Origin of the sequence: Rossellomorea marisflavi (genome assembly GCF_022170785.1) — a bacterium.
Taxonomy (GTDB): Bacteria; Bacillota; Bacilli; order Bacillales; family Bacillaceae_B; genus Rossellomorea; species Rossellomorea marisflavi_B.
Genome location: NZ_CP081870.1, coordinates 2,427,516 through 2,483,518, shown reverse-complemented (window position 1 = coordinate 2,483,518; position 56,003 = coordinate 2,427,516). Strand labels below are relative to the sequence as shown.

At 47.8% G+C, this 56,003-nt stretch carries 64 protein-coding genes and 1 pseudogene (2 of these 65 cut by a window edge); 51 read left to right on the top strand and 14 right to left on the bottom strand.

Going from position 1 to position 56,003, the window contains the following annotated elements:
- From K6T23_RS12995 to K6T23_RS12960, 8 genes are all read left to right on the top strand, one after another.
- Window positions 1-1,536, top strand: partial view of an ABC-F family ATP-binding cassette domain-containing protein gene (locus K6T23_RS12995; RefSeq protein WP_238284432.1) — the 3' portion only. It extends 342 nt beyond the left edge of the window; only the last 1,536 of its 1,878 coding nucleotides appear in the window; its start codon lies off the left edge, out of view; the stop codon is at window positions 1,534-1,536.
- 71 nt (window positions 1,537-1,607) lie between these two features.
- Complete coding sequence (locus tag K6T23_RS12990) at window positions 1,608-2,726, top strand: conserved virulence factor C family protein (RefSeq protein ID WP_238281306.1); 1,119 nt, start codon at window positions 1,608-1,610, stop codon at window positions 2,724-2,726.
- Window positions 2,727-2,742: 16 nt separating this feature from the next.
- Window positions 2,743-3,174: a BrxA/BrxB family bacilliredoxin gene (locus K6T23_RS12985; protein WP_056535903.1), complete on the top strand. Its 432-nt coding sequence runs from the start codon at window positions 2,743-2,745 to the stop codon at window positions 3,172-3,174.
- An 82-nt stretch (window positions 3,175-3,256) separates the two neighbouring features.
- Window positions 3,257-4,027, top strand: coding sequence for a class I SAM-dependent methyltransferase (locus K6T23_RS12980; protein WP_238284431.1), 771 nt, complete (start codon window positions 3,257-3,259; stop codon window positions 4,025-4,027).
- Window positions 4,028-4,382: 355 nt separating this feature from the next.
- The gene (locus K6T23_RS12975; RefSeq protein ID WP_056535908.1) at window positions 4,383-4,973 is read left to right on the top strand and encodes a YpjP family protein; all 591 of its coding nucleotides are present in this window, start codon (window positions 4,383-4,385) and stop codon (window positions 4,971-4,973) included.
- A 270-nt stretch (window positions 4,974-5,243) separates the two neighbouring features.
- Entirely contained in the window at window positions 5,244-5,729 is a 486-nt protein-coding gene (locus K6T23_RS12970) for an NUDIX hydrolase (RefSeq protein WP_238281304.1), read from the top strand.
- A gap of 334 nt (window positions 5,730-6,063) precedes the next feature.
- Entirely contained in the window at window positions 6,064-6,858 is a 795-nt protein-coding gene (locus tag K6T23_RS12965; protein WP_238281302.1) for a thymidylate synthase, read from the top strand.
- A complete protein-coding gene (locus K6T23_RS12960) occupies window positions 6,855-7,340 on the top strand; it encodes a dihydrofolate reductase (protein ID WP_238281300.1) in 486 nt (161 codons plus the stop codon). The genes K6T23_RS12965 and K6T23_RS12960 overlap by 4 nt, the downstream gene beginning before the upstream one ends.
- A 49-nt stretch (window positions 7,341-7,389) precedes the next feature.
- Here the strand turns inward: K6T23_RS12960 and trhA are convergent, their stop codons facing one another.
- A complete protein-coding gene (gene trhA / locus K6T23_RS12955) occupies window positions 7,390-8,037 on the bottom strand; it encodes a PAQR family membrane homeostasis protein TrhA (RefSeq protein ID WP_056538453.1) in 648 nt (215 codons plus the stop codon).
- Window positions 8,038-8,210: 173 nt separating this feature from the next.
- Between trhA and K6T23_RS12950 the strand changes: the two genes are divergently transcribed.
- Together K6T23_RS12950 and K6T23_RS12945 are read left to right on the top strand one after the other, a co-directional pair.
- Window positions 8,211-8,456: a DUF2535 family protein gene (locus K6T23_RS12950; RefSeq protein ID WP_056535920.1), complete on the top strand. Its 246-nt coding sequence runs from the start codon at window positions 8,211-8,213 to the stop codon at window positions 8,454-8,456.
- 189 nt (window positions 8,457-8,645) lie between these two features.
- Complete coding sequence (locus K6T23_RS12945; RefSeq protein ID WP_056535923.1) at window positions 8,646-9,488, top strand: DegV family protein; 843 nt, start codon at window positions 8,646-8,648, stop codon at window positions 9,486-9,488.
- 43 nt (window positions 9,489-9,531) lie between these two features.
- Here K6T23_RS12945 and K6T23_RS12940 read toward each other — a convergent pair whose 3' ends face one another.
- Window positions 9,532-9,990 carry a PCYCGC motif-containing (lipo)protein gene (locus tag K6T23_RS12940; protein WP_056538456.1) on the bottom strand — a complete coding sequence of 153 codons (459 nt, stop codon included), beginning with the start codon at window positions 9,988-9,990 and terminating at the stop codon, window positions 9,532-9,534.
- A 296-nt stretch (window positions 9,991-10,286) separates the two neighbouring features.
- On the opposite strand from K6T23_RS12940, the gene K6T23_RS12935 reads away from it, so the two are divergent.
- The 4 genes from K6T23_RS12935 to ltrA all read left to right on the top strand — a co-directional run bounded on the left by K6T23_RS12935 (window position 10,287) and on the right by ltrA (window position 13,555).
- On the top strand, window positions 10,287-11,099 hold the full coding sequence (locus K6T23_RS12935) for an SGNH/GDSL hydrolase family protein (RefSeq protein WP_235563522.1): 813 nt from the start codon (window positions 10,287-10,289) through the stop codon (window positions 11,097-11,099).
- A gap of 14 nt (window positions 11,100-11,113) precedes the next feature.
- Window positions 11,114-11,707 carry a YpmS family protein gene (locus tag K6T23_RS12930; protein WP_056535929.1) on the top strand — a complete coding sequence of 198 codons (594 nt, stop codon included), beginning with the start codon at window positions 11,114-11,116 and terminating at the stop codon, window positions 11,705-11,707.
- Between the two features lie 446 nt (window positions 11,708-12,153).
- Window positions 12,154-12,333, top strand: a complete 180-nt coding sequence (locus K6T23_RS12925) for a hypothetical protein (RefSeq protein ID WP_187443174.1) — start codon at window positions 12,154-12,156, stop codon at window positions 12,331-12,333.
- Window positions 12,293-13,555: a group II intron reverse transcriptase/maturase gene (gene ltrA, locus K6T23_RS12920; RefSeq protein ID WP_238281298.1), complete on the top strand. Its 1,263-nt coding sequence runs from the start codon at window positions 12,293-12,295 to the stop codon at window positions 13,553-13,555. Before K6T23_RS12925 ends, ltrA begins: the two co-directional genes overlap by 41 nt.
- A gap of 74 nt (window positions 13,556-13,629) precedes the next feature.
- Here ltrA and K6T23_RS12915 read toward each other — a convergent pair whose 3' ends face one another.
- The gene (locus K6T23_RS12915; protein ID WP_238281296.1) at window positions 13,630-14,370 is read right to left on the bottom strand and encodes a DUF4397 domain-containing protein; all 741 of its coding nucleotides are present in this window, start codon (window positions 14,368-14,370) and stop codon (window positions 13,630-13,632) included.
- Between the two features lie 294 nt (window positions 14,371-14,664).
- Here K6T23_RS12915 and rsgA point away from each other — a divergent pair, with 294 nt between their 5' ends.
- The 5 genes and pseudogenes from rsgA to K6T23_RS12890 form a co-directional block, all read left to right on the top strand.
- Window positions 14,665-15,705: a ribosome small subunit-dependent GTPase A gene (rsgA, locus tag K6T23_RS12910; RefSeq protein WP_056535935.1), complete on the top strand. Its 1,041-nt coding sequence runs from the start codon at window positions 14,665-14,667 to the stop codon at window positions 15,703-15,705.
- A gap of 268 nt (window positions 15,706-15,973) precedes the next feature.
- Window positions 15,974-16,516, top strand: coding sequence for a peptide-methionine (S)-S-oxide reductase MsrA (gene msrA, locus K6T23_RS12905; RefSeq protein ID WP_056535938.1), 543 nt, complete (start codon window positions 15,974-15,976; stop codon window positions 16,514-16,516).
- Window positions 16,513-16,938 carry a peptide-methionine (R)-S-oxide reductase MsrB gene (msrB, locus tag K6T23_RS12900; RefSeq protein WP_079516248.1) on the top strand — a complete coding sequence of 142 codons (426 nt, stop codon included), beginning with the start codon at window positions 16,513-16,515 and terminating at the stop codon, window positions 16,936-16,938. Before msrA ends, msrB begins: the two co-directional genes overlap by 4 nt.
- 70 nt (window positions 16,939-17,008) lie before the next feature.
- Window positions 17,009-17,509, top strand: coding sequence for a PTS sugar transporter subunit IIA (locus tag K6T23_RS12895; protein ID WP_056535945.1), 501 nt, complete (start codon window positions 17,009-17,011; stop codon window positions 17,507-17,509).
- Between the two features lie 189 nt (window positions 17,510-17,698).
- Window positions 17,699-17,788: pseudogene (locus K6T23_RS12890) on the top strand (YjcZ family sporulation protein); the annotation flags it as partial.
- 172 nt (window positions 17,789-17,960) lie between these two features.
- Here K6T23_RS12890 and K6T23_RS12885 read toward each other — a convergent pair.
- Window positions 17,961-19,727 (bottom strand): methyl-accepting chemotaxis protein, encoded by a 1,767-nt coding sequence (locus K6T23_RS12885; protein WP_179125828.1) that lies wholly within the window; start codon window positions 19,725-19,727, stop codon window positions 17,961-17,963.
- A 354-nt stretch (window positions 19,728-20,081) separates the two neighbouring features.
- On the opposite strand from K6T23_RS12885, the gene K6T23_RS12880 reads away from it, so the two are divergent.
- The 9 genes from K6T23_RS12880 (at window position 20,082) to K6T23_RS12840 (ending at window position 27,886) form a co-directional block, all read left to right on the top strand.
- Complete coding sequence (locus tag K6T23_RS12880; RefSeq protein ID WP_238281294.1) at window positions 20,082-21,389, top strand: aspartate aminotransferase family protein; 1,308 nt, start codon at window positions 20,082-20,084, stop codon at window positions 21,387-21,389.
- Between the two features lie 5 nt (window positions 21,390-21,394).
- Window positions 21,395-22,093: a 3-oxoacid CoA-transferase subunit A gene (locus K6T23_RS12875; protein WP_056535953.1), complete on the top strand. Its 699-nt coding sequence runs from the start codon at window positions 21,395-21,397 to the stop codon at window positions 22,091-22,093.
- Window positions 22,072-22,737 (top strand): 3-oxoacid CoA-transferase subunit B, encoded by a 666-nt coding sequence (locus K6T23_RS12870; protein ID WP_056535956.1) that lies wholly within the window; start codon window positions 22,072-22,074, stop codon window positions 22,735-22,737. Before K6T23_RS12875 ends, K6T23_RS12870 begins: the two co-directional genes overlap by 22 nt.
- Window positions 22,738-22,749: 12 nt before the next feature.
- Complete coding sequence (locus K6T23_RS12865) at window positions 22,750-24,012, top strand: peptidase (RefSeq protein WP_238281292.1); 1,263 nt, start codon at window positions 22,750-22,752, stop codon at window positions 24,010-24,012.
- Window positions 24,013-24,180: 168 nt separating this feature from the next.
- Window positions 24,181-25,026 (top strand): putative beta-lysine N-acetyltransferase, encoded by an 846-nt coding sequence (gene ablB, locus K6T23_RS12860; RefSeq protein ID WP_056535962.1) that lies wholly within the window; start codon window positions 24,181-24,183, stop codon window positions 25,024-25,026.
- Window positions 25,027-25,056: 30 nt separating this feature from the next.
- On the top strand, window positions 25,057-26,472 hold the full coding sequence (gene kamA / locus K6T23_RS12855; protein ID WP_056535965.1) for a lysine 2,3-aminomutase: 1,416 nt from the start codon (window positions 25,057-25,059) through the stop codon (window positions 26,470-26,472).
- Complete coding sequence (locus K6T23_RS12850) at window positions 26,469-26,753, top strand: YokU family protein (protein ID WP_148984502.1); 285 nt, start codon at window positions 26,469-26,471, stop codon at window positions 26,751-26,753. Before kamA ends, K6T23_RS12850 begins: the two co-directional genes overlap by 4 nt.
- Window positions 26,754-26,838: 85 nt before the next feature.
- Window positions 26,839-27,063, top strand: a complete 225-nt coding sequence (locus tag K6T23_RS12845) for a YozE family protein (protein ID WP_056535970.1) — start codon at window positions 26,839-26,841, stop codon at window positions 27,061-27,063.
- A 181-nt stretch (window positions 27,064-27,244) separates the two neighbouring features.
- The gene (locus tag K6T23_RS12840; protein ID WP_238281290.1) at window positions 27,245-27,886 is read left to right on the top strand and encodes a hypothetical protein; all 642 of its coding nucleotides are present in this window, start codon (window positions 27,245-27,247) and stop codon (window positions 27,884-27,886) included.
- On the opposite strand, the gene K6T23_RS12835 is transcribed toward K6T23_RS12840, so the two are convergent.
- A complete protein-coding gene (locus tag K6T23_RS12835) occupies window positions 27,881-28,042 on the bottom strand; it encodes a hypothetical protein (protein WP_156450634.1) in 162 nt (53 codons plus the stop codon). The genes K6T23_RS12840 and K6T23_RS12835 overlap by 6 nt on opposite strands.
- Before the next feature lie 142 nt (window positions 28,043-28,184).
- On the opposite strand from K6T23_RS12835, the gene K6T23_RS12830 reads away from it, so the two are divergent.
- On the top strand, window positions 28,185-28,364 hold the full coding sequence (locus K6T23_RS12830; protein WP_053426821.1) for a YozD family protein: 180 nt from the start codon (window positions 28,185-28,187) through the stop codon (window positions 28,362-28,364).
- A 68-nt stretch (window positions 28,365-28,432) separates the two neighbouring features.
- Here K6T23_RS12830 and K6T23_RS12825 read toward each other — a convergent pair whose 3' ends face one another.
- Entirely contained in the window at window positions 28,433-29,509 is a 1,077-nt protein-coding gene (locus tag K6T23_RS12825; RefSeq protein ID WP_238281288.1) for a DUF2515 family protein, read from the bottom strand.
- A 172-nt stretch (window positions 29,510-29,681) separates the two neighbouring features.
- On the opposite strand from K6T23_RS12825, the gene K6T23_RS12820 reads away from it, so the two are divergent.
- From K6T23_RS12820 to K6T23_RS12795, 6 genes are all read left to right on the top strand, one after another.
- Entirely contained in the window at window positions 29,682-30,455 is a 774-nt protein-coding gene (locus tag K6T23_RS12820) for a sporulation protein (RefSeq protein WP_238281286.1), read from the top strand.
- Between the two features lie 88 nt (window positions 30,456-30,543).
- Window positions 30,544-30,864, top strand: a complete 321-nt coding sequence (locus tag K6T23_RS12815) for a YodL domain-containing protein (RefSeq protein WP_148984499.1) — start codon at window positions 30,544-30,546, stop codon at window positions 30,862-30,864.
- 94 nt (window positions 30,865-30,958) lie between these two features.
- Window positions 30,959-31,663, top strand: a complete 705-nt coding sequence (gene deoD / locus K6T23_RS12810; RefSeq protein ID WP_053427772.1) for a purine-nucleoside phosphorylase — start codon at window positions 30,959-30,961, stop codon at window positions 31,661-31,663.
- Window positions 31,664-31,799: 136 nt separating this feature from the next.
- On the top strand, window positions 31,800-32,639 hold the full coding sequence (locus K6T23_RS12805; protein WP_273546579.1) for a M15 family metallopeptidase: 840 nt from the start codon (window positions 31,800-31,802) through the stop codon (window positions 32,637-32,639).
- 586 nt (window positions 32,640-33,225) lie between these two features.
- Window positions 33,226-33,810, top strand: a complete 585-nt coding sequence (locus K6T23_RS12800) for a YitT family protein (protein ID WP_056535984.1) — start codon at window positions 33,226-33,228, stop codon at window positions 33,808-33,810.
- A 160-nt stretch (window positions 33,811-33,970) separates the two neighbouring features.
- Window positions 33,971-35,374 carry a lmo1851 family serine protease gene (locus K6T23_RS12795; RefSeq protein WP_337946911.1) on the top strand — a complete coding sequence of 468 codons (1,404 nt, stop codon included), beginning with the start codon at window positions 33,971-33,973 and terminating at the stop codon, window positions 35,372-35,374.
- A gap of 41 nt (window positions 35,375-35,415) precedes the next feature.
- Here the strand turns inward: K6T23_RS12795 and K6T23_RS12790 are convergent, their stop codons facing one another.
- Window positions 35,416-36,129, bottom strand: a complete 714-nt coding sequence (locus tag K6T23_RS12790; RefSeq protein WP_056535990.1) for an AlbA family DNA-binding domain-containing protein — start codon at window positions 36,127-36,129, stop codon at window positions 35,416-35,418.
- 210 nt (window positions 36,130-36,339) lie between these two features.
- On the opposite strand from K6T23_RS12790, the gene K6T23_RS12785 reads away from it, so the two are divergent.
- From K6T23_RS12785 to K6T23_RS12775, 3 genes are all read left to right on the top strand, one after another.
- Window positions 36,340-37,242: a CobW family GTP-binding protein gene (locus tag K6T23_RS12785; RefSeq protein WP_238281283.1), complete on the top strand. Its 903-nt coding sequence runs from the start codon at window positions 36,340-36,342 to the stop codon at window positions 37,240-37,242.
- Between the two features lie 82 nt (window positions 37,243-37,324).
- Window positions 37,325-37,753, top strand: coding sequence for a MarR family winged helix-turn-helix transcriptional regulator (locus K6T23_RS12780; RefSeq protein WP_238281281.1), 429 nt, complete (start codon window positions 37,325-37,327; stop codon window positions 37,751-37,753).
- A gap of 99 nt (window positions 37,754-37,852) precedes the next feature.
- Entirely contained in the window at window positions 37,853-39,454 is a 1,602-nt protein-coding gene (locus K6T23_RS12775; RefSeq protein ID WP_238281279.1) for an MDR family MFS transporter, read from the top strand.
- A gap of 50 nt (window positions 39,455-39,504) precedes the next feature.
- On the opposite strand, the gene K6T23_RS12770 is transcribed toward K6T23_RS12775, so the two are convergent.
- Entirely contained in the window at window positions 39,505-39,747 is a 243-nt protein-coding gene (locus K6T23_RS12770) for a hypothetical protein (protein ID WP_048005792.1), read from the bottom strand.
- 72 nt (window positions 39,748-39,819) lie between these two features.
- Here K6T23_RS12770 and K6T23_RS12765 point away from each other — a divergent pair, with 72 nt between their 5' ends.
- The 3 genes from K6T23_RS12765 to K6T23_RS12755 all read left to right on the top strand — a co-directional run bounded on the left by K6T23_RS12765 (window position 39,820) and on the right by K6T23_RS12755 (window position 42,127).
- On the top strand, window positions 39,820-40,086 hold the full coding sequence (locus K6T23_RS12765) for a hypothetical protein (protein WP_056535999.1): 267 nt from the start codon (window positions 39,820-39,822) through the stop codon (window positions 40,084-40,086).
- A gap of 323 nt (window positions 40,087-40,409) precedes the next feature.
- Entirely contained in the window at window positions 40,410-41,207 is a 798-nt protein-coding gene (locus tag K6T23_RS12760) for a CAP domain-containing protein (RefSeq protein ID WP_238281278.1), read from the top strand.
- Window positions 41,208-41,341: 134 nt separating this feature from the next.
- Window positions 41,342-42,127, top strand: coding sequence for an SDR family oxidoreductase (locus tag K6T23_RS12755; protein WP_238281276.1), 786 nt, complete (start codon window positions 41,342-41,344; stop codon window positions 42,125-42,127).
- Window positions 42,128-42,181: 54 nt separating this feature from the next.
- Here the strand turns inward: K6T23_RS12755 and K6T23_RS12750 are convergent, their stop codons facing one another.
- Window positions 42,182-43,546, bottom strand: a complete 1,365-nt coding sequence (locus K6T23_RS12750) for an MATE family efflux transporter (protein ID WP_079516231.1) — start codon at window positions 43,544-43,546, stop codon at window positions 42,182-42,184.
- Between the two features lie 99 nt (window positions 43,547-43,645).
- On the opposite strand from K6T23_RS12750, the gene K6T23_RS12745 reads away from it, so the two are divergent.
- The 6 genes from K6T23_RS12745 (at window position 43,646) to K6T23_RS12720 (ending at window position 49,077) form a co-directional block, all read left to right on the top strand.
- The gene (locus K6T23_RS12745) at window positions 43,646-44,422 is read left to right on the top strand and encodes a carotenoid biosynthesis protein (RefSeq protein ID WP_079516230.1); all 777 of its coding nucleotides are present in this window, start codon (window positions 43,646-43,648) and stop codon (window positions 44,420-44,422) included.
- Window positions 44,409-45,107, top strand: a complete 699-nt coding sequence (locus K6T23_RS12740) for a lysophospholipid acyltransferase family protein (protein ID WP_079516229.1) — start codon at window positions 44,409-44,411, stop codon at window positions 45,105-45,107. The genes K6T23_RS12745 and K6T23_RS12740 overlap by 14 nt, the downstream gene beginning before the upstream one ends.
- 6 nt (window positions 45,108-45,113) lie before the next feature.
- Complete coding sequence (locus K6T23_RS12735) at window positions 45,114-46,208, top strand: glycosyltransferase family 2 protein (protein WP_238281274.1); 1,095 nt, start codon at window positions 45,114-45,116, stop codon at window positions 46,206-46,208.
- Window positions 46,205-47,671: a phytoene desaturase family protein gene (locus K6T23_RS12730; protein WP_337946910.1), complete on the top strand. Its 1,467-nt coding sequence runs from the start codon at window positions 46,205-46,207 to the stop codon at window positions 47,669-47,671. Before K6T23_RS12735 ends, K6T23_RS12730 begins: the two co-directional genes overlap by 4 nt.
- A 117-nt stretch (window positions 47,672-47,788) precedes the next feature.
- Window positions 47,789-48,859, top strand: coding sequence for an undecaprenyldiphospho-muramoylpentapeptide beta-N-acetylglucosaminyltransferase (locus K6T23_RS12725; protein ID WP_053426837.1), 1,071 nt, complete (start codon window positions 47,789-47,791; stop codon window positions 48,857-48,859).
- Window positions 48,860-48,918: 59 nt separating this feature from the next.
- A complete protein-coding gene (locus K6T23_RS12720) occupies window positions 48,919-49,077 on the top strand; it encodes a YflJ family protein (protein WP_079516227.1) in 159 nt (52 codons plus the stop codon).
- Between the two features lie 291 nt (window positions 49,078-49,368).
- Here K6T23_RS12720 and K6T23_RS12715 read toward each other — a convergent pair whose 3' ends face one another.
- The 5 genes from K6T23_RS12715 to K6T23_RS12695 all read right to left on the bottom strand — a co-directional run bounded on the left by K6T23_RS12715 (window position 49,369) and on the right by K6T23_RS12695 (window position 53,506).
- Window positions 49,369-49,887 (bottom strand): hypothetical protein, encoded by a 519-nt coding sequence (locus K6T23_RS12715; protein WP_238281272.1) that lies wholly within the window; start codon window positions 49,885-49,887, stop codon window positions 49,369-49,371.
- Window positions 49,888-49,992: 105 nt separating this feature from the next.
- Entirely contained in the window at window positions 49,993-50,544 is a 552-nt protein-coding gene (locus K6T23_RS12710) for a GNAT family N-acetyltransferase (RefSeq protein WP_056536020.1), read from the bottom strand.
- 378 nt (window positions 50,545-50,922) lie between these two features.
- On the bottom strand, window positions 50,923-52,050 hold the full coding sequence (locus K6T23_RS12705) for an amidohydrolase (RefSeq protein WP_053426840.1): 1,128 nt from the start codon (window positions 52,048-52,050) through the stop codon (window positions 50,923-50,925).
- Window positions 52,051-52,113: 63 nt separating this feature from the next.
- The gene (gene uptA / locus K6T23_RS12700; protein WP_056536023.1) at window positions 52,114-52,713 is read right to left on the bottom strand and encodes an undecaprenyl phosphate transporter UptA; all 600 of its coding nucleotides are present in this window, start codon (window positions 52,711-52,713) and stop codon (window positions 52,114-52,116) included.
- 13 nt (window positions 52,714-52,726) lie between these two features.
- Window positions 52,727-53,506 (bottom strand): undecaprenyl-diphosphate phosphatase, encoded by a 780-nt coding sequence (locus K6T23_RS12695; protein ID WP_079516749.1) that lies wholly within the window; start codon window positions 53,504-53,506, stop codon window positions 52,727-52,729.
- Between the two features lie 165 nt (window positions 53,507-53,671).
- Here K6T23_RS12695 and K6T23_RS12690 point away from each other — a divergent pair, with 165 nt between their 5' ends.
- From K6T23_RS12690 to K6T23_RS12675, 4 genes are all read left to right on the top strand, one after another.
- Window positions 53,672-54,007, top strand: coding sequence for a DUF4870 domain-containing protein (locus K6T23_RS12690; RefSeq protein ID WP_056536027.1), 336 nt, complete (start codon window positions 53,672-53,674; stop codon window positions 54,005-54,007).
- Between the two features lie 95 nt (window positions 54,008-54,102).
- Window positions 54,103-55,140 (top strand): helix-turn-helix transcriptional regulator, encoded by a 1,038-nt coding sequence (locus K6T23_RS12685; RefSeq protein WP_238281271.1) that lies wholly within the window; start codon window positions 54,103-54,105, stop codon window positions 55,138-55,140.
- Window positions 55,124-55,525, top strand: a complete 402-nt coding sequence (locus tag K6T23_RS12680) for an NUDIX hydrolase (protein ID WP_238281269.1) — start codon at window positions 55,124-55,126, stop codon at window positions 55,523-55,525. Before K6T23_RS12685 ends, K6T23_RS12680 begins: the two co-directional genes overlap by 17 nt.
- Before the next feature lie 12 nt (window positions 55,526-55,537).
- Window positions 55,538-56,003: the 5' portion of a patatin-like phospholipase family protein gene (locus tag K6T23_RS12675; RefSeq protein WP_238281267.1), read on the top strand. Its footprint extends 383 nt past the window's final position; 466 of the gene's 849 nt are visible here — the first part of the coding sequence; the start codon lies at window positions 55,538-55,540; the stop codon falls past the right edge of the window.

Here is a 56,003-nt window from a genome sequence, read left to right as displayed (position 1 = left end):
GAAGGGGTTCAATCTGAATTCATGAACGCGCAGAAAGAGATGGACACACTGAATGCGTGGGAAGCGAGTGCAGAGGCGAAAGCGATCCTGACCAAGCTTGGCATCACCGAATTCTCAAAGCATATGGGTGAATTATCGGGAGGACAGAAGAAGCGTGTCGCACTTGCCGGTGTACTTATCGAGACACCGGATCTTCTCATTTTGGACGAGCCGACGAACCATCTCGATTATCAGTCCATCAAATGGCTGGAAGATTATCTGGGCAAATACAATGGATCGGTCCTATTGGTCACCCATGACCGCTACTTCCTTGATGCGGTCACAAATCGCATCTTTGAACTGGATGGGGGGAAGCTGTTCCATTATAAGGGGAACTATGCAGACTTCATCGAAGCGAAGGCCGTCCGTGAAGAAAATGAACGTCAACAGTCGATCAAGCAGAACAACCTCTATCGCCGTGAACTTGCCTGGATGAGGAGGGGGGCGAAGGCCCGTTCCACCAAGCAAAAAGCACGCATCCAGCGCTTTGATGAGCTGGAGGATGCGAAAGGATCAGGTGGGAGAAGTTCGGAGATGGAGGTTTCCATCGGAGGTGATCGACTCGGGAAGCAGGTATTCGAGTTGAAGGATGCCGTGAAGACTTTCCAAGGGAATGTCATCCTAAATGGATACAATCGGCTCATCAAACCGAAGGACCGGATCGGGATTGTCGGGAAGAACGGCAGTGGCAAGTCCACGCTCTTGAATATCCTTGCCGGACGCGAGGAACTGACCTCCGGCGAACTCATTACGGGTCAGACCGTAAAGGTTGCTTATTATACCCAAGAGCATGAAGAACTTGATGAAAACATGAGGATGATCGAATATCTAAGGGAAGCTGGGGAGTACGTGACCACCGATAAGGGTGAACAGATTTCTGTCACATCCATGCTCGAGCGGTTCCTGTTCCCGATGAGCACCCATGGGACCCTGATACGGAAGCTTTCCGGTGGAGAGAAGAGGAGATTGTTCCTTTTGAGACTCCTCATGGGGAAACCCAATGTCCTGCTTCTGGATGAGCCTACGAATGACCTTGATACGGAAACATTGACGGTCTTAGAAGATTATATCCATGAATTTACCGGAGTGGTCATCACCGTATCACATGATCGTTATTTCCTTGACAAGACGGCAAGAGAGCTCCTGATCTTCAACGGACAGGGCAGCATCGATTCCTATTTAGGGGAATATACCGAGTACCTGGAACGATCTCAGCAGGCAGCCGTCAAACCCCAGACCATCAAGAAGGAAGCAGCTCCCCAGGCAGTCCAGAAAGAAAAAAAACGCCTGTCCTATATGGAGAAGAGGGAATGGGATGAGCTGGAAGACAAGATGGCGGACATCGAATCAAGAATCGAACAGGTCAATGTGGAACTGCAGGGGATCGGCAGTGATTTCACGAAAGCCCAGCAGCTTATGGACGAGAGTGCCAAGCTCAACGAACAGTTGGAACACCTGATTGAACGGTGGAGCTATCTGTCCGAATTCGCCGAGTAGGGCCGATCATTTAGACGAAAGCACACGTTATGATAAAATGAGTAAAAGATCTTGAGAAAGGGGAGCGTGCAATGAGGATACTCTCGATCGAACCGACTCCGAGTCCGAATACAATGAAGGTTATTCTCGACGAAGAATTGAAGGCCGGCCGGAGTAATAATTATAAAAAAGATCAAGCAGACGGGGCACCTGCCATCATTAAAAGCATCCTTTCAATAGAAGGGATCAAAGGGGTCTATCATGTCGCGGATTTTCTTGCAGTCGAGCGTAATGCCAAGTTCGACTGGCAGGCCCTTCTGTCAGAAGTAAGACAGGCTTTTGGTGAAGAGGGATCCCAATCGGAAATAGGACAGATGGAAGAACATTTCGGAGAGGTAAATGTGTCCGTACAGATGTTCAAAGGAATCCCGATGCAGGTCAAACTGACCGACGGGGAAGTTGAAAAACGATTCTCTCTTCCTGCAGCTTATATCGAGGCCATCGGTGAGGCTCAAAAAGAAGGGGACAACGTCGTCTTGCTCCGGAAATGGAAAGACTACGGTGTCCGGTACGGAGACTTGGAGGAAATTGGTGCCCAGGTTGTGGATGAACTTCAGGCAGCCTTCCCTCAAAGACGTTTGAAGGACTTGGTTGAGCAGGCTGATCGGACCACGATTCCTGAGCCGAGGAAGAAGCTTAAACTTTCTCTTTCAGATTTGGAAGAAGACGATTGGCAAATCCGCTATCAACGGCTCGATGCCATGGAAGATCCTACACTTGACGACCTTCCCCTTCTGGAGAAGGCACTGGACGATGAAAAAGTGTCTATCCGGAGGCTGGCGGTCGTCTATGCAGGGATGATCGAGGATGAAAAAGTCCTTCCCCTCTTATATAAAGGGTTGGAGGACTCCTCTGTGTCCGTCAGGCGTACAGCAGGTGACTGTCTTTCGGATCTTGGATTCACACAGGCGATACCGGTCATGATAGATGCCTTGAAAGACAAGAGCAAGCTGGTCCGCTGGCGTGCCGCCATGTATCTCTATGAGGTTGGCGATGAGAGCGCACTCGAGGGATTGAAGGCTGCAGAGGATGATCCAGAGTTCGAAGTGCGACTACAGGTGAAGATGGCCATCGAAAGGATTGAAGGTGGAGAAGAAGCCAAAGGATCCGTTTGGAAGCAAATGACTGAAGCCCGTTCAAAAAAAGACTAGAAAGGATGATGACATTATGTCAATGGCATATGAAGAATATATGAGACAGCTTGTACAGCCTATGAGACAAGAGCTGACTGGAGCAGGATTCAAAGAATTGAAAGATGAAGAGGAAGTAAAAACCTTTATGGATGGAGCAGAAGGTACGACCTTGGTTGTCGTGAACTCGGTTTGCGGGTGTGCAGCAGGACTTGCCCGTCCCGCTGCGACGCAATCGGTATTGAACGATAAGGCCCCGGATCATCTAGTCACGGTATTCGCAGGGCAGGACAAAGAAGCCACGATGAAGATGCGTGAGTACTTCAAGGGCTATGAGCCTTCCTCTCCTTCCATGGCACTCCTGAAAGGAAAGGAAGTCGTCCATTTCATCCCACGTGAAGAAATTGAAGACCATGATATCGGAAGCATCATCTCCAACTTGACGGGTGCTTTCGAGCAGCACTGTTAATAGGCAGCGGATGGCGTATGGCCATCCGTCCTTTTTTATGTATAGACTTTATCAGGAAAACAGGTGAATCCAAATGGAAGAGATGTTTGTTACAACTTCTGGCAGGGCCGATGAATCCGTCAAATTGAGAGCTAAAACCCTAGCAGGGAAGTTTCAGATTCCCTATATTGAACGGAAGAAAAGGTCCATCGCCAATTATATGGACCACCATCAGGCAGACTGCCTGGTCCTGGGGAAAGAGCGGGATGAGCTGCATCGAAGGGGGGAGCAGCCCTTCTTCTTCCATCCGAACTCAGCTTCATTCCGGATCAAGAGAGTCCTGAGGGGAGAATCCGATCCATTCATTGAAGCAGCCGGATTGAAAAAGGGAATGACCATGCTCGACTGCACATTGGGCCTCGCATCCGATAGCATCATCGCGAGCGCGGTGGTCGGCAGGACCGGATCTGTAACGGGAATCGAAGCCAATCCGTATGTGGCCCACATCCTAAAACGTGGACTGAAGGAGTGGGTATCCCCACTGCCTGAGCTCAATGATGCCATGAAGAGGCTCAAAGTGATCAATGGTCTGTCACAGTCCCTCTTGAAGGAACTGCCGGATGACTCCTTCGACGTTGTCTACTTCGATCCCATGTTTGAAGAAGGCTTGACCGATTCCCATGGTATCAATCCGATCCGGAGCTGGGCCCACTATGAACGGCTCACCGGTGAAACGATAGAAGAAGCAAAACGGGTGGCGAAAGAGAGGGTCCTCCTTAAGGAACATTTCCGTTCTACTTTGTTCGGGGAACATGATTTCAAGGTTTTGATCAGACCTTCCTCGAAATTCCACTATGGCACCATCGATCTTTGATGGGTGTAAAAATAAAGGGACCTGGAAGCATCCGCTTCCAGGTCCCTTTGTTACTCAATCGGTGACAGCCAAAACACAAAAATACCCTAACAATAGCAAGAAACCAATGCTGATCATCAAGCCAGTATCCATCTTTTTCTCTCCTTTACACATACTTCTAATCCTATACTACCACATCGCAAGCATGTTATCCTCGGAAAATGAAAGCTTTTTCACCACTTTTTCAGAAAAGATAGTATAATGATAGATAATAAAGCTTTGACCCGTACATGCTATGGGCAGGTTTATCCAATGAAACATCACATGACGATTCCAACAACGATATACGCTACCAAAAAAAGAAAGGACGTTCCCTATGTCGATCTGGATCAAAAAATCGTTTTTCATCCTATTATCCATCCTGACATTCGGTCTGGTTTCTCCGACTCAGCCATTCCTGAATGAGGACAATCATGCCCTAGCAAAGGGTAACGGGAAATCATCCACCTTCGAATCAAGTACGGAAGACCCGGCGGAAGAAGAAGGGATGCTTTCAAGGGAGGACTTCCTGGATACCATCATGGCTCAGGCTGAACTTCATTCATATGAAAAATTTGGTACGAAAATCAAACCTGTGATCGAAGATGAATTCAGGTCGGTCGTACTCCCGAATCTTGAAAAGGCCATTGAAAAGACCGCTACCGATTTTCCCGATGAAGACTTGAGCTCACTTGTCATTTCAGAAGTGCCGGAATACGCCAAAACCGAGAAAATCTTTCATATTTATGACAGTCGTACAGGAAAAGACGTTATCCGTTTTCATGTAAGAAAAGATCACCCGCCAAAGGATGGGTATTATTTCAACTTCCACTATCATACGGCACATGATCAATTCATGGCCCATCATGATCTTGGAAGCATCTATTGGAACAAGAATATGCCTCCGCAGTGGAGGAGCCTTTCCTGATAGGAAGATGCGCGATGCACAATGGTCGCGCTTTTTTATATGGAGTATAAAATGAGTCCACCTATTGGAACCCAGGTACATTCTTGCATGAAGAACCAAGGCTTCTACGATTGGAAGCAGGAGAAGTATGAAGGCATCCTCCTGTTCAATAAAGTCGAACTATTACAGTGATCAGGGGCTGACAGCTTAGTAAGTTATCACCATGTCTCACTCGCCCGATTTCCTTCTAAGGGAAGAGGGTTTACTAAAACTATGTTGGAGGAGATTCGTATGCAAATGCCGGTACATATTGTGGCAGCAGGAGGGTTTGTTACAAATGAGAAAGATGAGATTTTATTAGTCAAAACCCGACGGGACGGTCACTGGGTATTTCCAGGAGGACAAATAGAGGTCGGGGAAAACCTGATCGATGGGATGATCAGGGAGGTTAAAGAAGAAAGTGGAATGGATGTGACAGTTTCCCATCTGGTAGGGGTTTTTTCCAACAGAGCCACGTACGAAGGACATAGCGGAGTGAAGATTGTACCGACAAAAGTGATGTTTGATTTTGTTTGTGAACCCGTTGGTGGTGAATTCAACACTTCGGATGAAACATCAGATGTCCGCTGGGTCCGTAAAGAAGACGTGTTGAACATGATATCTGCCCCTGCCCTTCGTACACGCTATCAGGCTTATTTGAATTTTGAGGGAAGTGTCCAGTATATGGACTACGTGACCAAGCCGGAGTTTGAAGTGAAATCCAAGAGAACCATATAAGGCGGGGGGCTTCCAATCGAACGTTCCAGACGAGAGGAAACAAACCTGCCGACAGGGATAGTGGATCCCCTATACTCTAGTTGGCTTTTGCCTTGAGGCGCCATACAATTGGAATCGACCGGCCATTCTGGATTTTAAAGCTTTTATCCATCCACGCTATATTCCAAAATCTCCGTATCATTGTGAGGAAAGTAGCAATCATGTACACTATGGATATGGATACCGTTTACCGTCATCATATGATAATCGGGCTCTTTCTGGTAGAATGGTCTTTTGCACCCTATGGACCGATAGAAGATGACGGCCAATCAATAAGATATGAAGGTGATGACAGATGAAACAATATTTAGATTTATGCAAACATGTACTTGATCATGGTACGGAAAAAGGGGACAGGACTGGGACGGGTACGATCAGTACCTTCGGATACCAGATGAGGTTCGATCTTCAGGAAGGTTTCCCCCTCGTTACAACGAAGAAACTTCATGTCAAATCCATCATCCATGAACTTCTCTGGTTTTTGAATGGGGATACGAATGTGAAATATCTGCAGGATAACGGGGTAAGGATCTGGAATGAGTGGGCCGATGAAAACGGCGAGTTGGGACCTGTTTATGGTCATCAGTGGAGATCATGGCCTGGAAAAGACGGAGAAACGATCGACCAGATCAAAAATCTCATCACCACCATTAAAAATAATCCAGACTCCAGGAGAATGATCGTCAGTGCTTGGAACGTTGCCGATGTAGATTCCATGGCCCTCCCGCCTTGTCACTGCTTGTTCCAATTCTACGTGTCGGAAGGTAAGCTATCTTGTCAGCTCTACCAGCGTTCTGCCGATGTTTTCCTCGGTGTCCCGTTCAACATCGCTTCGTATGCTCTCCTTACCATGATGGTGGCACAGGTGTGCGATCTGGAGCCGGGTGAATTCGTACATACATTCGGGGATGTTCACATCTATCAGAACCATGTGGAACAGGTGAACCTGCAGCTGACAAGGGATCCCCGTCCGCTTCCGAAACTCGAGATCAATCCAGATGTGAAGGATATATTCGGATTCAGCTTTGAAGACTTCACGTTGAGCGGCTATGATCCCCATCCCCATATCAAAGGAGTCGTGTCTGTATGATTTCATTTATTTGGGCAATGGATAAGAACGGTTTGATCGGCAAGGACAATGCCCTGCCATGGCGCCTGCCGGAAGATCTGAAATTCTTCAAGCGCACCACACTGGGTCATCCGGTTGTGATGGGGAGAAAAACATTCGAGTCTTTCGGCAAGCCGCTTCCGGAGAGGGAGAATGTAATTCTGACGAGGAATGCTTCTTTCTCTCATGATGAATGCACGGTCTTCCATCACGTGGAAGAAGTCCTGGCATTTGCTGAAAAACAGCAGGGAGAGACGTTCATTATCGGTGGAAGCAATGTGTACGAACAGTTCCTGCCCCATGCGGATAAACTCTATGTGACCACGATCCACCACGCATTCGAAGGTGACACCCATATGGCGGAAGTCCCTTGGGATGACTTCACCCTTGTATCGACGGAAAAAGGGTTGAAAAACGAAAAGAATCCTTATGATTATGAGTTCAAGACATTCTTGCGTAAATGAAAAAGCAGTCAGCCTCCAGATGAAGGCTGACTGCTTTTTTGCTGTGATCTTATACGTAAAAAAGGATGCAGAAGTACATGAAGCTGCTGCCTGCCAGTACGAAAAGATGCCAAATGGCATGATTGTAAGGGATCTTCTTCCATACATAGAATATGGCTCCGACAGAATAGAGGATACCACCGGTAAGCAGCAAATCGAATCCCGCAGGAGTCAGACTTTCGTAAAGGGGCTTGATTGCTGCAAGCACGAGCCATCCCATGACAAGGTAAAAGAGGGTCGATACGATTTGAAAACGATCCACGAAGTAACACTTGAAGATGATGCCAACGATGGCAAGCCCCCATACAATACCGAATAATGTCCAGCCAAGGGCACTTCTCACACTCACGAGCATAAGTGGCGTATAGGTGCCGGCGATGAGCACATAGATGGCTGAATGGTCCAGGACGGCGAAGACATTCTTTGCCTTGGAAGGTTTGAAGCTATGAAGGAGAGTGGAGAAGAGATAAAGCAGGATCATGGATGCGCCGAAAATGGAGAAACTGACCACGTGCCAGGCCGAGCCTTTATCCACGGCGAAGAGGACGAGCATGATGAGTGCCGGGATACTCAAGATCAAGCCGATTCCATGGGTGATAGCATTGGCTATCTCTTCCTTCCAGTTTGAAAAATCGAAATCATAGGTCAATCTAAACATCCTTTCTGAATGAGATTGTCTCTCCATGATAAATCTCTTAGGGAGGGAATGCAAACTTTATCACATTAAAGGGATGGGGATATAAATTTTTTACCAGTGTAGGTTTTACATATTTTGCAGTGGGAATTGAGGTATAATAGAAGTACAAACGGGCATAAAAGAGGATTGATACTTTGCTGACAAAAACCATTGAGTTCAAAACAAAGTATGGACAGAAGATTAAAGTCCACGGGATCCCGGTCATGAAAAATGACCATCCCCACTGGTTCACTGTAAATATGAGGCTGCGCCTTTATCTGGGCGGCCTGCATAAGCAGGGACCAGGGACCTACAGTTTCAGGGAATACTTGAAGAGAACGTTGAAATGGTCGGAATTTGAAAAGATTTATCAATCAGAAGAACTGAAGAACAATGCTTGACCGGATGAAGTGCCACTGCTAAGCCATAGAGGTTTGCGGCGGCGCTTTATTCGTTTGTGGGCAGGTGGTTCAAGACGCTACCCCCGGAATCACGTTTTGTGGAGAAACGGTGAAATCCTTTTCATCTATTTAAATATCAAACAAAGCACGCTATAATGAGAGGGATAAGGAAGATAGGATGTGGCTAACATGGAGAAAATCAAAATTGTAACGGATTCAACAGCAGACTTATCGGAAGATATAATCAAGGATTTGGAAATACATGTGGTTCCACTTTCGATCTCCATCGAAGGGGAAACGTATTTAGATAGAGTGGACCTTTCACCTGAAATGTTCCTGGAAAAGATGAAAGCCTCGGATGAACTACCAAAAAGTTCACAGCCTTCAGCAGGGGTGTTCGCAGAACTGTATGACGAACTGGGCAAAGATGGATCGAAAGTGATTTCCATCCATATGACGGGTGGCATGAGCGGTACAGTCCGTTCTGCGGAATCCGCGGCTGAGATCACCGATACAGATGTCACGGTTGTCGATTCCCGGTTCATTTCAAGGGGTCTCGGTTTTCAGGTGATCGAGGCGGCGAAACTCGCCAGGGAAGGTAAGGGCGTGGAGGAAATCCTCAAGGCCATTACAGAAATCCGTGAAAAGACACAGCTTTATGTGGTAGTGGATACGCTCGAAAATCTCGTCAAAGGAGGACGTATCGGAAAAGGAAAAGCCATGATCGGCTCCTTGCTGAACATCAAACCGATTGCTTCCCTTGCAGGTGGAGAGTACACTCCCGTGGCAAAAGTCAGGAGCCACACCCAGGTCGTGAAATTCCTTGTGCAGCAATTCATGGAAGATGTGAAAGGCAAAACCATAAAAGGCGTAGGGCTTTGTCATGCGGACGGACTGGCCCTTGCCCAGAACCTTAAAACAAAAATCGCCGAAAAGACCGGATACGATCAGTTCGATATCGGTCACACCACACCGATCATCAGCACCCATACGGGGATCGGGGCAATCGGCTTCACGTATTATACGGATTGATCAAATAGAGACGAAAGCCTGAGCTTTCGTCTCTTTTTTGTTATCAGGAAGGCATGGGGGTCGGGGTTGGCTTCGCATATCCCTCATTGTATTTCTCATCAATGGCTTTGCGGATTTCCTTGATCGATTTTCCCTTGTTATATTCGACAATGGATTCGGCGGCAATTTCAAGGCACACCCCACAGCGGGTCCCGTGGTCATCCCATATGGTCTCCTCACCATCCTTCTGTTGGACAAAGCAGTTAAAATTGCTTTTATGTCCGGCAGAATCACCACAACCGCAGTAGCACGGTATGTACTCGAGAAGTTCCTGGTGCTGAGCCGATGCCGCATAGATCGTTCTCATGGTATCCTCTTTCCCGTCAAGGAATGAGGGAAGAATGTCGGGGGACGCCGTTTTTTCCTGGATATCCTCATTCATGACGGCATGACTTTCGTGATCATGCTCCTCTGTTGTTTTTTCCTCTTCGGAGCATCCGGCAATGAAAAGCGTCATCACCATGAACAGTGAGATAAATACATGACGTTGCTTCACTCAAAAACCTCCTACACTATCGTATGTAATTGAATTGTAACATTCATTTATCACCGTGCCATACATACAATAGTCATAGAATGTTGAACGTTTTGTCACAAATCGGCTAATGGATTGTATCCGCCTTCATCGGCCGCTTGTGACACGGCCTTATTGCCCTGAAGCCTCTTTATCTGATACACTAGTAACTTCAAAACGTCTGGATCATGTCTCGGTCTGAATGAAGAGTGATATACTATATATAAAGGAAAGGCGAGGTGAATATGATGAAAAAATGGAGTGTTCTCATTCTCGCTTTTGTATTTTTCTTGTCGGGTTGTTCCATTGAAGATGCGGCGAAGCATGTTTCGAGGCAGGTTTCCGACTGGGAAAAAGACCAGCCTCCCGAAGCGTTCATTCCGAAGAATTTGAATGTCACCTCCGTCGGGGATTCCCTGACCCAGGGGGTTGGAGATAGTACCGACAGCGGGGGTTATGTACCTTATCTTGAGAAGCTTCTTGAATCCACCGATGGCGTCAAGGATGCCGACTTCCATAATTATGGCGTCAGGGGCAATCGGACTGATCAATTGTTGAAGAAAATCAAAACTGATGAAGTGAAGTCTTCCATCGAAAAATCCGATGTGGTCATGATCACGATCGGTGGCAATGATGTCATGAAGATCTTCAAGCAGAATCTTTCCAAGCTCAAGCTTGATGTCTTTCAACAGGAGCAGATTGCCTATCAGGAGCGGTTGAAAGAAATCCTCGATACGATCAGGGAATACAATCCCGATGCCGGAATCGTCCTTGTCGGGCTTTATAATCCTTTCAATACATGGTTTTCCGATATTGAAGAGGTGGAAGAAATCATTGATAGTTGGAATGAGGGAAGTCGTGAAGTGCTGGACGACTATGATCGTTCCCTGTTCGTCGAAATTGACGATCTGTTCATTGATGCAGGTGACGAATTGCTGTTCGAGGATTATTTCCATCCGAATGACGATGGGTATGAGCTCATTGCAGAGCGTATGTTTAAAAGGATGACGAAGGGGGAAACATTAGCTTCGTTGACAAGTAAAGAGAAAAATCAATAGGAAGAGGAGTCGCCATGAAGAGCAAATGGAAAGTGGGGTTCTTTGCATTAGCCGGACTGATACTGGCAGTGATCATCGTCCTTCTGATCATGGTGTCTGCACCGATCAAGGACGACCCGGTTCCTAAAGGGAATCCTGACGAAAACAATGATGTCGGATTCAATATCCAGACAGATAAAGAGGACTTGAACCTGATCATCGAGCATTATATCGAAGAAGAGGGCATGGATGGCCCGGTTGATTACGGAGTACAACTGAAAGATGATGTTGAACTTATCGGCTCTGTACCCGTATTCACCTCGAATCTTGATTTCAAATTGACATTCGAACCTGAAGCTCTTGAGAATGGGGATATCCTACTGAAGCAAAAATCCATCTCACTCGGTAAACTTAAGCTACCAGTCTCTTACGTGCTTAAAATCGTCAGGGACTCCTATAATTTCCCCGAGTGGGTGAAGATTCGACCAAATGATGAAGAAATCTATGTGGCCCTTCAGGATATGGAGCTGAAGAGCGACATCAAGGTGCGTGCGAATGAATTCAATTTGAAGGATGACCGTATCTCCTTCCGATTGCTCGTTCCCGTTGATCGTGCCCTGCAAAATTAAAAGAAGGCAGCCGACCCGGCTGCCTTCTTTTTTAAGTGCGCCCGGCATGGGTGTAGTCTATAGGGTGGAAGTCCCGAGCCGTGAAGGCAGTTGTAACGGTTAGCTTAACGCAAGGGTGTCCGGGGTGACCCGGAATCTGAAGGAAGCGAGCGGCAAACCTCCGGTCCGAGGAACACGAATCTCATAGAAGGCTTTCTGCATTGGATGAGTCTGCTTAACAAGGCAAAGTCCAAACTGCCAAAGGTGTAGGAAGTAAATGAGGCGGATAGATGGAGGGAAAGACTGCATTCTTACCCGGGGAGATCTGGCGGGTACGCCTTGAATACTTGGTAACCGGGGAAGTGATTCCCCGCTGAACCGCCAGAAGTCAGCAGAGGTCATAGTACCGGTGTTATCGAGGACGCCGGGAAGGACTGAACAAATAAGAGAGTGTTACGCCCTGGCTCATGGTAGCTGAGAAACTCACAGACAATCGAAAGAGCTATCCGTTAAGAAGTAGCGATGAATCTCGTGAGGGCTTACGGAAGTGTGAGGCAGTGCCATCGAATAAGGAAACGAAACACACGAAGAAAGGAACGATGATGGATGTTGATGAACACGATCCTGTCAAAACCGAACATGCTTAACGCGCTAAAACGTGTGGAGCGTAATAAGGGAAGTCATGGTGTGGACCTAATGCCCGTACAAAACCTACGAAGGCATATCTTACACGAATGGCAAGTGATTCGGGAGAATCTCCTTCAGGGAACCTACAAACCGGACCCGGTACGTCGGATTGAAATCCCGAAATCAGACGGCGGCGTTCGATTGTTAGGGATCCCGACGGTTATGGATCGTATGATTCAACAATCCATAACCCAAGTACTCTCTCTCATATATGATCCCACTTTTTCTAATCACAGCTACGGATTTCGACCCAATCGAAGTGCCCATGATGCGATTAAGAAAGCAAAGGGATATATACGGGACGGATACACATGGGTCGTTGATTTGGACTTGGAAAAGTTCTTTGATCGTGTAAATCACGACAAGCTCATGGGTCTTCTTGCGAAGACTATAGAGGATAAGGTGCTCCTTAGGTTGATCCGTTCTTATCTGAATGCCGGTATCATGATACAAGGGGTGAAGGTCAAAAGTGAGGAAGGAACACCTCAAGGCGGTCCCCTCAGTCCCCTTCTCTCGAATATTGTGTTGAACGAACTGGATAAGGAATTGGAAAGACGAGGTCTGCGTTTCGTACGATACGCAGATGACTGTCAAATCTATGTGCGCACGCCAAAAGCCGGAAAGAGAGTGATGGAATCGGTCACCAGCTTTCTCGAAAAGAAACTGAAGCTCAAGGTCAACCGGGAGAAATCTGCGGTAGCGCCTTCATGGAAGAGAACCTTTCTCGGGTTCAGTTTTATAGCAAGCAGGGAGCCGAAAGTAAGAATCGCGTTAAAAAGCATCAAGCGATTTAAGCAGAAGATCCGTTCTCTCACCTCCAGATCCTCGGGTTGGTCGATGGAAACACGAATTAGGAGACTGAACCAATACATCATGGGATGGGTAGGATATTTCCAACTCGCAGACACACCAAGCGTCTTAAAGAGGATGGACTCTTGGATTAGAAGAAGACTGCGTATGTGTCTGTGGAAGCAATGGAAACGACCCAAAACAAGAATAAGGAAACTTACAGCACTTGGAGTCCCAAGGTGGAAAGCATATGAGTGGGGTCTTTCCCGCAAGGGATATTGGAGAATTGCCCATAGCCCTGTATTGCACAAAACCCTTGATACTTCCTTTTGGAAGTATCAAGGGCTTCTAAGCCTATCACATCGTTACGAAAAGCTTCGTCAAGTATCTTAATTGAACCGCCGTATACTGATCGGTACGTACGGTGGTGTGAGAGGTCGGGGATTAATCATCCCCTCCTACTCGATTTATCCCTTGATGAGCACAGCTTCCAGGGCAGGCTCTCCGCCTGCGAAGCCTGCTGCAATGATTGTATAGGCCTGATTCGCCTCAAACTTGACGTCAGGGATGGCCAGGACAACGTCCTTGGATCCTGCCGGCCTGACTTCGAGGTCGACGGTCATGGGGGTCAATCCCAAGTACTCCGTTGCCTGCTTAAAGGAGACATTCGGGAAGATGACATCTCTTCCTTTGACCGCGATGTCGACGGCAGGCGCATCCGGTGAAAGGTGAGTAAACTTCACTTTCGTTTCTCCCGCCGGTACTCCAGGTTCATCCACATACGGAAGGAGCTGCAGCTTTTTCGTCGTTCCTGCTGCTGCCAACGTGTATGCTTTGCCCGGGTCGACCTTGACCTTTTTGCTGATGATCGTTTCTGTGCTGGTACCTGTCGGATACACATCAATATGATACTTGCCTCCCGGCAGGGTGAGGTAGTCACTGACATCCTTGAATGCGAGTTTCCTCAGTACACGGTGTCCGTTGACGTATACATCAACTTCACCTGCATCCGGCACCCCGTGGAATACCCGGACATAGCTCGGTTGTGAAGCCGTCGTCAGATCGGCTCTCTGGGCCTCGAGGGCAAGCCTCATATATTTAAGGTGTTTCAGATAATAATGATGATGCATATTCGGATTGGAATATTTGTAATAGCAGGATAAAAGATCATACATCGCGGCTTTATTCAAATACTGTTCCTGGCTCATGAAGACATCTCTCCTTCGTACGGACTTGACAGGATAGAATATGCATGAACGCCCAAACGGTGAAAATATTCTTGCACTTCGGAATATTGATGATATAATTGGAATAACGACAAAAGAGAGCAGGTGATGAATATGGGATTCACGACTGGAGCATTCAACCACACATACCAATACGAAAACCGCATTCATCACGCTTCCGTGCTCTAACGGGGTTAACAGGGACCTTTCTGCCTGAAGGAGAATCCGTCTGCGTGATGAACGCGGACGGATTTTTTATTTTAGGAGGAATTACCATTGAATCAGTATAAATCAATCATTTTTAATACCGCCAGGCAGGAATATGCCCTTCATCTGGCAGACCATTTGGAAGTGGCACGGGTTGTCACGGAACAAAAAGGGTTCTATAAAGTGATGACGGACACGGAAGAAGGGTTGCTCTGTCAGGTGACAGGAAAGATGAGGTTCCTATCAGCTTCCCGTGAAGACCTTCCGGCAGTCGGTGACTGGGTGGCCATCAGGAAGGATGAAGCCATCATCGAGCGTGTCCTTCCGAGGAAGAGCAAATTCTCACGGAAAATGGCAGGGAATGAAGCAGAAGAACAAATCATTGCCGCGAATATTGATACGGTTTTCATTTTGAGCTCGTTGAATGACGATCTTAATCTTCATCGAATCGAGCGGTACGTCATCCTATGCTGGGAGAGTGGTGCAAACCCCGTTGTGATCCTGACAAAGACCGACGTCTGTACCGATGTGGCTGAACGGGTCTCTGAAGTCGAGGCTGCGCTCGTCGGGGTGCCCGTCCTGGCCATCAGCTCCCTGGACCGTACAGGGATGGAGGCGCTGTATCCGTATCTTACCCCTGGTAAGACCGTCGCCTTGACGGGCTCTTCCGGCGTGGGGAAATCCACCCTTACAAATGAACTTCTTCAAGAAAGCCTTCAGAAAACGAAGGAAGTCCGGGACTCAGATGATAAAGGGAGGCACACCACGACCCACCGGGAGCTCTTCCTCCTTGATTCGGGAGCGGCCCTTATCGATACGCCCGGTATGAGGGAAATCCAGATCCTCCAAGGAAGCGAAGGTCTGTCCACACAGTTCAACGACGTGGAGGAGCTTGCACGCTCCTGCAGGTTCAATGACTGCTCGCACGGGAGTGAACCGGGCTGTGCCATCAGAATCGCTATCGAGGAAGGGGCATTAAGTGAGGAGCGATACCTTCACTACGAGAAGCTACAAAGGGAAATCGCCTACATGGAAAGGCGCGGGAATAAACGCCTCGAGTCCCTTGAGAGGAAAAAATGGAAGAGCATGAGCAAGAAACGGAAAAACTGATGCAGTTGTCCCTTTCTTTGTACCCTGGGATGGAATAGGAATGGTTGGAAAATAGAACAGCCGGTAGAACGATTTCCTGATGATAACGGTCTTGTCCCTTTAATACGAGGTGTGTGAACACCCGTATGTAAAGGGATTTTTAAATTGATTGAACACATCATACGGACAATGATTCTGTACCATGTCCCGGAAGGCGGATTGTTTAACTTTTCAGTGCATTTGGGGTACACTTACAATATGAAATCACGAATAGAAAAGGGTGTTGATCATGACGGGTGAAAAGAAGAAAAAAAAGGCGACCTTCGCCGGTGGATGTTTCTGGTGCATGGTCAAACCATTCGATGAACAGCCTGGTATTTATGGCATTACTTCAGGTTATACGGGAGGTCATGTCAAGAATCCGACTTACCGTCAGGTATGCTCTGAGACAACCGGGCACTATGAAGCAGTCGAAATCGAATATGATCCCGATGTATTCCCATATGAAAAATTGTTGGAGCTATACTGGCAGCAGATCGATCCGACAGATCCCGGAGGGCAGTTCCATGATCGGGGACAATCGTATCAGACCGTCATCTTTTACCATGATGACAGCCAAAAGGAGGCTGCGGAGGCTTCAAAAGAAGAACTTGCTGCATCCGGGCGATTCAGTCAGCCCATCGCAACCAAGATCCTCCCTGCATCCGAGTTCTACCGAGCAGAGGAATATCACCAGGATTACTATAAAAAGAATCCCACACACTATCGTCAATACAGCATAGGATCTGGCCGCGCCGGATTCATACAGCATCATTGGAGGGATGAAGGATGAGTAAAGAAAATCTCAAAAATAAACTTACAGCAGAACAATATGAAGTGACACAAAACAATGGAACCGAACCTCCTTTCAGGAATGAGTATTGGGACCAATTCTCAGATGGGATCTATGTGGATGTCGTGTCCGGTGAAGCCCTTTTCAGTTCACGGGATAAATACGACGCCGGCTGCGGATGGCCCAGCTTCACGAAGCCGATCCAAAAGGAAGATATCGTCGAAAAACAGGACAGAAGTCATTTCATGGTTCGGACAGAGGTCCGTTCCAAAGAAGCCGATTCTCATCTCGGGCATGTATTCGATGACGGTCCTGGTCCAACCAAGCTCCGTTATTGCATCAATTCGGCCGCCCTCAGATTCATCCCATTAGATGAACTTGAAGAAGAAGGCTACGGCGAATATAAAAAGCTTTTCGATTGAATCAACATGCTATCCGCCAGGTTTATGGCGGAGTACATAGGTGTAAATAAACAGTAGGATGGTGAATGATATGTTTAAGAAATTATTCGGTAAAAAAGAAGAAAGCCCAAAAACAATCTTGGTCGTTGCTCCTTTATCGGGAACAATCAAATCATTGGAAGAAGTACCGGATCCAGTGTTCTCCCAGAAAATGATGGGGGACGGAATTGCAATCCTTCCCGATAACGGAAAAGTGGTTTCCCCGGTAGACGGAGAAATCATGCAGCTTTTCCCAACCAAGCACGCAGTCGGGATCAAAGCATCGAACGGTGCGGAATTACTCATCCATATCGGACTTGAAACAGTCTCCATGAAAGGAGAGGGGTTCGAGGCTCATGTGTCTGAAGGTTCCAAGGTGCAAGCGGGCGATCCTCTCATTACGTTTGACGTAAGCCTTGTAGAAGAAAAGGCCAAGAGCACCATCACTCCGATCATTTTGACAAACGGAGACGATATGGGAGAGCTTGTGAAAAAGGATGGAACCAAGGTAGAGGCAGGAAGCGGAGAAATCTTGGAGATTTCTTCAAAGTGAACGGAGAGGACCGGGGAATCATGACCGGTCCTTTTTTCTTTTTGGGGAAAAACACAAACCTTTTGTGGGTGATTGACATACAGTGTATAGAAATTTGATTCAATCACTTAACCTTAAGGAGTGGTTTACGTGAATTATGGATACGGTTGTGACCCATGTTACCAGGGCGGGTATGGCTATGGCTATCAGACAGGTGGCTATTCAGGCGGATTTGCTTTGATTGTCGTCCTTTTCATTTTATTGATCATTATAGGAGCCGTTTGCTACTGCGGGGATTGATAAAACAAACAGAAGCTCCTGTGGAATCCAGGGTAGAGAATTACCCTCCTATGATGGGGAGCCATGAATACAACGTTACACATACAAAAACCACGCTTGGACTCCAAGCGTGGTTTTTGTATGTGTTGGATCTATTCTCCGGTTTGGAAGGGATGGCATCGGTAATGGATTCTTAAATCTTGAAGTTCGAGATGATCCCTTTTAGTGCTTCTGCCTGCTTTGAGAGCTCTGATGCGCTTGCCGTCACTTGTTCCATCGCCGCAGAACCTTCTTCAGCAGCGGCCGCTGTTGTTTCGGTATTGGCAGCCGTAGACTCACTGATTTCATTCACGGCGGCAAATGATGAAGCTACTTCCTGGGAGAGGTTCAGCGTTTCATGGATATGGCCCACCATTTCTTCCACTACGGAAGAAGTTCTCTCTGTGTGCTTGAGGATATCCTTGAGTGCAGAGTTGGTCATATTGGTTGTTTCCACTCCAGCAATGACTTCTTTCACACCCTCGGCATTCTGATCGATGATAAGATCGACTTCCTCCTGGATGCTGTGGACGATTCCCGTCACACCTTTTGCTGCATCCCTTGATTGTTCGGCAAGTTTCCTCACTTCATCGGCCACCACGGCGAATCCGCGCCCGTGCTCCCCTGCACGGGCGGCTTCAATGGCGGCATTCAGTGCTAGAAGATTCGTTTGTTCTGAAATATCCGTGATGGTTGCAATGATGGCGGATATTTCAGATGAGCGCTTTCCAAGGGCCTCGACTGTCCGGGTTGTGTGGGCCATTGTTTCTTCGATTCCCTGCATCTTGGCAGAGGATTCACGTACGGATTCTCCACCTTTTTCTGCCGCTTTCTTCATCCCGATTGCGGTGGATTTCACTTGCTCCGCCTGCTGGAAAAGGAAGCGGGAAGCTTCTTCAAGGCTGTTCATCTTATGTAATGAAGCAGACATGCGGGTCGTGGTGTCTTCGCTGCCTGCTGCGATTTCACTTGATGTTTCGGCAATGGATGAGATCGTGTGAGAGGTTTCCTCTGCAGAAGCAAGCAGTTCTTGTGAACTTGCTGATACATTTTCCGCCATTTCAGTCACCTGGCGGACAAGGACGGATATGCCTGCAATCAGCTTATTCGTATCCTCTGCGAGACCACCGAGCTCATCACGGCTCTTGACATGGATACGTTTCGTCAAGTCTCCGCCGGCATCGGCGATTTCGAGGATGGATGTACTGATTTTACGTGTATTCTTCAGGATCGTCCTCGACAGCCATATGCTGAAGATCACAATCAGGATGATGGCTAGCATGGATAGGCTCCCCGTGATGATCTTGGAGTTCATCACAAGCGTGTTGAGGGAATCCATCCGCTTGTCCAGATCTTTCTCCTGTGTCTCGGTGATCATATCCACATAAGAACGGATCCCGTCTATGTATTTCTTACCGGTTCCGGTTTCCACAAGGGCTGCAGCTTCTTTGAAGCCGGCTGTTTCCCTCTTATCAATGACCCGGTCGACGAATTGGATCCAGAATGAGTACTGCTTGTCGATTTTTTCGAGCTTGCTCATTTGATCAGGATTCTCTTTAAGGAGCTTCTTTAATTCTGCCAAATTCTCATTCACTTGTTTTTTTCCATTATCATATGGAGCAAGGAAACCGCTCGCCCCTGTGATCACATAGCCTTGTTCACCGATCTCGATTTCATTGAGCAATCGCGACAGATCCTTCGATGTGGCGTCTATGGCCATGTCCGATTCGATCAATTTGTCCATTTCGGCTTCAAGCTTGGTGGTATTCAGATAGGATGTATACGCAAGGACCCATATGATGATGGCAAGTACGCTGAATGATAGGACGACTTTTCCACGTATTGATCGAAAGTAAGGGTTTTTCTTTCCCTTTTTCTCTTTATCTTTCTTTTCTTCCCGGTGTTTTATTTTTTTCTTCACCGTTTCCCCCTCCTTATATAAGAAAAAAGTAGTATGACAGGTTGAACTTACCATTATTTTAACTGTATACATAGGATTAATCTAGTGGTCAATGCATCAAATTGTCGAAAAAGGTAGAATTTTTCGGGACTATTATCCTGTTTCGGATAAACGGATGGAATCAAAGTTTTTTCAAGGAAGACGAAAGATTCCAGGATTTCCACATAAATATAGTGGAGAAGGAATTTTCTTATCAACACATGGTGTCCGCTGGAATCCTGCTGAATAATCGTGGATTTTCCGGATCGATGGTTGATGTATCGCCTCCAACCAGATCGAACAAAGAGAGATTATTATCCGTTCAGGAGGGACGCTATGCTTCGTTCACATTTGATCAAGCCGCTTATCGGTGAATATTATCCGACGATTGATTATGGAAAAGGGATCTATTTGTATGATGATAGTGGACAAGAATATATTGATGCGTGTTCAGGGGCCGTTACCGCCAATCTGGGTCACGGGATGGAGGACATCCTGCAGTCGATCGTGCAGCAGGGCAATAAGGTGGCATTTGTCTATCGCTCGCAGTTCAGCAATCAGCCGGCTGAGGAGCTGGCTGCATTCTTATATGAAAAGACGGGGTATGCCTGGAGTTTCTTTGTCAATAGCGGATCTGAAGCAGTAGAGACGGCAATCAAGATTGCGATTCAGCATTGGCAGGAGCAGGGTAGATCCTCGAAGACTCGTATTCTATCAAGATGGTTGAGCTATCACGGCATCACGATGGGTGCACTCTCTGCATCCGGTCACCCTGTCAGGCGTGAACGTTTTGATGGTCATCTGGGGGATTGGCCAACAGTGGAGCCTCCGTACTGCCTTCGTTGTCCATTTGGTAAAGAATATTCATCTTGTGGCTTATTCTGTGCAGACCAACTCGATACCATGATTCGCCGCATAGGAGCAGATCAAATTGCCGCCTTTGTTGCCGAGCCCGTCATCGGTGCTGCAGGAGGGGCAATTGTTCCTCCGAAGGGATACGAGAAAAGGATCCGGGAAATCTGTGATCACCACGACATTCTCTACATTTCCGATGAGGTCATGACCGGTTGCGGGAGGACGGGTACATTTTTGACGCTCGAACAGTCCGGGGTGGAAGCGGATATCGTGACAATCGGAAAGGGGTTGAGCGCTGGATACGCCCCCATTGCGGCTACACTCGTCTCTGACCGGGTCATGAATCCCGTTCTGAGCGGCTCGAAGGTCGTCATGAGTGGGCATACATTCAGCGGTAATCCCTTATCGGCCGCAGCAGCCCTTGCAGTACTGAAATTGATCGACAAAGAGGACATCATTTCACAAGTCCAATCAAAAGGAACGTATATGCGCAATCTCCTTGAAAAGCTCAAGGGAGAATTCCCCTTTATCGAGGAGGTCCGTGGGAAAGGGCTGCTCATCGGTCTAGAAATGGTGGAAGGAGCGGGAAGCTCATTCACTTCCCTGATTGTGAAGAAGGGGATCCAAAACGGGATCCTTTTGTATCCTGCTGCAGCGGGGATCGACGGAAGGAGTGGGTCTGCCATCATGATTGCCCCACCCCTGAACAGTTCAAAGCGGGACTTGGAGGAAATCTGTTTGCGGCTGAAAGCGGCTTTGAGGGATGCAGCGGCAGAATGGAAGGAGTAGGAAGGATGGGTGCTCACAAAAGCAAGCTATGTAGTATTGAAGAGATCAAACCCGTCTTCAGGGACGGAATGCACATGATGTTTGGGGGATTCGGGGGAATCGGGACCCCTCCGACCATTGTGAAGCATTTATTGACATGGGGAGTGAAGGACTTGACAATCATCGGTAACGATACGGGTTTTCCCCATATCGGCATCGGACAGCTGGTGGCCGCACAGCGTGTGAAGAAGGTGATTGCTTCCCATATCGGTTCGAACCCCATCGCGGGGACCATGATGAGTGATGGCCGGCTTGAAGTAGAGTTCTCTCCTCAGGGAATCCTGGCCGAACGCATCCGGGCAGGCGGGGTGGGGATTCAAGCGATCATCACTTCAATCGGTTCTGACGACCCCTACCTGAATCAAGGAAAGCAGACCGTTCTCCTCAATGGGGAGAATTATCTGATTGAAACGGCTCTGACGGCGGAAGTGGGGATTGTCATGGCAAAAGCGGCAGACACATTCGGTAACCTCATCTTTGACAAGAGTGCCAGGAACACGAACCCCGTTGTGGCCATGGCTTCTGATATCACTATTGTGGAGGCGGAGGAGATAGTTCCCTTTGGGGAATTGGATCCTGAAGAAATCGTGACGTCAGGAGTATTTGTGGACTACATTGTACCATCGGAAGGAGTTGATTGGAGATGGGTGTGGGAAACGGTCTAAAAGAGCGCCTGGCAAGGAGGGCTGCTCAGGAAGTGGAAGAGAATACGGTTGTCAATCTTGGAATCGGGATCCCGAGTCTGGTTCCTGATTTTCTTCCGGGGGGATTTCCAGTCCTCTTTCAATCGGAGAACGGGATCATCGGAATCGGGGGAGTACCGGGTAAAGGAAGGGAAGATCCTACCCTCTGCAATGCCGGGGGCTACCCTGTCACACTGGTGAAGGGCGGGGCATTCACAGACAGTGCGGTGGCATTTGCCATGATCCGGAGGGGACTCATCGATTTGACAATCCTCGGCTCCTTGCAGGTGAGCGGGAAGGGAGACCTGGCGAATTGGATCATCCCGGGGAAGAAGGTCCCGGGAATGGGCGGAGCGACGGAGCTCGCGGCATGCGCCCGAAGGGTTATTGTCGTCATGACCCACACGGATAAGTTCGGAGGTCCCAAGATCCTGAGGGAATGTACGCTTCCGTTGACAGCCAAGGAATGCGTATCCATGATCATCACGGATCAGGCGGTATTCCGTTTTGAGAACGGAGAGATGGTACTGAAGGAAATCTTCAAGCCATTTTCTATCGAAGACATCCGCTCATCGACAGAAGCAGAGTTTTCCGTAGATCCGCATGTGTTGTTCGTGGAAGGTTAAGGGGGGAAGACCGTGAAGAAACATCTGATTGCACAGGCAATAGCGGAACGAAGGAAAGAAACCATTGCGTTTCTTCAGCGCCTGGTCCAGGAGGACAGCATTAGAGGAAATGAAGCGGGAGCACAGGCAGTGATCATTGAAAAATGCCGGAAGCTCGGAATGGACCTTGATATTTGGGAGATTGATCGAACCGAAGTGGGATCCCATCCCTACTTTCGATGCGACCGTGAACAGTTTACTGGCAACCCCAATGTCGTAGGGGTCCTGAAGGGGACTGGGGGAGGCAAAAGCCTGATATTAAATGGTCATATCGACGTCGTCCCCGCTGGAGACAGAAAGGATTGGAGTGACGATCCCTATAGCGGAAAGGTGAAGAATGGCCGCTTATATGGCCGTGGATCCACCGACATGAAAGGGGGTACCGCTTCCCTTCTACTGGCCATTGAAGCGGTCCAAAGTCTCGCGGTTCCATTGAAGGGATCGGTGATCTTTCAGAGTGTCATCGAAGAAGAAAGCGGTGGTGCTGGGACACTTGCCGCCCTCCAGAGGGGGTATGTAGCCGATGGGGCCATCATCCCGGAACCAACGAATATGAAGATTTTTCCGAAACAGCAGGGGTCTATGTGGTTCAGACTGAAGGTGAAGGGGAAGTCCGCCCATGGCGGCACAAGGTATGAAGGGGTGAGCGCAATCGACAATGCGGTCACCGTCATCCAAAGACTTCATGAACTGGAAAGGGATCGTAACGACCGTGTAGACGACCCGCTATATGAAAACATCCCCATTCCACTACCTATTAATATCGGTAAGATTTCCAGCGGTGAATGGCCGTCAAGTGTTCCCGATGTAGCCATCATTGAAGGGAGGATCGGCGTCGGTCCATGGGAGGATATGGAATCGGTTGAGGAAGAAATGATCGAAGCCCTTGGAGATTTGAAGAAGATCGATGGGTGGTTCGATCAGTACCCCGTGGAAATTGAATGGTTCGGTGGCAGGTGGCAGCCGGGAAGTATCGAACCCGGTCATTCATTGATCAAAACGCTCTCAGAGGAGTTCCAAAAAGTGTGCGCGGCCCAACCGATCATTGAAGCTTCCCCATGGGGGACCGACGGTGGAATCCTGTCCAAAGGGGCCGGGATACCGGTTGCTGTATTTGGACCCGGGACTACGGAACTCGCCCATGACGCCGATGAGTCCATCGAGCTTGAGCATCTATTCAAGTCGGCAGAGATCCTGGCGGGATTCATCGTTGAATGGTGCAACCAACCCGTATGACGGTAAGTTATGGTAAACGTTATTTCTCACTGTCGGAATAAAAAGACAAAAAATTCAAAATAAACAGTAAAAATAATCTTGACCTGTCTAATTTTGGGTAAAGGTCTTATAAGAAGACTTCATAACCCTCTTGGAGCATTCATATGTTGGTAAAAAGGGGAGGCTGCTATGCAAACATATGAAACCATCACCCTGACACATGGAAAGGCATCCATTTATAAAGATCTCCCGAATCGCCGCCTGCGGATCGATGAAATCAACGGCAGTGTCGATCAGGTCGTCCGGCATGTGGAGGAGGAGTGCCGAGCGGGTGCGTATGAAAAAATCATTGTTAAAGCGAAGAAGGTTCAGTGTGATTCCTTGACGGAACAGGGGTACGTGAGGGAAGGAAGGCTGTCTGCTTATTTCAACGGAAGTGAAGCCATCTGGATGAGTAAATTCCTGACGGATGAAAGGCGTAACAGTTTGTACTGGAAAAAGGAAGATGACATTCTCCAGGCGATCATGAAAAAGAAAGGGGGGGCGGTATCACCGGAACCGGAGATCAAGGTTTGCGGGGAGAGCCACGCAGAACAGCTTGCTGACTTATACCGTGCCGTATTCGAGGTGTATCCAGTTCCTCTCCATGATCCTTCCTATATCCGGCACTCGATGGAAAATGGGACAATCTTTGTGTGCATCGAAGAAAACGGGACGATCATCAGTGCAGCTTCCGCGGAAATAAACTTTACACTCTGCAATGCAGAGTTGACGGACTGCGCCACCAGCCCCTCGCACAGAAAGGGCGGACACATGAAGCATCTTCTGCTCCGCCTTGAACGAGAGCTCGTGGATAGAAAGGTTTTCTGCTCCTATACGATTGCCAGGTCTCTTTCACCGGGTATGAATGCGGCATTTTGGCAGCTCGGCTATCGGTATATGGGGCGACTGGCGAATAACTGCATCATCTTCGATAAAATGGAAGATATGAACATTTGGGAAAAAGACCTGAGCCGGGATGGCGTTCAGGTTTAATATTGAGCAAAGCGGGTGTTTTATTTGAAAATGAATCTGTATTCCCCTAAAAGGCATTGGAAGGAAATTGACTTATGGAAAGATGTCACGGATGAGCAATGGGATAACTGGCTTTGGCAGCTGACCAATACGATCAGGACCCTTGATGATCTGAAAAAGGTTGTCAATCTGACCCCTGAAGAAGAAGAGGGCGTCAAGATTTCCACGAAAACGATCCCGCTGAATATCACTCCTTATTACGCGTGGCTCATGAATGAGGATGATCCACGCTGTCCGATCCGCATGCAATCGGTACCGATCGGACAGGAAATCAATAAAACAAGATACGACCTGGAGGACCCCCTTCATGAGGATGAAGATTCTCCTGTGCCGGGACTCACCCACCGCTATCCGGATCGTGTACTATTCCTCGTGACCAATCAATGTTCCATGTATTGTCGTTACTGCACGAGAAGGAGATTTTCGGGACAGATCGGAATGGGGGTACCCAAAAAGCAACTTGATGCGGCAATCGACTATATCAGGAATACGCCTGCCGTGCGGGATGTGTTGCTATCCGGAGGTGATGGCCTTCTCATCAATGATCAGATCCTTGAATACATCCTGAAGAATCTCAGGGAGATCCCCCATGTCGAGATCATCCGGATCGGTACGCGAGCGCCTGTGGTATTCCCTCAACGGATTACAGAGAATTTATGTTCCATCTTGAAAAAGTATCATCCAATATGGCTGAATACCCACTTCAATACGTCGATTGAGATCACAGAGGAATCGAAGAAAGCGTGCGAGATGCTCGCAGATGCTGGGGTGCCTGTCGGCAATCAGGCAGTCATACTTGCAGGCATCAATGACAGCGTGCCGATCATGAAGAAGCTTATGCATGACCTGGTGAAAATCAGGGTGCGCCCATACTACATCTATCAGTGTGACCTATCCGAGGGAATCGGTCATTTCCGGGCGCCTGTTTCCAAAGGGTTGGAGATCATCGAGGGACTAAGGGGGCATACGTCGGGATATGCGGTGCCTACCTTCGTTCTGGATGCACCGGGTGGAGGAGGGAAGATCTCCCTTCAACCGAACTACCTGATCTCACAGAGCGCATCGAAAGTCGTGGTGAGGAACTTTGAAGGGGTCATTTCCACCTATCCAGAACCGGAAGGCTACGTGGCTGGAAGGGCAGATGAGTACTTTAAGGGGATCTATCATGATGAGGAACTGAAGGAGCCTACCATCGGCATTGCTGGACTCATGCACGATACCCATGCGTCCTTGACACCGTCGGGTCTGAAGCGGCTTGAACGGAGAAAGGCGTATGAAGAGAACCCTGATCATCATTCCCTGAAGAACTTCAGGGACAAACGGGACCAATTGAAGGAGAAGAAGCACCAAGCGATGCTGTCCAAGATGGAAAATCAATCGTCCCCTAAGGAGGGGAATGAAAAATGACCGCAGAAGGAAAGACGTGTGAATGGTGCGGCAGTGGTGTGACAGATTCTGTGACGACCGTCTATTGGGAGCTTCCGGACGGTACAAGATCAATCGAAATCCATGATGTTCCCGGGATCCTCTGCGGGTCATGCGGCATGGAATATCAAGATGAAGAGGTGATCATGGACATCGAAGATCAGCTCATGCTCATGGACACCAAGGCGATACCAAAAGCTGTAGGTTTTAATGAGTTGCTGCAGATGCCAAAATTCTTGAAAAAGAATTACTTCCGGTTTTAGCACCTGGTCCGGAGCCTTTCTCTTTACGAACGGAATATCATCGGCTATCCTTTTAGGAAACGAATTGAAGGATAGGTGACGGCCAGTGAGAAAATCATTTTACCACTACCTGATGAAACATAGACAGCCATCTGCAAAGGATGATCTCACAGCATTTGCCAATGCTGCCTACGATGATCATGCTTTTCCGAAACACTCCGGAGAATATGACGAAATCAGTTCCTATTTGGAATTTAACGGTCATTACCTCGAGAGCATGGTCATCTTCGACCGTGCGTGGGAGTTGTATCTGCAGGATGAAAAAGACTGAGGGCAGGCACCCGCACATTTTCATAAGCGCAAATGCGCTGCCGATAGCCAAAAGGCCGGGGACTGACGTCATTTCCCGGCCTTTCTCCAACTCTACGATCTGTTGTTGAAACGTAAATCTTATTTACCGATACAAGGGTCCCTGCATATCATATAAAAAAGTCGATTAGGGTGAGGGGAGAATGAAAAAGCGAAAAGATCCCAGGTTCAGGGTCGGTGAAACGGTGGTTGTGACCATATATGGGACTGTCGGGAAGATAACCGATATTAAGAAAATCGACGGGGAATTCCTCTACGAAGTAAATGAGAGTGAAGGACTGTTCAAGGAATCGGCACTCGAACTCCTTGAATCGTATGATGGATATATTTTCGAGCAGGAGCAAATCGACATCGAATACAAATTCCTTTTCGGCGATCTGGTGGTCGTGAAGGGATATGACGAAGACCTCTTCAAGATTGTAGGGTTTCGCACTGAAATCTGGCGCTATAAAGATGATGCATGGGAAGACGTCATCTATGAGCTCATGAGGGTGACGGATGGTGAATGGCTGGAGGCGGATGAGAACGAAATCACCCTCGTGGCGGACGAAGGCCAGGCAGAGGCCTTCATCAAGAAATATGGGTTCGTCTTCCCGGCCAAAAAGGGGATGAAAATGAAAAAGCTCCCTTCCCCGATGGGTCAGAAGCCGACCTGGATCGATCAACTCTTGGATCACTATAATGATTACAAGCTTCTCTATGAGTTATTTAACGATCCTGTGTATAAAAGCAAGATGGATCATGTCCTTGAACAGCTAAAGTCCCATTCGAGCCACGAATCATAAAGAAGGAATCATCCACATGAGATAGAGGAACATGGGAACACTGAGAATCATGAATGAGATCAAGATGAAGCGGAGGACCCACTGCATTCCCTTCAGGATCGTCGTTTCCACTTCATCTGCATTTCTTTCCATTACCTTGAGCGCTTTATTCAACAATTGACTCCACTCCTCTATGAACCAGTCCGGTTCGTGATTGAATAGTAGAGTGTATGCCCGTCCCTCCCATGTTATGAAATCTTTTTTACAGTCATAACATGGGAGGACGGCTCATAAATTGAGAATCAAAGGGGGCGATCTTATGCGAGAAATCGAAGTCTTTATCGATACGGAGGAAATTGCGGATTTCTTTATGAAAGAGTTGATCGAAAGAGGCTTTGTCCCTTCTGAAGCCGAAATCGAAGAACTCGCTGATATCACTTTCGAGTATTTGATTGCCAAGTCCATCATCGATGAGGAATGGGAAGAAGAAATAGAATAGAGGTTAATCATTAGGAGAGGGAGCCCTTTGGAGGGCACCCTCTTTTTGCTGTGCATGCCATTCCAGCATCAATGTTTCTTCGAGGCAGATTTTATCAAACCTGATACAGTCCTCTTCCAACGTTTTGTCAATGTGAAGCTACCTGGAGGGGGAATGGACAGAAGATGCTCTTTGATCTCGGACGGATCACCTTTGTACCATTCGCGAGATGGATAGGGCAAGCGGGTGGCATCCGGCCAAACATCCACTAGACGGGGGCTGTACAACGTACGGATGCTTGTAGGATCATTCGAATACACACGGGGCCAATAATCCTGCCGGGAAGCGGTATGGCGCCTTTTAAGGGCAAATCGCAGGGACGATTGATGGATGTGGGGGTGGAATAAGATCCGGTAAAGCTTCTTACCTGCGACAATCCTCGCATGGACATCGTCAAATGCATAAATCGTATCTCCAGCCAGAGAAAGGGAAGGGGCTTCCCCGTAAGGAAAAAGGATCGACGTGAATCCAAGGGAATCCTGAAGGGTAAATAACCACCTGGTCAGTTCCTTTTGTTCCATCCATTGAGAAACAATCCGATTTTCGATGAGCATCTGTTCATTGATGATCAGTGCCGTTGTGAGAAGATTGCTATCTCCAGATTTGAAGAAAGCCTGCCAAAATGGCTTCATGAAGGACGACACTTGGAGTTTTGACAGGAGGCCCCAGTTAAATGAACCCTTTTCCTTCCACTCCTCATAAAGCATCAGCTGAGGATAGGCATCTTCGAAGATCGCCGCATTGCACGTTTCAAGAAATGAAAAGAAATTTTCCTGGACCCCCTTTGGCAAGACATTTGATAGAAGGCTTCCCCGAAGATCGGTCATATAATAACCCGCGTTCCGTGAAACCATGTGGGCAAGGAATGCCCAATGGATTTCCGGGTGTTTCCTGTAGAAGTTCAAATACCTCGACGTACGCGTCAAATTGTCCCGGTTTCCATTGGTTGTCTGCCCTTTCATATGTTGAAGCCTCTCACGCTCATTGGAAAAGAATAATATGGGTTGATCATCTTCCCAGGGCTGAAGGATGGCTTCCGCTTCCTGGACTGGCAGCAGGGGAAGGGACCCGTTGATGACAGTTCCGCGGGCCATTTTGCGTGACATGACTCCCGCTCCTTTCTTGAACCACGTACTCTTAAGCTATTTAACTTTACAGGGCATTATACCCGATGCTTGGCAATGCTGGTCCATCTGCACGTCAAAAGAAGGATTATGGGACGAGAGGAGAGAAACATCTTAAAGGAAGTCAGTAACTATTTCCGGAGGGGGAAACAACATGTCATTTTTTAATAAAGTCCTCGCTACAATCGGTATCGGGGCAGCTACGGTGGATACAGTACTGGAGAAATCACATTATGTGGCCGGAGAGAGGATACAAGGCATGATCGGGATCAAGGGAGGCAGCACTCAACAGGAGGTCGATGCCATCTATCTCACCCTGCACACCACGTATATCCGTGAATCTGATGATAAGAAATTCACCGATCAGGCGATCATCCAGAAAATCGAGGTGGCAGAACCGTTCATCATCAAAGAGAATGAGAGAAAAGAGATTCCATTCGTGTTTGATTTGTCCTATGAAACACCCGTCACCTATGGGAATACAAAAGTATGGGTATCCACGGGTATGGATATCAAGAATTCCATAGATCCAAAAGATAAGGATTATATCGAAATCGCCCCTCACCCCTTGAAAGAATCGGTCCTCTCCGCTATCCAGGAGCTCGGATTCAGAACGCGGAAAGTGGAGTGTGAACAGGCACCAAAGCGTCTTCGAAGGCATTTTCCATTCATCCAGGAGTTTGAATTCGTGCCCATGTCGGGAGCTTATGCAGGAAAACTGGATGAACTGGAGGTCATATTCAATGAGCAGTCCAAGGATAGGGTGGAAATTCTACTTGAAGTGGACCGCAGGGCAAGGGGGCTTGGTGGGTTCTTAGCAGAAGCACTTGACATGGACGAGTCGATCGTCACACTCAACGTGGATGCCTCCGATGCACCCGACCTTAAACGGATCATCCAAAAAGCCATCGACCGCGTCTGCTCGTAAAGTTTCGACAAAGGTTCCCACCAGTCGATGAAGGATTCGACAGCGCATTTGCCTAATACATCTGAAAAGATCTTTTGGAGGGATGACCATGCTGACTCTTGATAGAATGAAGCGTCCGAAGCGATTCCGTACGACCTATGATATGACCATCTTCCAAACGCCATCCTACGGGGAAGATAAGGGTTATCGAAACGTGTATCGATTATCCATTGAAGCAGAGGACCATGCAGATGCCCTTTATCGAACATTCCGCATGTTCAATGTGACCGACCTGATGCCGAAGGATTTCAACGGCCGATACCTGACTTCGAAAGACATTGTCTTCATCGATGAAGGAAGGAAGGGGCATTTCTATTATCGTCTCCAATCCGATGGCTGGGCCCAGGTGAACAGGGTCATCTTACAGTAATATCCCATTCACCATTTTTCCCTCCCCCATTGTCACGATTGTTGAAAAGGATTACAATGGAGGTTCATAGACCTACAATCAGGAGGAATGAATGGTGAGTGTACATATTGGTGCGAAAGAAAACGAAATTGCAGAAACGGTCCTTTTACCGGGTGATCCCCTAAGGGCGAAATATATAGCGGAGACGTTCCTGGACAATCCTGTCTGCTACAATGAAGTCCGCAATATGTTCGGTTATACGGGAACATACAAAGGACAACGGATTTCGGTCCAGGGAACAGGTATGGGTGTCCCGTCGATCTCCATCTATATCAATGAATTGATGCAAAGCTACAATGTGCAGAACCTCATCCGGGTCGGGACATGCGGTGCGATCCAGAAAGATGTGAAGGTCAGGGATGTCATCCTCGCCATGACATCTTCTACCGATTCCCAGATGAACAAGCTGACATTCAACGGTATCGACTATGCCCCGACGGCAAACTTTGACCTTCTCAAACGTGCTTACGACAGCGGGACTGAAAAAGGATTGAGCCTGAAGGTAGGGAATGTCTTCACCGCTGACATGTTCTACAACGACAATGCAGAACATGAGAAGTGGGCACAGTACGGTATCCTTGCCATTGAAATGGAGACAAGTGCCCTTTACACACTGGCTGCCAAATACGGCCGGAATGCATTGAGCGTCCTGACTGTGAGTGATCACATCATCACGGGCGAAGAAACATCTGCAGAAGAGAGACAGACTACCTTCAACGATATGATCGAAGTGGCACTTGAAGCGGCCATCAAGGCGTAACTTCATGCTGAATAGACTGCGTTTTTCCAAAACTTGGGGAAGCGCAGTCTTTATTTTGTGAAGTTTCTCCTGCTTACAGAATCAAAAATTAATGGTAATATGTTAAATGCAATCAAAATAGAAACTAGGTGAAAGTATGAAAAAGATCATCATGGTCTCTGCTGCATCCCTCGTCCTGCTTTCAGGATGTCAGCAAGTCAAGGACTGGTCTAATGATCTTACAGGTAAAAAAGATCAGACAGAAGAAAAACAACAAGACGAAAAAAAACCTGAACAAACACCTGCGGATGAAAAAGGAAATGCCTCCGCACCCGAAGAAACCACACCACCTGAGCTTCAGTTGGATGCCAGGTTCTTCAACGACATCAAGGAAGTGGATGGGCATGCCATCATTCAAAACCCTTCCAACATCCTCGCCATGGTCAATAAGGACTATGGACTGGGTGAATACAAACCGGATGATCTCGTACGTCCGGACGTACCATTCGTTTTCGGCGAAGAGGACCTGGAAAAAGCCCATATGCGCAAGGAAGCGGCAGAACATCTTGAAGACATGTTCTCCGGTGCCAAAAAGGACAATCTCTATCTGACTGCTATTTCCGGATACAGATCATATGATTATCAAAAAATGCTTCTCGAAAGAGAGAAGGAACAATATGGAGATGAAAAAGCCGTCATGGCAGTCGCGCCTCCTGGAAACAGTGAGCACCAATCGGGCTTGGCCATGGATATTTCAAGTCAGAGCCATCAATTCCAGATCGATATTCCTTTCGGGGAAACCAAGGAAGGGAAATGGCTTGCCGAGCATGCCCACGAGTATGGATTCATCCTCCGCTATCCTGAAGACAAAGAAGAAATCACAAAATATCAATATGAACCATGGCACTTCCGCTACGTCGGAAAAGAAGCAGCCAAGGTCATCTATGATAAGGATTGGACGCTTGAAGAATATTTTGATCATGTGAAAGAAATATGATGATCTAAAGGGCTCGAACGAACATGTTTTCGTCATAGTATAACCCGAATCATTTGCCTACGATAAAGCAAATGATTCGGGTTTTTAATTCGTTTAATGAACATTCAAATTTCATCGGTTCCAGCGGTTGATCGGAGTGCAAGACGAAGACTCCTGCGGGAAGAGTAGCTGATGTGAGACCCCGGAGGCGTGCCGAGGAGGCTCAAGGGCTACCCGCGGAAAGCGAAGTCTTGCACGGAGATCATGAGCGGTATTAAGACCCTATAATGATCGTGTTCGGCATTAAAGGGGCCTTTTTAGTTTTGAACCATACTCTTTTTCATTTGTTCCAGGAACAATGATTGTCCCTAGTGGTTGATCGGAGTGCAAGGCGTAGAGCTCCCGTGGGAAGAGTAGCTGATGTGAGAAGGAGCACGGACTACCTGCTGAAAACGAAGTCTTGCACAGAAATCATGAGCGGAGTAAAGAATCTATACGGATCGTATTGGCCATTGCATGGATTTTATCCCAACTTCTTTCTTTATGTCTGAATCCAGGCTCACCTACATAGACTAGGGGTAGCAAGTAGGACAAGGGGGGAGCAAGTATGAAATCGGGTGTCTCCATCACAATCGGCAGTCTGCTTGTGGCTTCCGGTATCAATATGTTCTTCGTGCCCCATCATTTCCTCGATGGAGGCATGATCGGGATCGGGCTCCTGACATACTATTGGTTTGGTCTTCCTCCGGGATTGACGATCATCGTACTGAGCGTTCCCCTCTATGCAATCGCCTTTTATAAGGATCGCAGCTTGTTTTACCGAAGTGTCCATGGGCTATGGATTTCCTCCCTTATGATCGACTGGCTTCACCCTTTGAGCGACCGTGTGTACTTGGCCCCCTTAGCATGCGCTTTACTGGGTGGTGCAACCGTCGGGATCGGGATCGGATTGATGTTGAGGGTGGGGGCTGCGACAGGAGGAAGCGACTTGCTGGCACAGCTCCTCGGAAGGGGATTTGGATTCAATCCCGGGAAGGTCATTTTCCTTTTTGACAGCCTTGTTCTTTTGGCCGGTCTCTCAGTCATTGGAGGGGAAGCATTCCTTTATTCGCTGGTCGCCATAAGTACAGTCGGTTTTTTTACGACGCTTTTGGCATATCCTACCCATAATGATGGATTTTCCTTTCGCTAACGTATAAAAGCTGATAGAATGAAGAGGTTATAATCTCATGATGCCTTTTGGGCTCCATGATCAGTCTAAAACACTATGATACATAGCAATGAAAGTGGTGGAAGCATTGGAACAGGACAAGACAGATCAATCACCCCAGCAAGAATCGAATGTTATTAAAATGAAGAAATTCAAATTCGTCATGCTGATTTTCATCCTCGTATTCGCCACAGCAGGAATCACCACCTTTGCCCTGGCCTTCGGTGATGAAAAAGCCGTGAATGTCGGAGTGACCGATCGATCGGAATTCACGAAGCTATACGAAGCTTATGACAAACTGAACGACAATTATTACAAAGACCTTGATAAAGATACGCTTATCGACGGGGCGATCAACGGCATGATCGAAAGCGTGGGGGATCCGTATTCCGATTACATGGATAAAGATGAAGCGAAGAAATTCGATGAAAGCATTTCTTCTTCCTTTGAAGGAATCGGAGCTGAAATCCAGGAGAAAGACGGCTATATCGCCATCGTTTCCCCGATTAAAGGGTCACCCGCCGAATCGGCTGGACTCAAACCGAACGATAAGATCCTGAAGGTCGATGACAAAAGCATCCAAGGGATGTCGGTATCGGAAGCCGTTCTGTTGATCAGAGGGGAAAAAGGCTCCAAAGTCACCCTCACCGTACAGCGGCCGGGTCAGGACAAATCGATGGAAGTGACCATCACCCGTGATGAGATTCCGATCGAGACCGTTTATGCAGAAATGAAAAAAGATGGGGTCGCGAAGATCCAGATTACGTCATTCTCCGAGCATACGTACAAGGAACTGACTGAAGCATTGAACGAAATGAATGACAAGGGCATGAAAAAGCTTGTCATTGATTTGAGGCAGAACCCAGGCGGCCTTTTAGATCAGGCCATCAAGATCTCGAATCTCTTCGTACCTGAAGGGGAAGTGATGTTCCAAGTAGAGGACAGTAACGGCAAGGTTGAGAAATATGTTGCTGAAGGAGGGGATAAGATCGATATCCCTACAGCCGTCCTCGTCGATGGAGGCAGTGCCAGTGCGGCCGAGATCCTTGCGGCTGCCGTGAGTGAATCAAATGACATCCCATTGATTGGAACGAAGACCTTCGGGAAAGGAACCGTACAGACCGCTGAAGAGTTCAAGGACGGTTCCAACATGAAATTCACGACGGCCAAGTGGCTGACACCGGAAGGCAACTGGATCCATGAGAAGGGAATCAAGCCGACCGTGGAAGTGAAAATGCCGGATTATGCAGAATTACCATACTTGAATCCGGACAAAGAACTGAAAGAATCCGACCTTTCCGATCAAGTGAAGACAGCGGAACAGATGCTGAATGCCCTTGACTTCAACCCTGGTAACGTTGATGGATATTACGACGAAGACACAACGAAGGCAGTGGAGAAGTTCCAAGAAAGCAAAAAGCTGAAGGTTACCGGGAAGCTGGATTCTGACACCATCATCCAGTTGATGGATAGCTTGAGGGAAAAACTGCAGAAAAACGATCCACAGTTCAAAAAGGCAGTGGAACAGCTCAATAAAAAGAATTGATCATGAAGATGCCCCGGTAACGCACCGGGGCATCTTTTTTATTATGGAAACGTATCGAGACCGAGCACCTTTTCGATCCTTTGTTTTTTTCTCATGATCCATTCTTCTACGTACTGTCGATATCGATCATCCGGGGAGGTATGGAACTCCTTGAGCAACGTCCTTAAATCTGAGAGGTGTTCTTCAAGGGACTTCATACTCCTTTCATAACCGTTTAAATGGACTTTCTTCATAATGATCTCTACAAGGTGCTCATTCCCGGCTTCGATGGTTTTGGTCCCCTGTCTCACATAGATGGCCCCGTCCCTGAGCTCTCCTTTTGTGACGACCGAAGTAAAGGGGACATACCGGGGGTCATATTCGATGATCAGGGCTTGAAAGCGCTTTGAGTGCAACAGAGGATCGACTTCGCTTTGAAAAAGATAATCTTCCGTCCGATACGTAAGATAGCTCGGCAGAAGATGTTGGAGTTTATTATCCACATCGGCTTTATCATAAAAGTCTTCATCTGTCAGCCCTCTCAATGTGAGACTGCCGTCGTCTTCCTGTCTGACACCAAGTATCAGACAACCTCCACCTGAATTGGAGATGGCAAGGATATGCTTGGCAAGCTTGGTCCATTCGACCCAGCTCGATTTAAAATCAACATAATCTGATTCACCCGTATTATTCAACAGCAATTCTTTCAGGCTCTCCCTGGAGGGGCTGATCAAGAATTCCTTCAATGTCTGCGGTACAATCTTGTCATGAAACAATGGGATTCGACCTCTTTTCCTTTGGTCTATTCCTACATTTTATGCGACAGGTCGACCTTTATGGCTGTATCCGTAAATTCAGGGGAGATTGCTTTCATTGTCATAACGTCCTGAATTGACTAAAATGGTACAGAGAGAATATCACCGTATAGCCGAAGCAACAATTGATCATATATTGGTCCGGTGAAAAAAGAAAAGAGGAACGTGTTCATGAAGAAAGATGTATACATCTTATCGGGCTTCCTAGGAAGCGGAAAGACAACCTTGCTGAAAGGGTTGCTGGAATCGCTGAAAGCAGACGGGACTAAACCCGCGGTCCTGATGAATGAGCTTGGAAGTGTGTCGATCGACAGCGATCAAGTGGATGACGATACGGCCTTGAGGGAGATGCTTGACGGCTGCATCTGCTGCACCCTATCAGATAAACTCGAATCCCAGCTTCAAGATCTTCTGATTAAAGAAGACTTCGGGGCATTAATCATTGAAACGACGGGAGCCGCTCATCCTGTAGAAGTGGTTGACTCGATTCTATCCCCACTGTTTGCAGATCGTTTCCATTTCAAGGGCATACTCACCGTTGTCGACGGTCTTCAATGGAAAGAGCGAGGGAGTTTCAGCCCCTCTGTCCTTCACCTTATGAGGGAACAGATCCGACATGCAAGTTTCCTTGTTGCCAATAAAGTGGACCTTTTGACTGAAGTGGAGCAGGGGACGTTTGCATATGAACTCCAACAACTGAATCCCGGTGCGTCCATTTATTTAACGAGTCATTCGAAAGTACCTGTAGAGGCCATTACGTCGATGACGAAGAAGGATCGTTATGAAGGTGGACAAGGTCATACCTTGACGCTGCAGGCGATCGTCCATACGTTTGAAGCGGAAGTGAGCGGTGAAGACTTTGAACAATGGGTCCATGCTCATCAAGAGTCCATCTATCGGATGAAAGGTTATATCCCATTACAGGGAAGGAAGCATCCGACGCTCTTCCAATACTCGTATGGCATGCCCCTATACATGCCTGGGGACATGAACTATCCGACCAATTTTGTTGTCATCGGCGAAGGGATGGATCGAGAACGGATCATCTCCTCCCTTAAAAGTCTGGAAGGATGATTGACAAGAAGCGGGAAAAGGTCTATGATTTAATGATTAACGTACTGAATTATTCAATAACCGTAGGAAAGGTCGATTAGAATTGGGGAAAGACTTATTTGAGTTAGAGCGATTATTCGTATCCGTATTCCGAATGATGAAGGCAGATGTACGGAACATCTTCGGTCAATATTTATCCAATGGGGAATTCCGTGTCCTTCAGCTCATACGTGAGAACGGGGCATTGAAGTCCTCGGAAATATCAAAGAGGATGGAAGTTTCAGCGAGCCACATCACGTCCATAACCGATGCCCTCGTGGAAAAATCACATATTACAAGACAGAGATCAAATGAAGATCGACGGGTAGTAGAGCTGCAGATCACCAAAAGCGGAGAGGAAGTACTCGCAAAATGTGAAGAGAGGAAGACAGAGTATTTCCAGGATCTGTTCCAATCGTTCGATGAGGAGGAAATCCGTATCTTCACGCACCTCTTTGAAAAGCTGTTAAGTCACCCAAAACGTCATTCGTAAGAAGGGGATGACCGGAAGGATCCGGTCGCCCCTCCTTTTTCGCCCATTACTTCACTTATTGAATTATTTCACAACCGAATGGTATAGGAGGGGAATGAATTGGAACACTTAGAACATAAAAAGAAAGTGATGATCATGATCGCCATCATGTCGGCTATGCTTTTTGCCGCATTGAATCAGACCATCGTCGGTACGGCGCTTCCACGGATCATTTCAGAAATCGGTGGAATGGATTATTATAGCTGGGTATTCACCATCTTCATGCTCACCAGCTCAGTCACGGCCATCTTGGTAGGGAAACTGTCGGATATGTACGGACGTAAACCATTTATCCTTCTTGGAATCGGGGTATTCATGGTCGGATCCTTCCTTAATGGCTTATCGGGATCCATTTTTCAGCTGATCGTATTCCGGGGCATCCAGGGCTTCGGAGCCGGCATGATCATGTCAACGGCCTTCACTGCTGTCGGGGATCTGTTCCCTCCGAGAGAGCGCGGCAAATGGCAGGGACTCATGAGTTCGGTCTTCGGTCTTGCCAGCGTCTTCGGGCCTACCCTTGGAGGCTGGATCGTCGATAATGCCAACTGGCACTGGGTATTCTGGGTGTTCCTGCCTGTAGGTTTCATTGCTTTCGGCATGATCTACAAGATGTTTCCATCCCAGACGGCGAAAACAGGGCAGAAGGTGGATTATCTGGGCTCCATCATGCTGACCCTCACCATCATCCCGCTTCTTCTTGCTTTCACCTGGGGAGGAAATGACTACGACTGGCTGTCTGTTCAAATCCTCAGTCTCCTTGGTGGTGCCGTCATCGCACTGATCCTTTTCATCGTCACCGAGAAGAATGCGTCGAATCCGGTATTGCCTCTTGGATTGTTTAAAAACCGTATTTTCACTCTGTCGAATATGATCGGTTTCATCCTGGGTGCCGGTATGTTTGGCGCCATCATGTATATGCCCTTCTTCATACAGGGGGTAATGGGTACATCCGCCACCAAGTCTGGAATCGTCATGATGCCCATGACCCTAAGCATGGTGCTCGCAAGTGCCATCGGCGGTCAGATCATCACCAAAACGGGGCGATACAAGTTCCTGGCCCTTATCGGACTTTTTGTGATGAGCAGCGGTATGGTCCTTCTGTCATTCATGGACACTGACACGACGAATGCCAGGGCACTGATCAATATCATCATCGTCGGCACCGGACTAGGTCTTAGCTTCCCGGTCTTCACCCTGACAGTACAGAATGCCGTTGCCCACCAGTTCCTTGGAGTCGCAACGGCAGCCACACAGCTTTTCCGGCAAATTGGCGGAACAATCGGGGTGGCCATCATGGGAACCGTCATGAACCAATCCATGGCGAATAAGATGAGTGAGCAGATGGGAGCTGTCAAAGAATCGCCACTTCTATCGAACCCGGAAGCTGCAAAGGGGCTCGAAAAACTCCAAGATCCCCAATTGATCATGAATGCCGACAAGCTCAAAGAAATTGAAAAGACACTTCCGGCAGAACTGTGCGGTGTATTCGATACAATCATCACAGGAGTAAGGGAAGCTCTGAGCTACGCATTGACCAACGTCTTCCTGATCGGAGCGATCATTCTCTTTGTGGGATTCCTGTTGACCTTCTTCATTAAAGAGATTCCTTTACGGATGAGCAATAAAGAAGAAAGCGAACCAAAAAAAGCTGTTAATGAATAACAAAAAAGCTGATCCTGGAAAGGGTCAGCTTTTCTATTCATGGCTCGATGTTAGTGGGACTCCCCGAACTTTTTGAAGGTCATTTCGTCTTCCACAAGACCGCATGCAGCGCATTGAATCTTTTTATCCGGTCCATTATAGGCGAGGTGAAAGGGTTCCAATTGACCACTTTCGTATTGTTGCACCACTTCTCCGGAAGCAGGGTCCAGTTTAACACTCTGTGAGAGCTGCTGTATAATGTTGAAACGGGTACGATTTGTTTTACAACTCGGGCAACGGTATGGTGTCGACATCGAGATTCCACCTTTCGGGTTTTATGGATAGTGTGCCTGGACAAGTCAGATAATATGTAAAAAGGAGAGCAAATGATGACATCCCCGGAACTTCTAGAAGCGTATAAAAACATTTACAAAGGCCGCCTGCTTGAACTTGGGGGCAGGGAACCCCTGGTTGTCCTCCATGAAGCAATCAAACGGGAGCTGCAGGATGAGTTCAGCCACCCACGGGTCAGAAAGGGGCCCCTGGACAAGTTCTATCTCGCCACCAAACGGATAAGCGATTCCTCTCTTTCAGCGGAAGAGAAAGTCATGCTGATCCATTGCCACGTAGAAGTCATGTCAGAGTTGATTTGAGCTGCTTCATATAGAAATCATTGAAAAAAACCTGTAACAAATGTCACATATTCAAGTCGTTCATAAAGTTGTCAATCTTCTTGTTCAGGTAATTATTAGGTGCGGGAGAGATGAATTTCTTGTGTTGGAAATGAAAGCAAACCCTTCGGTGAGTCTTTATGCCCTTTAGTTTCAGTGATTACTAAAGTACTAGAGAGGAATTGTCTTTCAATATCCAACAATTATCGTAGAGCTGCCAACATCTCCCGTAAATGTAACAAAAACTTGATGGTATGATGTTTTTGCACCAAGAAAACACATTCATTAAGGAGGCACACACACTTATGAACAAGAAGTTGGTTATCACGACAGCAACAGCATTTACATTCCTTGCAGCACCATTCGCCGGAGGCAAAGCAGAGGCCGCTGGGTTGGATCAGGCTAAAGTATATACAAACGTGAATGCGCAACAGTTTGCTAATCAAGAAGATTTAAATAAATGGATGCAAGATATCCTTTCAAAATATCAAATGGATGGAAAAGCCATCAACGTACAGGATTGCATGAACGGAAGCATTCCGGCACCTGAAAAACAACAGGAAGCACCAAAAGCAGAAGCGCCTAAAGCAGAAGCTCCTCAAGCTGAAGCTCCTCAAGCTCAAGCACCAAAAGCAGAAGCGCCAAAAGCTCAGCAGCAACAAGCACCTGCAAAGCAGGACCAGCCAAAGCAATCTGAGCAAAAAGCCTCTGATGAGAGCGGCCAATTGAGCCAATATGAGCAAAAAGTAGTGGAATTGACAAACCAAGAGCGTGCGAAACAAGGACTTCCTGCTTTGAAAGTGGATGCCGAGTTGAGCAAGGTTGCGAAGGAAAAGTCAAAAGATATGCAAAAGAACAACTACTTCGATCACAACAGCCCGACTTACGGATCTCCATTCGACATGATGAAGCAATTCGGAATCCAATACAAAGCGGCCGGTGAAAACATCGCCCAGGGTCAACAGACACCTGAAGAAGTCGTTCAAGCATGGATGAACAGTGAAGGTCACCGCAAGAACATCATGAGTTCAGACTATACACACATCGGTGTGGGCTATGTTGAAGAAGGTAACTACTGGACACAACAATTCATCAGCAAATAATCGATTGACGTAGGAACGCTCGGGTATAGTACCCGGGCGTTTTTTATTGTGGATAAAAAAAGAGCTTACATTTGCATTTCGTTCCTATGGTCCATACTATTAAGGTATAAAGTAAGACGTGGAGTGGATCTAGCTTGAGGAAAGAAAAAGTAGTGTTCATCACAGGTGGTTCGAAGGGAATCGGAAAGAAGACAGCAGAAGAATTTTCCCGAAGAGGACATACCGTCATACTCAATTATCGAAAACATGAGGAAGAAGTGCAGGAGCTAACGAAACTGCTTCATGATACATATGGAAACAGGGTCTTTTCTGTCAAAGGGGACATCGCGGACGAGGCGGACTGTTCTCGGATGGTGGAGGAACTGTCACGTGAGGTGGAGGGAGTCGATATCCTGATCCATAACGCGGGCCCTTTCGTCAAAGATCGAAAGACATTCGATGAATACAGTCCGGGTGAATGGAATTATATCATCGCCGGCAACCTCAATGCGGTGTTTTACCTGTCCAGACTCCTGATCCCGCATATGCGGGAAAAAAAATGGGGAAGGATCGTCACATTTGGATACGACCGCGTAGAGACGGCCCCCGGATGGATTTACCGATCTGCTTTTGCAGCGGCCAAAGCAGGGCTTGCATCCTTCACGAGGACCCTGGCAATGGAGGAAGCTGCCAACGGTATCACGGTGAATATGGTTTGCCCCGGAGACATCGTGCCCGAATGGAAAGAACGGCCAATCAGTGATGCTCGGGGAGAATCGGATGGATCGACACCCGTCGGCCGCCCGGGCACGGGTGAAGACCTTTCCCGTGTCATTGCCTTCCTGTGCAAGGAGGACTCCGACTTCATTACCGGCTCGGTCATCCCTGTGACAGGGGGGAAAGACGTGCTGGGGAAAGTATTTCATCAGGAAGGATTATAAAAAAAGGGAGATGAGCCTTTTCGCTCATCTCCCATCATCTATTATGCAGACATGTCACTGAACGGGACGTGCTGTTTTCATCGACCTGCGCTGAATGGCAATCAGGCGGATGGAAAGCGTGATGGCTCCGGCGGTGAGTCCCGATGTAAGACCAAGCCAATACCCATACGGTCCCCACGACGTATAATTGGCGAGTACATAACCAAGGGGGAGGCCGATCACCCAATAGGATATCAGTGCCATCACAAAGGTGATATTCACGTCCTTGTACCCTCTCAATGCACCTTGGACGGGGGCCTGAACCGCATCTGAAAGCTGGAAGAACACAGCATAGAGGAGGAAATGGCCAATCAGTTCCCGCACATGGAGATCATCGGTATATAAAAAAGCAACATCAGTCTTGAAGGCAAGGAGCAGTGCGCCGTAAATAAGGGCAAGGATCAGGGCAAAGGTAACCCCGATCCAGCTGTACACCTTCGCATCCTTAACCCGCTTGGCACCGGTCTCGAACCCCACGACAATGGTAAGGGCCATGGAGATGCTGAGGGGGATCATGTACAGGAAAGATGCAAAGTTGATGGCTGCCTGATGGGCCGCAATGACCATCGTACTATAGTTGCTCATCAAAAGCGTTACGGCCGAAAAGATGCTGACCTCAAAAAAGATTGATAGGCCGATGGGAACCCCCATCGTTAAGAGCTCCTTCAGCTTAATCCAATCAGGAAGCGGAATCACCCTGAATATCCGGTAATCATTAAAGGGTTGCTTCGTATGGATGACCCAAAAGGCAATGAAAGCAATAACCCAATAGGTGATGGCAGTGGCATATCCGGCCCCTGCACCTCCCAACTCTGGGAATCCCCACTTACCGAAGATGAACAAATAGTTTAGGATCACATTGATCGGCAGGCTCATCAATGTAATGACCATGGTCACACGGGTCATGCCCAGTGCATCAATGAATGACCTGAAAACCGTATAGATGAAGAGGGGAAGAATCCCGATGGAAATGGCAACAAGATAGGCATATGCCACGTCCCGTACATCCGATTCCAAATTCATTCCATTCAGGATCGGCCTGATCACGAGTGCCCCGATTACGAACACCAGGATGGACAGGAAGATGGCGGCATAACCGCCTTGAAGAACGGTGGAAGGGACGTCACGTTTCTCCTTGGCTCCGATCAGCTGGGCCACGATCGGTGTCACCGCAAGAAGGATGCCGGTCAATCCGGTGCTGATCGGAACCCAGAGGGATGATCCGATGGCGACCCCTGCCAAATCCGAAGGGGAGTATTTCCCCGACATGATCGTATCGAAAAAGTTCATGGAGAACATCGCCAACTGGGTGACCAGGATGGGGATGAGGATGATCATCAGCTGTTTGATTTTTTGAGGGATGGATGAAGTTTCATTCATGACGTAGTCTCCTTTAATCTGCGTAAAATGCACTATCATACTGTACCACAGAATAGGGGTGCTCTGTGAAAAAATCCAGTGTTGAAAAGAGGGGAAACCATGGAACAAAGATGGAAGAATTGGGTGTGGATCGTATTTTTGATTTGGTATGGAGTCGGGTTGGTGCTTGTTTCCCTCGACTGGCTTCCGCCTGCACTTCAATGGGCCAATGCCGTTTTTTTGTATCTTTCGGGGTTTCTGGCTGTTTTGTATGGTGGCATGGTATTTAAAAAGGGGATGGGCTATTGGCTTGCTGCCATCATCATCATCGGGACCATTGCCGCTGAATCACTCGGAGTCCATTATGGATGGATCTTCGGGTCGTACCATTATGAAAAAGATTTCGGTATCCAACTTTTCGGAGTCCCCGTTACTATCGGCTTCGCTTGGGTCATGGTCATATTCACGAGTATGGCGTACTTCGAATGGTTATTGAACGGGAAGAAAACCTTCAAGAATGCTCTTTTGTACAGCATTGCCACCTCAATCCTTGCGGTCACCATGGATCTCATCATCGATCCAGTTGCCTATAAAGGCAGACAGTACTGGATCTGGGAGGGGGATGGCATTTATTATGATATTCCAACGCAAAACTTCCTTGGCTGGTTCTATGTTTCCTTCGTGATCCAATTCATCCTCTACTACCTTTTGAGAGATACGTCATTCCCAAAGGTTTGGAGCCCGAGGATGAGATGGTTATACGGTATGGTCGTCGGGATGTTCGTGGTCACTTCCATGGTGGAAGGTCTATGGCTTGCGGTTTTTGTGACGCTGACTGTATATGTCATCATGTTGATCATTAGGAAGATATGGAGGAGATCCTATGATAGAGCCTAAAAAAAGTCCGGCATTCCAACGGATCCTGTCAGGATATTTAACCTTTCAATTGAAAAAGCATTTTCACCGGATCTGGCTGGATGATGATCGTCAAAGGAAAGGGCAGGGGCTTATGCTCGTGAATCACTCCAGTTGGTGGGACGGGCTATTGGTTTTTTATTTGAACCGGCATGTGGTGAAAGGGGACAGCTATGCCATGATGAGCCGCAAAGGGATGGAAGAATACGGATTCTTCCGGAAAATAGGAGCGTTTTCAGTGGATCGGGATTCTTCCAGGGAAGTGGTTGCGTCTTTACGCTACGCTGAAGAACGCCTCAAGGAGGATAAAACGGTGTGGATCTTTCCCCAAGGGGATGAAGAGCACTGGGAAAAGCGACCTCTTACCTTCTTTAATGGACCTGGCTACCTTATGGGGAAAATTCCGGAAGTGCCTGTGGTCCTCGTCACATTCTATTATACCTTCTGTCACCACCAGCGCCCGGAGCTGTTCATTCGACTGAACGATGCCCCACCCCTTCATGGCGGGCGAAAAGAAAGGACCGACCATCTAAGGGCGTTGATGGAAACTCAGCTGGATAGGATGAAATCGGAAGTGGTGGATGAGGATCTTTCTTCGTTTACCCCTTGGGTCGGTGGGTTTTCATCAAGCAGTGAAAAACTGCAGTTCTTAAAAAGGAAAGGATAGAATGAATTGATTGTAATCTACATTGCCATACTCATCATATTTTTGATCTTGACCGTCCTCAACTTGGCATTTCTTCCCCGACTGAAGGCAGGCCCTCCATCCAACTCTTTCGTTTCCCTGTTGATTCCGATGCGCAATGAAGAACGGAATGTGGAATCCCTGATCCGAAATTTGAAATGTCTTACTCATCGTTCCTTGGAAGTCATCATATTGGACGATGGTTCGACCGATCAAACATCAGAGCTCTTGAGGAAGTCGATTGGTGATGATCCCTTTTTCAAGGTCATATCCGGCAAACCCCTCCCGGAAGGATGGGTCGGGAAGGTGCATGCCTGCCATCAACTAAGCGTTGAAGCAAAAGGAGAGTATTTGTTCTTCCTTGATGCCGACGTCCGTATCGCGCCTGATACCATAGAAAAGGTGCTTGCCGAGATGGATCGCCGCCGGTCAGGATTGATCACCGGTTTCCCACGTTTTCCGGTCAAGCCCCTACTTGGGAAGCTACTCGTTCCCTTTCAGCACTTCTTGGTCTTCTTCCATCTGCCATTGGTCATGGCAAATTATACAACGTTTCCTGCCTTCACGGCGGCTCACGGTGCCTTCATGTTCTTTAAACGGGAGGCCTATGAAAGCATCGGCGGGCATCAAGGCGTTCGATCATCCCTCCTTGAGGATGTACATATCACCAGGCTGGTGAAGAAAAAAGGATGGAAAGCGACCCTGATCAATAACACGGAAGACGCCGTCTGCCACATGTACGACACGAATCGTGAAGTGTGGGAAGGGTTCTTGAAAAATATCTATATCGGGCTTGGCCAAAACCCCTTCATGGTTGGGGTGTCATCCTTGTTTTATTTCGTCTTCTACTTCCTCCCGCTGCCGCTATTCGGCTACGGGATCATCAGCCTGCAGGAGATCTACTGTCTCCCGCTGATCGTGGTATGGGCACAGACGTTCATTATCGACCGCACATCCAATCAATCCCCCCATCATTTCTGGCTGATGCCACTGGCCAGTCTGGCCCTGATCGCCATTATGTGGGCGTCCATGGTAAAACGGATCAGAAAACAAACCTACAAGTGGAAAGGAAGATCATATTGAGTGGGAAAGTCATCGTTATCGGGTCCGGACTTGGCGGCCTATCGGCGGGCATCACCCTTCAATCCAAAGGGTTTGATGTAACGATCATCGACGAAAATGTCCACACCGGAGGCAAGATGATGCCGGTGGATGAGAACGGCTTCCATTTTGATTTCGGACCTAACACCATCACCATGCCGGACATTTTTCGAAGAGTGATCAATGACGCCGGTGGTGATGCGGATCGCTATTTCCGCTTCACCAAACTGACAAAGCATACAAAGAATGTGTTTCCGGACGGAAGGATCCTTTTCCAGTCAACGGACCCTGTGGAAATGAAAGAATCACTCTCTGCTTTCGGAGAAGGGGAGAGGTATGAAGCCTATTTGAAGGAAGTGAGGAGGTTGTATGACCTTGCTGAAAAAGGCTTCTTTTATCGTGTATTTAATTCTTGGAGGGATTATCTATCGCCATCCCTCTCCGCCCACTTCGCAAGGGTGAGGCCACTTGAAAAGATGGATCATTTCCATAGACGGTTCTTCCGCAACGCAGATGTTCTGAAGGTCTTCAACCGGTACGCGACCTACATCGGTTCATCCCCTTATCAATGTCCTGCGACCTTTTCCTTGATCGGACACCTTGAAATGAATGATGGTGTCTATTACACCCAAGGGGGGAACACAGGGATCGCCAAAGGATTCTCTGCTTTCTTCAAGGAACGCGGGGGAGTGATCCGCTCCGGCACGAAGGTGAAGAAAATCCTGGTCGAGGGAAGGGAAGCGAAAGGCATCCTGACTTCTTCAGATGAAGAAGTGAGGGGTGACTATGTGATTGTGAACGGAGATTACATAACAGCAACCAAAGAACTTCTCGAGGAACGTGAGCGACCGTCCACTCCCGATCGGAAGCTTGATGCATACGAACCTTCCATCTCGGCATTCGTGATCCTCGCAGGGTTAAGAGAGTTCCAGTCCGATATCCACCACCACCAGGTTTTCTTCACGGATGATTACAAGGAGGAGTTCGACGACATTTTCTATAAAAAGAGACTGCCGAAGGATCCCACCATCTATATCAGCCATTCCGCTGCCACCGATCCCGGGGTGACTAAGGGTAGCAATTTGTTCATCCTGGTCAATGCACCGGCGGTAAGCCTGACGGAAGAAGAAGTCATGAGGTATAAAAACAGGATCTATGATGCACTGGAAGAAAAGGGGATTCCCATCCGGAGTCAGCTGGAGTACGAGAAGGTGATGACACCGGATGCCATCAAGGGGAAATTCTCTGCTTACCGGGGAGCCCTGTACGGGATCGCCTCCCATACGATGACGGAAGCGTTCCTGCGGCCATCCAATGTAAGCAGGGATGTACGCAATCTCTACTACGTAGGTGGGACGACCCATCCGGGCGGGGGGTCACCCATGGTGACGATCAGTGGCAAAAACGTGGCGGATTTCATCCTTAATCGTCATGGAAAGAGATAAATGATGTATTCTTCATGAATTTTTGTTCTATCCCGGCCTTATTTTTGGTAAAGTGTATAATGATGATGCCAAATGGAGCATCCACCATTATCGAGTAACAGTTAGGAGTCTATCACTATGAGTAAGCGAATTTTATTTACAGGCGGGGGTTCTGCCGGTCATGTCACCGTCAATACAGCGCTCATTCCCCACTTTGAAAAAGAAGGCTGGGCGATCACTTATATCGGATCCAAGGACGGAATTGAAAAAGAGATCATCACAGATCAATTCCCTCATATTCCCTATAAAGAAATCTCAAGCGGGAAGCTGCGACGCTACTTTTCGTGGAAGAATTTTTCCGACCCGTTCCGAGTGATGAAAGGAGTCCTCGAGGCTCTTTCCATCATTCGCAAAACCAAGCCGGATATCATCTTTTCAAAAGGAGGATTCGTGTCTGTGCCGGTAGTGATGGCAGCCAAAATCGCCAAGGTGCCGGTTGCAATCCACGAGTCAGATGTGACGCCGGGCCTTGCGAATAAACTGGCCGTCCCATTTGCGACGAAGATTTTTACCACATTCCCGGAAACTGTGAATGTCCTACCTGCCGAGAAATCGATTTGTGCAGGTGCCATCATCCGCGAAGAACTTTTCACCGGTGATGAAAAAGAAGGTCGTCGCCTGACCGGATACCACAATCTGAAGCCGGTCCTCATGATCATGGGGGGAAGCCTCGGGGCAAGAAAGATCAATGAAGCCGTAAGAAGCAACCTCGGCGATCTGTTGAATCATTTCCAGATTGTACATATATGTGGGAAAGGCAATGTGGAACCCCATATGGAACAACCGGGATACAAGCAGTACGAGTTCATCAAAGGTGATCTGCCTCATTATCTCGCCATGACGGACTTTGTCATTTCGAGGGCAGGATCCAATTCCATCTTTGAGTTTCTGGCCCTTAAAAAACCGATGCTCCTGATTCCCCTGTCCCGTGAAGCGAGCAGGGGGGACCAGATCCTCAATGCCAATTCCTTCGTCAAGCATGGCTACGCCCTGAAGCTTGAAGAGGAAGAAGTAACCGCGGAAACGTTCCTCCAGCATGTGAAGGAGCTTGAAAGCAAACGGGATGAGTACGTTTCTGCCATGGAAAACGCCGATAAGGCATATACCATCCAGGACATGTATGAAGAATTATCCACCATGAGTAAATGATGCGTCTTTTCACCCTCCGATGTACATAAACTGTACAAACGGTTGAAAGGAAGAGAGGCATGGCGTATCAGTATTCCAAAGGCTGGTATCTCCAGGAACTAAAGAAAATGGGGATCTATCACCATCCGGTAGATAAACGAAAGCTTGAAAGCTATAAAACCTTCGTCATCCGCAATCTTTATTTTGAAAAGACGAATAAGAACGAACAAAAAGGCTGAGACAAACGTGTTTTAGTTCTTGTAAAACCCGAATTCATTTGCCTAGATTGAACTGAACCCTGAATGGTGGACACTTGATAAAAGACCCCATTTGGGGTTTTTTTTATTTTCAATCATGACTATATCAATGTTTATAGTGTTTGAATGGAGTGCAAGACGGAGACTCCTGTGTGGTAGATTAGCTTAGGTGGGACCTCCCGGAATTCCGAGGGGCTGACGGACTACCCACAGAGAAATAAATCATGAGCGATTTAATGACTTATAAGGATCTTGGTCTTCATGAGATTGGCTTTATCCCTTGGTGAACTTTTCGGAGAGGACATCGTTTGAAACGCTTGAAAATCTTTTTGGTCGGATGTCTTGCAACCTTTGGCATAAGTGTTCGACGCCGTGCTGATACAGATAGATGATGATGGCGTACAGAATGCTCACGCCATATAAGGCATGCTTATTCAGGTGCAAAAGTTTGTATAGTCCTTGTTTCTGAAAGAATGCCGTCATGGGGTAGGCAAAAAAGTAATTCACCGCTCCGTTCAGCAATAAGAACAGGGGGAAGGAATGAAATGACAGCTTGAACACCCAAATGGTCGCTGCGAAAAATGGACCGATGATGAAAGAAAGATCGGCCAACACCTGCGCCTTTTTATTTCCTTTTACCTTCCACAGTTTAAGTACAGGGTTGATGAAGGAAACAACAGTCAATATGAATGACACCAAGATGGCTGCGGGTGAAAAACGAAGAATGTCCGACCGCCGTATAAAGATCAGGCTGATCCACGACAGGATCACTAGTAGTAGGCGAAGAATCATGGGAATGCTCCTCCTTAAGATTTTACTGACAGTTTGCCTGATTAGGGGGGAATTATGTACAGAATTATGATACAAAAAAAGACACCGGCATGCCGGTGTCTTTGGTTAAGCCTCCAACGCCTCTTCTTCAGCCTGCTCCTGCTGGTAAAGGTAAAGCGTATAGAGATCTTTTGGGATTTCGTATAAGTCATAAACATCTTCAGCCGCATTGAGCTGAGCGTATAGGGATGCCCTGGTTTCGTTTGCATTGATGACATACGGCAGTTTTTCCGCCGCTTTTCTTGAACGTGCATTCACTTTACGGATTCTCATGAAGATCGTTTCCATCCCGAGCTCATAGAAAAGTTCGTGGAAGAAGGCATCCTTGGCGGGCTGATTATAGCCTTTCCCGTGGTAGGGCTTTCCGAGCCATGTCCCGAGGAAACCGGCCCCTTCCTGGATGTCGTAAAGATTGATGGTCCCGATTGGACTACCCCATTCATCGGTGATGGTGCGGGAGATGAGTTCGCCGCGTTCTTCTGCTTCAATGGTTTGTTTCGTCAAGAATAATAGTTCTTCGTATGAATGTGCTTTTTGACGCACAAAAGGGAAGACATCCGGATGCACCATGAGGTCGAATAGTTCATGACACTCATTAAGGTCCCGTCTCTTGATCATAGTAGACCCTCCTTGAGGGCAGTCCCGTTGTGAACGATCCACCCTCGAAATTTTTAAATGGTAACTAAAAAATTTCGGGGTGGGAATCGAACCCACTAAGACCAGTCAAGAAACTGGTGGCGCACCTTTTGCCTTCCCTCCATTACAATCGCCCTATCTATAAATAGATCGCGTGTTCAGAACAATGTAATAGGAAATATTCTATATCCTTTCTGTATCATATAAGATAATCGACAAAAAGGGAATAGGGTAAATGCTGTTTTTTTGTATTTATTTTTTAAAGATTGTAAACGTTGAAATGCCAAGTGCGAAAACCGGTCCATCTCATGCCTCGCAAGGGCTGGAGGCGCTTGTATCAAGACGTCTCCGGTCCCTTTTTTAAAGGTTGCTGAAAGCCGTCCGTCCGTTCACCAGTGTGAGCACGGGTTTAGCCATGAAATGGAATGGATGGTGGGTCCAGAGTACGAGGTCAGCATCTTTCCCGGCCTCTATGCTACCCACACGGTCCGATACGCCAAGGTTCCGGGCTGGGGTGAGGGTGATCCCCTCAAGTGCCTTCCCTTCATCAAGACCTTCCCTCACGGCGATGGCCGCGCACATATTCAAGTATTGAATCGGGGTGTAGGGGTGGTCGGTTGTGATCGACACTTCAACGCCTGCTTCCGTCAATTTTTGATAGGTCATCCAGCTTTTATTTTTCAGTTCGACTTTGGAGCGCCTTGTAAATGTCGGACCGACGGAAACTTTGAGGTTGCGTCCCTGAAGTTCGTGTGCAATGAGATGCCCTTCTGTACAATGTTCGATCCGAAGGTCTAGGTTGAACTCGTCGGCGAACCGGATGGCAGATAGGATGTCGTCTGCCCTGTGGGCATGGATGCGGACCGGTATCTCCCGTTTCAGTGCAGCAACCAGGGGAGCGACTCTTAGGTCATCAGGCTGATCACAATATTTAGCCGTGAAGAAGGCTTCCCTGAGCATCCCCATGATGCCCATTCGCGTTATGGAATCATTGTTCCCGTTACTGTGGATCCGTTTTGGATTCTCTCCCAGTGCAAGCTTGAGCCCCGACGTCTTCCTGACGATCATGGAGCTGATGTTCGAACCGAACGTTTTAATGACAGAGGTGGTGCCCCCGATGACATTGGCGCTCCCAGGCATCACATTCACCGTTGTCACCCCGTATTTCAATGCGTCCGTAAACCCGGGGTCAAGAGGATAGACACCGTCGAATGCCCGGACGTGGGGAGTCATGGGTTCGATGGTTTCGTTCGCATCATTCCCCGCCCAACCTGTTCCTTCATCGTATAATCCCAGGTGGGTATGGGCATCGATAAGGCCGGGGAGAAGATGACGCCCTCCGCAGTCAATCCAAGGGATATCGGTGGCTTCGAAGGCACGTGCATACACCTGCCTGATAATTCCGTCCTCGATCAGCACAGAGCCATTTTGAATCGGAGGGCTTGAGATGGGATAAATGGTTGCATTGGTTAAGAGTAATCGATTCATAAGGTCGTCCCTTCCTTATCAGGTAATAACTCTATTGTAATCAATCCTGCCTGATAATAGAAGTCATCTTCTCTTCCTGCTCCGCAAGAAAGTAAACAACACATAGAGCGATATGCCGCCGATGGCAATCGCGGCCAACGGTTTGATGTACCGTACGCCAATCACTTCGATGTGCTGCCAGTGTGTACCGAGCTGCATGCCGACAAGCAGGAACAGGAGCGTCCAAGGAAACATGGCGGCAAAGGTATACAAACAGAAAGAAGAGAGGGACATCCTCGACATCCCAGCCGGTATACTGATGGCATGCCGGACAACAGGAATGAATCTGGCAGTGAAAACGACAAAGGTACCGTGTTTTTCAAACCATTTCTCCGCGGCCTCGATATGCTTGGGTGGCATGAGAAGGAATTTTCCATATCGATCAAAAAACGGGCGACCGCCATAGCGGCCGAGCCAGTATAAGAATACCTGAGCTAGGGTCCCTCCGATCATCCCGCTCAGCATGGCCCCCACAAGACTGATCTGTCCTTCATGAACAAGGTAGCCTGCATAGCCGAGCACAAGCTCGCTTGGGATCACTTCCACCATGAGGGCCCCCGCCACCCCGATATACCCCCAGTCACCAAGTGTGGATAAGAGCTGAAGGATCCAATCCGTATCCATGGTCATGCACCTCCTAAAGGACTCCTGTAAACTGCAGAATTAATATAGCGATACCTAAAGCCCAAACATAGTAGGAGAAAACCTTCAATGATCGTTTCTTGAGAAAATTGATCATCCCGACGATGGCGAAGTACCCGAAGAGCCCGGCACTCAATGTTCCGATGAGGAGACTTGTGAAGCTGATGGCTTCGACGTGTCCACTGAAGAGGTCTTTCCCTTGAAGGACGATGCCCCCGAGTATTGCCGGAGTAGAGAGGAGGAAAGAAAAATAAGCGGCAGTCTCCCGGTCCAGCTTCCTGATGAGCCCCGCAGCAATGGTAAGCCCCGAACGGCTCAGGGCCGGAAAGATGGCGGCAGCCTGAAAGCTCCCGATCACCAGGGCATCGGTATAGGTGAGGTCCTGCAGTTTCTTGTACCCGCCTTTCACATTGTCAGCGAAATACATGATGAAGCCTGTCGCAAGGAATTCCCACCCGATGGTGACACCATTTTTGGAGATACTGTCAAAAAAATCCTTGAACAACAGTCCGATGATGACAGCCGGTATCGTGCCGATTACGAGGATCAATGATAATTTTGAAAATGGATGCCTGATCATGTGGAGAAGCTCTTTTTGATACACCACAAGGACTGCAATGAGCGTGCCGATATGGAGCATTGTATCGAGAAATAGCCCGGCTTCCTCCAGGCCGAAGGCGAGCCTCCCGAGATAAAGATGACCCGTGCTCGAAATGGGCAGGAATTCTGTCAACCCCTGGATGATCCCGAGAATGAATGCTTCTAATTTACTCAACACAAGACCGCCTTTCTTTTCCAATGGTATGGACAAACCCATTCACTTCACTTATATTCAAAAAGAGTCTAATCTATGAAAGTTTTCCATTCTGTGAAACTTTTTGATTGACTCATGCGTACATATATAGGAACTTATTATTTTTTTATGGAGGAATGAGAACTTATGGAAAGACCTATGCCCACCAGTGACGAAAAATTGATGGCCATGCTCATCTATTTGACAAGCTTCTTCACAACCTTCATCGGCCCCTTGATCATCTGGCTGATGAAGAGGGAGGACTCGGAATTCGTGGATTTCCACGGTAAGGAATACCTCAACTTCCTTATCTCTTATACGATTTACAGTATCGTAGCAAGTCTGTTGATGCTCATCCTCATCGGATTTGTCCTTCTTCCGGTGGTAGGAATCTTGGCGTTCATCTTTACCATCTTGGCAGCCGTTAAATCATACGGCGGAGAAACATATCGAATCCCAACTGTCATCCGTTTCATAAAGTGAGTCGAAAGCCCCTGTTTCTGCAGGGGCTTTTTTCTTTATTCATTGACAAATTTACCCTGAGATTGATAACTTTATAGAATCCACTAGGAGAAAACATGCTCCAGCCGGCACAGCCGGGGAACAGGGGGAAAGCATTGACAAGACTGGACAATAAAGACCGGTTGCTTCAATTAAGGCAGATCTTGAGCGAAGAGACAGATGAAGAAAGGGAGAAGACCCTGGATGACCTTATCCACCGCTTCAAGCAGCAATACGGTCCCGATGTGAAGTTGAATAAGCATTCACTTAAAGATGATATGGAGCATCTGATCCAGAACGGGTTTGATATCACCGTGAATCAGGAAAAAGAAGGGATGCCGAAGTATTACAGCCATCAGTATCGCCTCTTCGAACTGTACGAGCTTCGCATGCTCATCGATGCGGTCGTATCGGCGAAATTCATTTCGAAAAAAGAAACCCGTCAGCTGACAGGGAAAATTCGCCGACTGACAAGCGTCCATCAGGGGAAGAAGCTTCAAAATGAAATTCAGATCGATTCGTCGATCAAAAGCGAGAATCCCTATATTCGCCTTGCGATACATAAAATCCATGAAGCCATCGAACAAAGGAGGGTCATCACCTTTCAGTATGGGCGGTACGATGTGGAAAAGAAATTCCAGCTTAGCCATGAAGGGCGGGTCTACCGCGTGAAACCTTACGCCCTCGCATGGGCGAATGATTTTTACTATTTGATTGCTTATTATTTTGAAGCTGGAGAAATCCGTCATTACCGGGTCGACAGGCTTCAGAACGTGATGGAGACGGATGAAACCTTTCCGTATGAATCGTTCGATGTTTCAAGTTATACCCAGTCGACCTTCCATATGTTTGCAGGGGATGAAGAATGGATCAAGATCCGCTGCCGCAATAATTTGATCAATGTGATCATCGATAAGTTCGGCAAGGATATTTCGACTACGAGGGACGGGGAAGACCATTTCATCCTTACAACCAAAGCCAGGATAAGTGACGGCCTGGTGAACTGGATCCTTGGCTTTGGCTCCAATGTGAAGGTCCTGTCACCGGACACCCTTCAGGACACCGTGAAAGAAGAGGTGGAAAACCTTCACCGTCTATATGACCATGACTCGTGAGCCGAGGGACCGGGCAGGGGTACTCTTGATCGAGGAGGGATGCATCGCCCTGATCGAACGCATAAAGGATGGCCGAATCTACTATGTTATCCCCGGCGGCGGGATCGAACCTGATGAAACCCCGATGGAAGCTGCATGTAGGGAAGCACATGAGGAGCTTGGGGTAACGGTTTCATCCATACAGCCATGTATGATGTTCGAGCAAAAAGGTGTCCATCATTATTTTCTTGTGGGAAAATATGAAGGGACGTTCGGAACAGGGAGAGGGGACGAGTTTACAGGAAATCTAAGAGGGAGCTATAGGCCCGTCTGGATGTCGCTTGATGAAGCGGTGTCTACGACCCTGTACCCCGAGCAAGTGGAATCGTTTTTAGTGAATCGGTAAGGAGGAAACATCATGAAGATCAACGGAGGACTTGTATTGGAAGGTGGGGGCATGCGGGGGATCTATACCGCAGGTGCCCTTGAATACTTCCTTGAGCAGGGAGTGGACTTTCCTTATGTGATCGGGGTATCGGCCGGGGCATGCAACGCGGCATCGTACCTATCGAGACAAAAAGGCAGAAATCGCAAGGTCAATGTCGATTTCATCCGTGACCCCCGCTATTTGTCCTGGAGAAATTACTGGAAGAACGGAGAGCTTTTCGGGATGGACTATGTTTTCGAGGAAATCCCCCGAAGGATCGTGCCGTTCGATTTCGATGCGTTCGCCTCAAATGAGAGTGAATTCGTGATCGGGACGACCAACTGTGAAACAGGAAAACCCCAGTATTTCCGAAGAAGCGACTATGGGGAGGAGCTCCTCACAGCGATCAGGGCATCCAGTTCCCTCCCGTTTGTTGCCCCCATTGTGAATTTTTCCG

Excerpts from the sequence above, each read along its gene's own strand:
- K6T23_RS12990 (WP_238281306.1), top strand. The coding sequence starts at position 1,608 with ATGAGGATACTCTCGATCGAACCGACTCCGAGTCCGAATACAATGAAG.
- K6T23_RS12985 (WP_056535903.1), top strand. The coding sequence starts at position 2,743 with ATGTCAATGGCATATGAAGAATATATGAGACAGCTTGTACAGCCTATG.
- K6T23_RS12980 (WP_238284431.1), top strand. The coding sequence starts at position 3,257 with ATGTTTGTTACAACTTCTGGCAGGGCCGATGAATCCGTCAAATTGAGA.
- K6T23_RS12975 (WP_056535908.1), top strand. The coding sequence starts at position 4,383 with ATGTCGATCTGGATCAAAAAATCGTTTTTCATCCTATTATCCATCCTG.
- K6T23_RS12970 (WP_238281304.1), top strand. The coding sequence starts at position 5,244 with ATGCAAATGCCGGTACATATTGTGGCAGCAGGAGGGTTTGTTACAAAT.
- K6T23_RS12965 (WP_238281302.1), top strand. The coding sequence starts at position 6,064 with ATGAAACAATATTTAGATTTATGCAAACATGTACTTGATCATGGTACG.
- K6T23_RS12960 (WP_238281300.1), top strand. The coding sequence starts at position 6,855 with ATGATTTCATTTATTTGGGCAATGGATAAGAACGGTTTGATCGGCAAG.
- trhA (WP_056538453.1), bottom strand. The coding sequence starts at position 8,037 with ATGTTTAGATTGACCTATGATTTCGATTTTTCAAACTGGAAGGAAGAG.
- K6T23_RS12945 (WP_056535923.1), top strand. The coding sequence starts at position 8,646 with ATGGAGAAAATCAAAATTGTAACGGATTCAACAGCAGACTTATCGGAA.
- K6T23_RS12940 (WP_056538456.1), bottom strand. The coding sequence starts at position 9,990 with ATGGTGATGACGCTTTTCATTGCCGGATGCTCCGAAGAGGAAAAAACA.
- K6T23_RS12935 (WP_235563522.1), top strand. The coding sequence starts at position 10,287 with ATGATGAAAAAATGGAGTGTTCTCATTCTCGCTTTTGTATTTTTCTTG.
- K6T23_RS12930 (WP_056535929.1), top strand. The coding sequence starts at position 11,114 with ATGAAGAGCAAATGGAAAGTGGGGTTCTTTGCATTAGCCGGACTGATA.
- K6T23_RS12925 (WP_187443174.1), top strand. The coding sequence starts at position 12,154 with ATGGTAGCTGAGAAACTCACAGACAATCGAAAGAGCTATCCGTTAAGA.
- ltrA (WP_238281298.1), top strand. The coding sequence starts at position 12,293 with ATGTTGATGAACACGATCCTGTCAAAACCGAACATGCTTAACGCGCTA.
- K6T23_RS12915 (WP_238281296.1), bottom strand. The coding sequence starts at position 14,370 with ATGAGCCAGGAACAGTATTTGAATAAAGCCGCGATGTATGATCTTTTA.
- msrA (WP_056535938.1), top strand. The coding sequence starts at position 15,974 with ATGACGGGTGAAAAGAAGAAAAAAAAGGCGACCTTCGCCGGTGGATGT.
- msrB (WP_079516248.1), top strand. The coding sequence starts at position 16,513 with ATGAGTAAAGAAAATCTCAAAAATAAACTTACAGCAGAACAATATGAA.
- K6T23_RS12895 (WP_056535945.1), top strand. The coding sequence starts at position 17,009 with ATGTTTAAGAAATTATTCGGTAAAAAAGAAGAAAGCCCAAAAACAATC.
- K6T23_RS12880 (WP_238281294.1), top strand. The coding sequence starts at position 20,082 with ATGCTTCGTTCACATTTGATCAAGCCGCTTATCGGTGAATATTATCCG.
- K6T23_RS12875 (WP_056535953.1), top strand. The coding sequence starts at position 21,395 with ATGGGTGCTCACAAAAGCAAGCTATGTAGTATTGAAGAGATCAAACCC.
- K6T23_RS12870 (WP_056535956.1), top strand. The coding sequence starts at position 22,072 with ATGGGTGTGGGAAACGGTCTAAAAGAGCGCCTGGCAAGGAGGGCTGCT.
- ablB (WP_056535962.1), top strand. The coding sequence starts at position 24,181 with ATGCAAACATATGAAACCATCACCCTGACACATGGAAAGGCATCCATT.
- kamA (WP_056535965.1), top strand. The coding sequence starts at position 25,057 with ATGAATCTGTATTCCCCTAAAAGGCATTGGAAGGAAATTGACTTATGG.
- K6T23_RS12850 (WP_148984502.1), top strand. The coding sequence starts at position 26,469 with ATGACCGCAGAAGGAAAGACGTGTGAATGGTGCGGCAGTGGTGTGACA.
- K6T23_RS12840 (WP_238281290.1), top strand. The coding sequence starts at position 27,245 with ATGAAAAAGCGAAAAGATCCCAGGTTCAGGGTCGGTGAAACGGTGGTT.
- K6T23_RS12830 (WP_053426821.1), top strand. The coding sequence starts at position 28,185 with ATGCGAGAAATCGAAGTCTTTATCGATACGGAGGAAATTGCGGATTTC.
- K6T23_RS12825 (WP_238281288.1), bottom strand. The coding sequence starts at position 29,509 with ATGTCACGCAAAATGGCCCGCGGAACTGTCATCAACGGGTCCCTTCCC.
- K6T23_RS12820 (WP_238281286.1), top strand. The coding sequence starts at position 29,682 with ATGTCATTTTTTAATAAAGTCCTCGCTACAATCGGTATCGGGGCAGCT.
- K6T23_RS12815 (WP_148984499.1), top strand. The coding sequence starts at position 30,544 with ATGCTGACTCTTGATAGAATGAAGCGTCCGAAGCGATTCCGTACGACC.
- K6T23_RS12805 (WP_273546579.1), top strand. The coding sequence starts at position 31,800 with ATGAAAAAGATCATCATGGTCTCTGCTGCATCCCTCGTCCTGCTTTCA.
- K6T23_RS12800 (WP_056535984.1), top strand. The coding sequence starts at position 33,226 with ATGAAATCGGGTGTCTCCATCACAATCGGCAGTCTGCTTGTGGCTTCC.
- K6T23_RS12795 (WP_337946911.1), top strand. The coding sequence starts at position 33,971 with ATGAAGAAATTCAAATTCGTCATGCTGATTTTCATCCTCGTATTCGCC.
- K6T23_RS12785 (WP_238281283.1), top strand. The coding sequence starts at position 36,340 with ATGAAGAAAGATGTATACATCTTATCGGGCTTCCTAGGAAGCGGAAAG.
- K6T23_RS12770 (WP_048005792.1), bottom strand. The coding sequence starts at position 39,747 with ATGTCGACACCATACCGTTGCCCGAGTTGTAAAACAAATCGTACCCGT.
- K6T23_RS12765 (WP_056535999.1), top strand. The coding sequence starts at position 39,820 with ATGATGACATCCCCGGAACTTCTAGAAGCGTATAAAAACATTTACAAA.
- K6T23_RS12760 (WP_238281278.1), top strand. The coding sequence starts at position 40,410 with ATGAACAAGAAGTTGGTTATCACGACAGCAACAGCATTTACATTCCTT.
- K6T23_RS12750 (WP_079516231.1), bottom strand. The coding sequence starts at position 43,546 with ATGAATGAAACTTCATCCATCCCTCAAAAAATCAAACAGCTGATGATC.
- K6T23_RS12745 (WP_079516230.1), top strand. The coding sequence starts at position 43,646 with ATGGAACAAAGATGGAAGAATTGGGTGTGGATCGTATTTTTGATTTGG.
- K6T23_RS12740 (WP_079516229.1), top strand. The coding sequence starts at position 44,409 with ATGATAGAGCCTAAAAAAAGTCCGGCATTCCAACGGATCCTGTCAGGA.
- K6T23_RS12725 (WP_053426837.1), top strand. The coding sequence starts at position 47,789 with ATGAGTAAGCGAATTTTATTTACAGGCGGGGGTTCTGCCGGTCATGTC.
- K6T23_RS12720 (WP_079516227.1), top strand. The coding sequence starts at position 48,919 with ATGGCGTATCAGTATTCCAAAGGCTGGTATCTCCAGGAACTAAAGAAA.
- K6T23_RS12715 (WP_238281272.1), bottom strand. The coding sequence starts at position 49,887 with ATGATTCTTCGCCTACTACTAGTGATCCTGTCGTGGATCAGCCTGATC.
- K6T23_RS12710 (WP_056536020.1), bottom strand. The coding sequence starts at position 50,544 with ATGATCAAGAGACGGGACCTTAATGAGTGTCATGAACTATTCGACCTC.
- K6T23_RS12705 (WP_053426840.1), bottom strand. The coding sequence starts at position 52,050 with ATGAATCGATTACTCTTAACCAATGCAACCATTTATCCCATCTCAAGC.
- uptA (WP_056536023.1), bottom strand. The coding sequence starts at position 52,713 with ATGGATACGGATTGGATCCTTCAGCTCTTATCCACACTTGGTGACTGG.
- K6T23_RS12690 (WP_056536027.1), top strand. The coding sequence starts at position 53,672 with ATGGAAAGACCTATGCCCACCAGTGACGAAAAATTGATGGCCATGCTC.
- K6T23_RS12685 (WP_238281271.1), top strand. The coding sequence starts at position 54,103 with ATGCTCCAGCCGGCACAGCCGGGGAACAGGGGGAAAGCATTGACAAGA.
- K6T23_RS12680 (WP_238281269.1), top strand. The coding sequence starts at position 55,124 with ATGACCATGACTCGTGAGCCGAGGGACCGGGCAGGGGTACTCTTGATC.